Genomic DNA, 55,940 nt, shown 5'->3' with positions numbered 1-55,940 from the left:
GCAGTTCCTCGCGGGCGTGCGCCGAACCCATCACATCCAGGGCCAGGAATCGTTCCAGCGTGCCACCGAAATCGCTGGCCAGCTCGCGGCCGAACTGCTCGAACACGGCCGGCTCCACCGCATGCGGCCAGTCGTCGCCGCGCACGAAGCGGGGCGTGGCGGCGATCATCGCCAGTCCCCGCACTTTCGGCAGGGTTGCCGCGGCATGCAGTGCGAACAGCCCGCCCAGCGACCACCCGCACCACACCGCCGGTGGCGTGGCGGAGGCGATCGCGTTGACCACGAAGGGCAGGCGCAACGGCGTGGTGTCCCCGCGGCTGTGGCCGTGTCCGGGAAGGTCGACCAGGTGCAGGGTGAACTGCTGCGCCAGGCGCTGGACCAGTGGCGCGAACACACCACCCTGCAGGGCCCAGCCGTGGATCAGTACCAGGTCCGGCCCCTGGCCGGCGACTTCGATATGCATGCGGAAACCAGCAGAACCTCAGGCCAGGGCCGGCAGCGGCGGTGGCGCGGCCTCGCGCGGCGTGATCGAGAGGCGATCACGCGCGCTGGCGATGGCCTCGACCAGCCCCCGCACCTGGTCTGCCGTGTGCAGGGCAGAGAGGGTGACGCGCAGGCGCGCCTTGCCTTCCGGAACGGTCGGCGGGCGGATCGCTCCGACCAGCCATCCCGCCTGCTCCAGCGCGTTGGACAGCGCCAGTGCGGTGAGGTCATCGCCGCACAGCAGGGGCTGGATCGGTGTCTCCGATGCCATCAGGTCCAGCCCGTGGCGGCGCGCTTCGCCGCGGAACAGTGCGATCAGGTCGACCAGCTTGGTGCGGCGCCAGTTGTCGCGGCGTGCCAGGCGCACTGCTTCCAGTGCCGCCGCCGCCAGCGCCGGCGGCATCGCGGTGGTGTAGATGTAGGGGCGGGCGGTTTCGGCCAGATGCTCGATCAGGTCTTCGCCGCCCAGCACCACCGCGCCGGCACTGCCCAGCGCCTTGCCCAGGGTGACCAGTTGCAACGGCACGTCGTCCACGCCCAGACCGGCGGCCGCCACCGTGCCCCGGCCATCGCCGACCACGCCAACGCCATGTGCATCGTCCACATAGAACAGTGCCTGCTGCAGGCGCGCGACCAGTGACAGTGCGCGCAGCGGCGCGACGTCGCCGTCCATGCTGAAGACACCATCGGTGGCCAGCATCGCTGCGCCATCGGCTGCGTGCCTGAGCTGGCGCATGGCCCCTTCCGCGTCCAGGTGCGGATAGCGGCGCAGGCGTGCGCCCGCCAGCCGCGTGGCATCGAGCAGACTGGCGTGATTGAGCTTGTCCTGCACGCAGACGTCGTTCTCTTCGCTCAGCAGCGCCTGCTGCACCGCCAGGTTGGCGGAAAAACCGCTGCCGAACAGCAGTGCGCGCGGGTAGCCCAGCCACTCGGCCACTTCGCGTTCCAGAGCATCGTGCATCGCGTGGTGGCCGCAGACCAGGTGCGATGCGCCGGCCCCGGCGCCTTCGCGGGCGGCCGCGTCCTGCAATGCATTGACCACGCTGAACTGCTGGGCCAGGCCCAGATAGTCGTTGCTGCAGAAGCCGGTCAGCCAGCGGCCTTCCACTTCCAGGCAGACGCCATCGCGACGGGTGACCGTGCGCCGTGGGCGGCGACGACCTTGGGCATCGCGCAGCGCGCGCTGGTCCTGGATGCGGGCGGTGAGGTCGGGGCGGGCCATGGCGGCGGGAGGCGGCGACGGGGCGGCTAGGGTAGCGCGTTGCCGCGACGCCTGCTCGGGCCCCGTCTCAGGCTGCGTGAGCGCAGCCGCAGCCGGGTGCATCGCTGCCGATATCGGCATGCACGGTACCGCCGTGGTCGTGGCCCTCGGCGTCCACCTGCACCGCCATCGGCTGCAGGCCCAGCCGCGCGAACAATGCCAGATCGCGCTCGCTTTCCGGGTTGCCGGTGGTCAGCAGCCTGTCGCCATAGAAGATGGAGTTGGCGCCGGCCAGGAAGCACAGCGCCTGCAGTTCGTCGCTCATCGCCTCGCGGCCGGCCGACAGGCGCACCATCGAACGCGGCATGGCAATGCGTGCCACCGCGATCATTCGCACGAACTCGAACGGGTCCAGTTCGGCACTGCCGTGCAGCGGCGTACCGGCCACCTGCACCAGTCTGTTGATCGGCACCGAATCCGGATGGGCCGGCAGCGTGGCCAGGGCCAGCAGCAGGCCCACGCGCTGCGCCCGCGTCTCGCCCATGCCGACGATGCCGCCGCAGCAGGTCTTCAGGCCTGCATCCCGCACGTGTTCCAGCGTGTCCAGGCGGTCCTGGTACTGGCGGGTATGGATGATCGAGTCGTAATAGTCCGGCGCGGTGTCGAGATTGTGGTTGTAGTAGTCCAGGCCGGCGTCCTTCAGTGCCCGTGCCTGGTCGCCACTGAGCATGCCCAGCGTGGCGCAGGTTTCCAGGCCCAGTGCCTTCACCCCGGCAATCATCGCCGCCACTTTCGGGATGTCGCGATCCTTCGGCGACCGCCAGGCCGCGCCCATGCAGAAGCGCGACGCACCGGCAGCCTTGGCCTGGCGCGCCTTGGCCAGCACGGCTTCGGTGTCCATCAGCTTCTGTGCGTTGACGCCGGTGCTGTAGCGCTGGGCCTGCGGGCAATACGCGCAGTCCTCCGGGCAGCCGCCGGTCTTCACCGACAGCAGCGTGGAGACCTGCACCCGGGCGGGGTCGAAGTGCTCGCGATGGACCGCAGCGGCGCGGAACAACAGGTCGGGGAGGGGGAGTTCGAACAGCGCCTGCAGTTCATCGTGTTGCCAGTCGTGGCGGATGGCGGCGGCCATGGCAGGACCCTGGGTACGAGTGGAGCGAGGGCGGCAGTGTGGGTAGCGCTGAAGCTTCTGTCAACCAATTACATTGGTTTTTAGTTTACATTGCGACCCGCTGATCAGACTGGAGCGGATGGGCCGCGTTTCACCGTTTCGTGCAAGGCAGCCGGCCACAGTAGCCACTGCCCTACGGAAGCGCTGGCGCGCAGACTCTGTCCCATGACCGATCTCCATCGCCTTCGCGGCCGCATCAGCGCGCTGGTCCTCAGTGAGGCTTGGCGCCGCCGCGCCGCACTCTGGGGAGGTGCCGTGGCCGTGGCGCTGGTGGCCATCCTGTTCGCCAAGGCCAGCGACGCGGCGTTCCATCTGTTCCAGCGCATCACCACGCATTCGCCGTGGTGGGCGCTGCTGCTGACGCCAGGCATCTTCGCGCTGCTGGCATGGCTGACCAGCGACGTACTGAAGCCTACCCGCGGCAGCGGCATTCCCCAGGTCATCGCTGCGCTGGACAAGCCGGATGCATCGTTCCGCGCCACGAATCTTTCACCGGCGGTATCGGCCGGCAAGCTGCTGCTGACGTCACTGTCGTTGTTGGGCGGTGCCTCGGTCGGCCGCGAAGGTCCGACCGTGCACGTGGGTGCAAGCCTGATGTACCTGTTCGGTCGTTGGTTTGGTTTCAAGGACCCGCGTGAGCTGTCGCACTTCCTGCTGGCGGGCGGCGCCGCCGGCATCGCGGCAGCCTTCAATACGCCGCTGGCAGGCATCGTGTTCGCCATCGAGGAACTCAGTGGCCGCTTCGAGCACCGGTTCTCCGGCACGCTGCTGACGGCGGTGATCGTCGGTGGTGTGGTATCGCTGGGTCTGCTGGGCAACTACACCTACTTCGGCCATGTTTCGGCGCGGCTTCCGCTGGGCCAGGGCTGGCTGGCGATCCTGCTGTGCGGTGGGGTGGCGGGATTGCTGGGAGGACTGTTCGCGCGCGCCGTACTGGCGAGCGCGGCAGGACGTCCGCGCTGGCTGGGGCAACTGCGCCAGCGCCATCCCGTGCTGTTGGCCGCCGGCTGCGGCCTGGTGGTGGTGGTGCTGGCGATGCTGTTTGGTGAAGGTGCGTTCGGCACCGGCTACGAACAGGCGCGCAGCCTGGTGCAGGGCCACGCGCTGGTGGGTCATGAGTTCGGGCTGATGAAGCTGCTGGCCAATCTGGCCTCCTATGTGGCCGGTATTCCCGGCGGCCTGTTCTCGCCTGCGCTGGCGGTCGGTGCCGGGTTGGGCCACAACCTGGCGGTGCTGATGCCCGGCGTGGATCCACGCGCGTTCGTGCTGCTCGGCATGTGTGCGTATCTGACCGGCGTCACCCAGGCCCCGCTGACCTCCGCCGTGATCTCGCTGGAACTGACGGACAGCGGTGACCTGCTGCTGCCGATTCTGGCCACGGTACTGATTGCCCGTGGGGTATCCGGTCTGGTGTGCCGGGTGCCGATCTATCGTGGCCTGGCCGAGCTGCTGATGGTGCCTGGCCCATCGGCCGATGCCACGTCCGTCGATCCCGGTCGAAAGTAGGTGATCGGCGTACGTGCCCGGCAGATGCTGCCTGCGGGAGGCGACCGGCAGCCACCCTGGCAGGCCATGGAGTAGGGGGCATGGTGGTCTGCCCGTCGGCACACGATGACGGGCATTTCACCGACCCATGTCTGGTCCGTCCGCCGATGGCGTCGCTGCCTGCCATGCGCGAGCCTGCCGCATGCGCATCGTCCACCGCATTGTCGCCGGGGCCCCGTTGCAGCGGCTGCTGCGCCTGCTGATTCCGCTGCGCTGCCTGGTATGCAACGACCCGGGCCACGACGAGCTGGATCTCTGTGCGGCCTGCTACGCCGGACTGCCGTGGTCGGGTCGCGCCTGCCTGCGCTGCGCGCTGCCGCTGCCGGATGCGGCCCTGATCGTCTGCGGCAGCTGCCGCGAGGAGGCACCACCGCAGCTGGCCACGCACGCAAGCCTGCTGTACCTGCCGCCGGTGGACCAGCTGCTGGTGCGCTACAAGTTCCACCAGGACCTGGCGGCCGGACGCCTGCTCGCGCAGCTGATGCAGCGCGCGCCGCCGCCCTGGTCGTGCGCGCCGCTGGTGCCGGTGCCATTGCATGATCGGCGCCTGCGCCAGCGTGGTTACAACCAGGCCGCCGAACTATGCCGGTTGCTGCCGATGCGGGTCTGGCAGGGCCTGTACCGGCGGCGGCATACGGCACCACAGTCCGAACGCACGGCCGAACAGCGCAGGGACAACCTGTTCGACGCCTTCGATGCACATGCACCGGTGCCGCCGCGGCTGACCGTGGTCGATGATGTGATGACCACCGGCAGCACCGTGATGGAAATCGCTGAGACACTGCGCTGCGTGGGTGCCGCAGAGGTGCGCGTGTGGGTCTGCGCACGGGTTCCGTGATCGCCCTCTTCATCGCCAGCGGCTAGGATGAGGCCGATTCCGGATCGAAGGAGTGGTCATGAATTCCCCCCTGTCTCCCCTGTTGTCGGCGGTCGGTCGCAGCTGGTGGATCCTGCTGCTGTATGGCCTGGTCGCACTCGGCTTCGGCATCATCGCGATCGGCTGGCCGCTGTCGGCGGCGACGGCCCTGGCCTGGACGCTGGGCGTGATGGCCATCATCGAAGGTGTCATCAGCCTGTTCGCGCTGATCAGCGGTGGCAGCGGTGCCTCGCGTGGCTGGCTGGCACTGTATGCCATCGCCTCGCTCGGTTTCGGCATTCTGGCGGTGATCAATCCGCTCGCCACCGCCAGCGTGCTGGTGCTGTTCCTGGCGGCGTGGCTGCTGGTGGCCGGCATCTATCGCATCGTGTACGCAATCCGCGTGCGCAGGCAGATCCAGGGCGAGTGGTTGCTGATACTCAGTGGTGTGCTGGCGGTGGTGCTGGGCCTGCTGTTTGCGGCCAATCCCTACGCGGGCGTGGCCGTGACCACCCTGTGGATCGGCATCGGCAGCCTGCTGTATGGGCTGCTGCAGGTGCTGGTGGCATTCAAGCTGAGGAAGCTGAAGTGAGACGGGCGGGTTCGTTTCTGCTGGTCGCGGTGCTGGGCCTGGCCGGTTGCATGCCCGGCGCCACAGCGGATGCGCAGGCTGGCAGGGATCATCCGCCGCGTCCGGGCGTGGATGTGCGTCTGAGCGCAGTCGATGCTGCCGGCAATGGCACACCGGTGCAGTGGCAGGGTGAAACACTCGCGCTGCGCGAGCCGCCGATCGCCGGCAGTGCCGACATCGCCGATGTGCGTTACGTGCTGGACCAGAGCCAGCAGCCTGGCCTGCAGATCCGCTATCGCAAGCAGGCACACCAGCGCATCCACGATGGCACGGCCGCACTCGTGGGCCAGCGGGCGGCCCTCAGCGTGGATGGCCGCGTGCTGACGGTGGCGACGGTGGCTGGCCCGTTCGGCGAATCGATGATGTTGAGTGGCCTGCCCAGCGTGGCCGAGGCGCAGGAACTGGCATGGCACATCACCGGCCAGCGGGTGCCGGCGCCCTGAACCCTGCTCAGCGCTGCCTGGTCGCGAATCTGGCCTCGATTTCCTCCAGCGACCTGCCCTTGGTTTCCGGCAGCCAGAACGCAGCCACCAGGAAGAACACGAATGTGCATGCCGCCCAGAACAGGAACATGCTGGCGTAGCCATAGTGGCCCACGGTCGGCAGGAAGATCGCGGCGATGGTGGTGGACACGAACTGATTGATCAGCAGCGCGATGCTCATGCCATTGGAGCGGATCCGGTTGGGCATCAGCTCGGACAGTGCCAGCCATACGCAGACGCCAGGGCCCACCGCGAAGAAGGCAACGAACACGAGGATGCAGGCGGCCACCGCCCAGCCGTGGGCCGGCGTTGGCACCGGTCCGATCCGCGCCTGCTCGATGCGCAGTGGTGCGTGCGCGGCGCCGGCCGGGTCTGCGAACGGATTCAGGTGCAGGGTGCGGAAGAAGGCGCCGATGACGCTGTCCGGCTGCACGGTGCCGGCACGGTCGATACGCAGCTCGCGATCGATCAGGTTGTCACTGCGCAGTGCGCGCACGTTGGTGAAGTCGCCATAGGCGTAGGAGACGGTCAACTGCATCGGACGGCCTTCGCTGTCGATGCCGTCAGTGAGGCGTTGCCACTGCGCCTCGTCCAGTACCAGATGCAGGCCATCGCCGCTGGCTGCGGCCTGCAGCTGCGGCTGCACATCGGCGCGGCCGCGTTCGGCCTGGAAAAACAGGGTGGCGGCGGCCAGCAGCGCCACGCAGATACCGCCGCTGCCGAGCATCAGCAGGAACTTGCGGCCCTTGCGATCGACCAGCAGCAGCGCGACCACGGTCATCACCGCATTGAGCAGCTTGATCGCCACGTCGGCGCCATTGGCCACCGAACCGGACAGGCCCGCCTGGTTGAGGATGTTCACCGCATAGGCGAGCACCGAGTTGATGCCGGTGGCCTGGGTGCAGGCCAGCACCACGCAGGCCAGCACGAACGGCACCACGTAGCGGCGGCTGAGCAGCGGATCACGCCTGCCGCTCGTGCCACTGGATTCCGGTGCCTGGATGCGCGCGAGCGTGGGCTCGACCTCGGCGGCAGGCAGCACCCGCTGCAGGCTGCGACGGGCGTCGTCCACCCGACCACGGCGGACCAGCCAGCGCGGTGACTCCGACAGCCAGAAAATGCCGGCACAGAACACCAGGCCCGGCGTCAGGCAGCTCCAGAAGATGGTCCGCCACGCATGGTCCTTCACGGCGAACAGTTCCTGAGCCTGCTGTGCCAGCGGCAGCGAGCGCACGGTTTCGGCAGCGGCATCCACGGCCTGGGCGTGGTACAGGCCGATCAGCGCCGCCAGCACGAGTCCGATGGTCAGCAGCAGCTGGAACATCGCTGCACCCCGGCCACGCCGCTCCGGACTGAGCACCTCGGCCAGGTACAGGGGCACCACCACTCCGATCAGGCCGCCGCTGATGCCCTGCAGCAGTCGGCCCAGCAGCAGCGGTGTGTAGCCCGAAGCGAGCGCCATGATGGGAATGGAGGCGGTGAACAGAACGCCAGCCAGCAGCATCGCGCCGCGGCGTCCGATCAGATCGGCCACCATGCCGGCAAACAAAGAGGACAGCACACTGCCCAGCAGAACGGCTGCAACGACGAATCCCAGCTGCTGGCTGCTGAGCTGCCAGGCCTGGCTGGCGGTCGCTTCCAGATAGGGCAGGGCACCGGCAATGATGCCGATATCGATGCCGTACAGCAGGCCGCCGAGGCCGCCGATGAAGAGCAGATAGCGTACGGGCCAGCGCGGAGCGGTGCTTGCAGTCATCGGCAGTTCCTGTGGTAGCGCCGGACCCTGCCCGGCGGCGGTTCTTCGCAGATTGCGTTCTGTGGCGCCGCGCCATGCGGGGCTCTACGGCAGGGATGTTGCTCAGTGCAGCTCGACCACCCGGCCACCCACCACCACCTGCTGCAGGCGCAGTCCAGCGTCCAGCACCACCAGATCGGCGCGGGCGTCGGGCGCGATGCGACCGCGATCGCCCAGGCCCAGGTAGTCGGCCGGGAACGTGGAAACGCGCTGCGAGGCGTCGGCCAGATCCAGCCCCACACGCACCAGGTTGCGCAGTGCCTGGTCCATGGTCAGCGCGCTGCCGGCCAGCGAACCGGTCGCCAGCCGCACGCAACCGCCACACTTGTGCACGCGCTGTTCGCCCAGTGCGTACTCGCCATCCGGCATGCCGGTGGCGGCCGTAGCGTCGGTCACCGCGTACAGGCGCGGAATCGCGCGCGCGGCCAGGCGGATCACGCCGGGATGGATGTGCTGCAGGTCGGGAATGATCTCGGCGTAACGTGCATGGGCGAGCGCCGCCGCCGCGATGCCCGGGCGATAGTGATCGACGCCGGTCATGCCATTGAACAGATGGGTGAAGCCGGATGCACCCGCCTGCAGAGCAGCCACACCTTCTTCGTAAGTACCCGCGCTGTGGCCGAGCTGCACACGGATGCCCATCGCCGAAAGCGCAGGAATCAGCGCCGTGTGGTCGCCGATCTCCGGCGCCAGCGTCATCACCCGGATCGGTGCCAGCGCATGCAACTGCTGCACCAGCGCCAGCGTCGCCTCGATCGTACGGTTGGGCTGTGCGCCCAGGCGCTGGGGGCTGATGAACGGCCCTTCCAGATGCACGCCGGCGATGCATGCGGCCTCGTCGTCCGGCGCTGCCATGGTGGCGGCCACGCCCTGCAGGGCGTACTCGATCTCGTCCAGGCCGGCGGTCATGGTGGTCGCCAGCAGCGTGGTGGTACCAAAGCGCAGGTGGGTGCGGGCGATGGTGCGGGCAACGTCGCCGCCCTGCATCAGGTCAACGCCGGCAGCGCCATGCACATGCAGATCGATGAAACCGGGAAGGATCACCTGCAGCTGCGTGTCATCGCCGCCGCTGTGGTCGTCCACCTGCAGCTGGCGCACATGCGAGTCGAAGTGGACATGGCCACGTCGCCACCCCAGCGGGGTGAGGATGCGGCCATACAGGGAACGGGTGTCGGTCATGCGGGCGGCTCGGCGATGATCACTTCGATGCCCAGCCGCTGCAGGCCCTCGCGGGTTGCGTCGTCGATGCCGGCGTCGGTGATGACGGTATGGATCTGATCCAGTCGGGCGATGCGATGCAGGCTGACACGGCCGAACTTGGAGGCGTCGGTCAGCACGACGATGCGGCGCGCGCGCTCGACCATGCGGTGGTTGAGGCGCGCTTCCGCCTCATCGTGGGTGGTCAGGCCGAACTGCAGGTCCAATCCGTCCACGCCCAGGAACAGGGTGTCGAAGCTGTAGGAGTTGAGGCTGGCCTCGGCCTGGCTGCCCTGCAGCGACAACGACTGCTGACGCAGCAGCCCGCCCGTCAGCAGCACATTGATGCCGGCAGCATTGGCCAGTTCCCACGCGATGTTCAGGCCATTGGTCATCACCGTTACATCGCGGCGGCCACGCAGATGGCGGGCCAGCGTCATGGTGGTCGAACCGGAGTCGATGATGATGTTGTCACCGGCCTGCACCAGGTTCGCCGCGCAGGCGCCGATGGACTCCTTCAGGGGCAGATTCAGCGCATCCTTTTCATGGATGTCCTGCTCCTGCGGAGGCGTGCGCACCAGATTGGCGCCACCGTGGGTGCGGTTGGCCAGGCCCTGTGACTCGAAGTGGGACAGGTCGGCGCGGATCGTCACCGCGGACACGCCGAAGCGCTCGACCAGATCGGCCACCTGCACCGAGCCGTGCTCGATCAGCAGCTGCAGGATCTGTTGCCGGCGGGAGCGGGTGTTGCGCATGGCGGAGTCTCGGGTCTGCGGTGAGGGGTAGAGATTAGCCGTTCGCAGCAACGCCGGCAGCGGATCGTGTGTCCTGACCGCGTTTGCCTGCCTGGTTGGCGCTGCAGGCGCGGGCATACTCGCCCAGGCACTGGCCGATGCGGTGCTGCACCAGGGCCGTCGGCGTGTTGGCCAGGCGGCCGTCACGCACGGCGCGGTACTGCTCCGGCAGGTACTGGCTCAGCAGCACCAGCGGTGGCGTGTGCTGCTCCAGGTTGGAGAACAGGGTCTGCACGGCGCGCAGCAGTGCTGGCTCGCCCCAGTAGTAACGGCAGCGGTCACTGAAGGAATAACTGCGCAACAGGCGCAGTGTCGCCTCGTCACCCTGGTAGTAGGGCTGCCAGTACTTCGGCTGCGCCACCATCACCTCCTCCAGCACCTGTGGCAGGCGCGAGCACTGCGCGGCCGGCAGCAGTTCCTGTTCGATCGCCGCCAATGCGAACAGCGCCTCACGATAGGCGAAGGTGGCGGCGGGGCCGACCTTGAGAATCGCGAAATGATCGCGGACCAGGGCATGCAGTCCGCTTTCGCGCTGGTAGTCGGTGGAGTGCGCCTCGAACACGATGCGCGGCTGCTGCTCGAGGAAGTCGGCCAGCGCATTGGCGGCGACCGGATCGTACTCGTGCACGCTGCTGTGATCGAAATCCACGCCCGGCTGCACCACCATCGCGATCACGCGCTGCCAGGCATCGCGCAGTTCGGGGGTATCGAATGCCTGCTGGTGGATGGCCAGGGTCTGCGCGGCGGCTGCCGGCGTGGTCACCTGCAGGCCACCGGCCAGCGAGGCTTCGCCGCCGGGAACGGGCACTTCGGTGCCGATCACGTACACCGGCGCCGGCAGACCGAGCCGGGCAGCCGTGCGCTCGGCGATCGTCGCCAGCTCCGACGAACGCGCGGCCACGGTGGCATCAGGCAGCGGCACCGGATCGTCGGCGCAGGACATGCTGCAGTCCAGATGGATCTTGTGGAAGCCGGCGGCGACGTAGGCTTCGATCAGCACGCGCGCGTGGGCCATCGCTTCGGCGGCGGGGCGCTTCTGCCAGGCGTTCGGACCGAGGTGGTCGCCGCCCAGGATCAGCCGCGTGCGCGGAAAGCCTTCCTCGTCCGCAAGCGTGCCGACATAGTTGCGGTACTGCGGCGGGGTCATGCCGGTGTAGCCGCCGAACTGGTCGACCTGGTTGGAGGTGGCTTCGACCAGGAGCACCGTGTCGTGTGCCAGTGCCACGTGCATGGCCGCGCGCAGCACCTGTTCGTTGCTGCAGCAGACGCTGTACAGGCCCACAGTGTGGCCGGCGCGGTGGGAGGCAAGCAGGGTCTGCAACGGGGACATGGTCATGCTCCGGACAATCAGGAAAACGAGGGTTGGCAGGCAAGCAGCGCGGCACCGCGCGCGCCACCGGCATCGCCGAAGCGCGGGGGCACGATCGGCGGCACCTGCACGCCGTTGAACAGATGGGCAGCGATTGCCGCCGGCAGCTGCTGGTACAGCGGGGTGTACTGCGAGAGGCCGCCGCCGAGCACGATCACATGCGGGTCCAGGGCCAGCACCAGCGCAGCGAGGCTGTGGCCGAGCAGGTCGCGGTGGATGTCCAGCGCGCTGCGTGCACGCGCATCGCCGCCTTCGGCCAGTGCGATCACCGCACTGGCATCGACGGCCGCACCGCCCAGGTGGCGTTCGATCATCGCCAGACCGCTGCCGGACACATAGCGCTCCACGCAGCCCTGCAGGCCGCATGCGCAGTCGATCAACGGCAGGCCGTGACGCTGCAGCAGGTGGCCCGGCACGCTCCAGTGGCCCCACTCCCCGGCCAGGCCGTTGAAGCCGGACAGCAGGCGGCCCTGCAGGCAGAAGCCGCCACCGGCGCCGGTGCCGAGGATCGCGCCGAACATGCTGGGGTAGCCGTCGGCTGCGCCGCCATGCGCTTCGGACAAGGCGAAGCACTGCAGGTCGTTGCCGAAGTGGAGCGGACGCTGCAGGCGTGCCTGCAGATCGGCCGCCACGCTGTGGCCGGTCAGCGCCGGCACGTTGGCACTCAGCTGGCGGCCCGTGCGGCGGTCACGCACGCCGGGCAGCGCGATGCCGATGGCCGCATCGTTGCGGCCCAGTGCGGCGTCGGCGTCGGCGACCAGCGCCACCACCGACCGCAGAAAGCCATCGTAGTCACCCTGCGGAGTGGCCACCCGGCGGCGCCAGGTGACCTGCATCGCCGCATCGCACGCCACCAGCTCGATCTTGGTGCCGCCGATATCGATGCCGTAGCAGGCATGGGCGATCAACTCAGCCATGGTGGATGGTGACACCCTTGACCACGCGGTTCACCGTGCCATCGGGGAACGGATTGTCCGGGGTCAGCCCCAGCGCGGCCGAGCGCTGCAGTGCAAACAGCTGGCCGAAGGCCAGCCACACCGGCGCCAGCCAGGGATCATCCAGAACCGGCTCCAGGACGGGCACGGCGAGGGTGTAGTCATCGTCGGCACCGATGTCCGAATGCGGGCCGATGGCCAGCACCTGGCCGGCCACGCCATCGCGGCGCAGCTCGTCCAGCAGATCCTGCTCGTAGCGGCGTGCAAGCGGCTGCACGCTGCGCAGCACGATCACCAGGGTGCTGCCATCCAGCGTGGATTTCGGGCCGTGGCGGAAGCCGAGCGGCGTGTTGGCAAGCGCCAGCACGCGGCCGGCGGTCAGCTCCAGCACCTTCAGCGCGCACTCGCGCGCCAGCGCTTCCAGCGGACCGCTGCCCAGATAGATGACGCGGTTGAAGGGGCGCTGTGCCAGCGCGGCCACCGGTGCATCCCACTGCGCCTGGCCTTCGCGGGCCAGCGCAGCAAGCTGCGTCAGGCGCGCCACCCGCGTCTGCCACGGTGAGCGGTCGAACACGGTCAGCGCGGCCAGCAGCATGCAGGTCAGGCTGCTGGTCATCGCAAAGGCGCGGTCGCAGCTGGCCGACGGCATCAACAGGGTGCAGGTATCGGCACGGCCGGCACCGCGCCGGGCCAGTTCGCCATCAGCGTTGCAGGTGATGTCGAGGAAGCGTGCGTCATCCACGTCGCTGCGCACACGGTCCACCGCTGCCACGCTTTCCGGGCTGGAGCCACTGCGGCCGAACGAAACCAGCAGGGTGGGGCGGTCGCGTTGCAGATACAGGGCCGGATGGGTCAGCAGGCTGGTGGTATGCACCACACGGACGTCAGCGGCCCACTGCGCGTTGATCGCATCGGCCACCATCTCGGCGATGAAGCCGGAACTACCGGCGCCAGTGAACAACACGCGCTGATCAGGATTGTCGAGGCGGTCGCCCAGGAAGGCCTGCAGGCGTTCGCGGGCCTGCAGCAGATCCTGTGCAAGCGCGTCCCACAGTGCTGGCTGCTGGGCGATTTCAGTAGCGGTATCGGCTCCGCCCCGGCGCTGCCAGGCGGACACATCGGAAAGCAGGGTGACGTCCATTCGGAGGTTCCAGTTGGGCCATCGCACGATCTGTGTTTTCTTTCGAAATGTCAAATACCGAAAGCAAAAAGAAAGATAAAGAGCGCTTGGCGTTTCTGGTGGACCGCGATCGTCCAAAACGAAAGGAATCGAAGAATGCCGTATCGCACCAAGCTTAACAGGGGCGTGCAAGCGATTACACAAAGTACCGTGCCGCATCACCTTTCGTTTCAGTCGAACTTATCTTACTTTTTGCTTTCCATTTGTTGACATCTTTCGAATCCCTGCCCTAGAGTCGGCCCAACCGCTTTCGAAACGCCCGGTGAACGGGTTGGGAGTCCGCGTGGAAATCTGCGTTCGTCGCTCGCCGCTGATGCTGGCCCTGTTGCCGGTGCTGCTGCTGGCGTCCATGTCGGCCCACGCCGAACCCATCGGCAACCTGCGCTCGGTCACCGCCAGCAAGGCGGGCACGCCCGCCTGGGACCTGCAGACCGACACCGGCGCGCGCGTGCGCATCGAACTGCCGGCTGCCGACATTGTCCGTGTGCAGGCGGGGCGCAAGGGAGTACTGACCGGAGCCGGCGACAAGGCCGCGCCGATCGTGCTGCCCCAGCCCAGTGCCGACGTGCAGGCACAGCTGGAAGAAGATGCGCAGGAGATCCGTCTGCGCACCGGCGCACTCGTGCTGCACGTACAGCGCCAGCCGCTGCGCCTGCGGTTGGAGCGTCTGGACAATGGCCAGCCCACTGCGTTGTGGCAGGAGCTGCAGCCGCTGGACCTGGATGCTGCACAGAGCGTGCAGGTACTCTCGTCGCAGCCCGACGAAGGTTTCTTCGGCGGCGGCCAGCAGAACGGCCGTTACCAGTTCAAGGGACGCGAGCTTGAGGTGTCCTACTCCGGCGGCTGGGAAGAGGGTGATCGGCCGAGCCCGGCGCCGATGCTACTGAGCAGCCGCGGCTGGGGCATGCTGCGCAATACGTGGAGCGACGGCAGCTACGACCTGCGCCAGCCCGATCAGTCCACCCTGCTGCATCGCGAAGATCGCTTCGACGCCTACTACTTCGTCGGTGCAGATCTGCCGGCATTGATCGAGCGCTACACGCAGCTGACCGGCCGCCCCAACATGGTCGCGCGCTGGGCGCTGTCCTATGGCGATGCCGATTGCTACAACGACGGCGACAACGCGAAGAAGCCGGGCACCGTGCCCGAGGGCTGGAGCGATGGCCCGACCGGCACCACGCCTGACGTGGTCGACAGCGTGGCCAAGCAGTACCGGGCACACGACATGCCCGGTGGCTGGATCCTGCCCAACGACGGCTATGGCTGCGGCTACAAGCAGTTGCCCGAGACAGTGAAGGGTCTGGCCGGATACGGCTTCCGCACCGGCCTGTGGACGGAGAACGGTGTCGACAAGATCGCCTGGGAAGTCGGCAAGGCCGGCAGCCGTGTACAGAAGCTGGATGTGGCCTGGACCGGCAAGGGCTATCAGTTCGCGATGGACGCCAACCGCCAGGCGTTCAATGGCATCGTCGACAATTCCGATTCGCGTCCCTTCCTGTGGACGGTGATGGGCTGGGCCGGCATCCAGCGCTACGCAGTTGCCTGGACCGGTGACCAGAGCAGCAGCTGGGATTACATCCGCTGGCACGTGCCGACCCTGGTCGGCTCGGGATTGTCCGGCATGGCCTATGCCAGTGGCGATGTCGATGCGATCTTCGGCGGCAGCGCCGAGACCTACACCCGCGACCTGCAGTGGAAGGCCTTCACTCCGGTACTGATGGGCATGAGTGGCTGGTCGTCGAACGCGCGCAAGCACCCGTGGTGGTACGACGAACCCTACCGCAGCATCAACCGCGACTATCTGAAACTGAAGATGCGCCTGACGCCGTACATGTACGGGCTGGTGCACGACGCCGCGCAGACCGGCGCACCGCCGGTGCGTGGGTTGATGTGGGATTACCCGCGCGATCCGCACGCGCAGGACGAAACCTACAAGTATCAGTTCCTGCTGGGCCGTGATCTGCTGATCGCACCGGTCTACCGCAGCCAGGCGGCCAGCCGTGGCTGGCGGCGCGACATCCATCTGCCGGCCGGTGCATGGATCGACTACTGGGACGGCCGCCGCGTCCAGGCCGGCGCCGAGGGCCGCCAGCTCGACCGTCAGGTCGACCTGGCCACGCTGCCGGTGTTCGTGCGCGCCGGGGCCATCCTGCCGATGTATCCGTCGATGCTGTTCGATGGCGAGAAGCCGCTGGACGAGGTCACCTTCGATCTCTATCCGCAGGGCGAATCGCAGTACACCCTGTATGAAGACGACGGCAACACCCGCCGCTACCAGCAGGGCGAATCGAGCACGCAGCAGATCCGCGTGCAGGCGCCGGCACAGGGCAGTGGCCCGGTCCAGGTGCAGATCGCGGCCGTGCAGGGCACCTACCAGGGCCAGCTGGCGCAGCGTCGCTACGGCCTGCGCGTGTTGAGCCGGCAGGCACCGCGCGCAGTGCAGGCCGGTGCCCGTGTGCTGCCCGCGCTGGCCGACGTGGCAGCCTTCAACGGTGCCGACGAAGGCTGGTATTTCGACGCCCGTGAGCGTGGCGGTACCGTCCATGTGCGTACCGCCACGCAGGATATCCGCCAGCCGCTGCAGGTGCAGCTGGACTTCGCCGTGACCGCCGCCGCTGCGGACGATGCTTATCCGGCCGCGCCGGTGCTCGGCCGCGAGCTGCCGGCCGACAGCCTGCTGGTGGTCAACCGCCCGGCGGAAGAGCCTGGCCATCCGCTGGAGAACGCGTTCGACGATGACCCGGCCACCTGGTTCCGCAGCGTGCGCAACCAGGCCGTGCGCACCGGCGCCCACGAATGGGTGGTCGGCTTCGGTGAGCGCCGGATGATCGACGGCATCGAGCTGGCGCCACGCAACGACAAGAACTGGAAGCATGGCCAGGTCCGCGATTACGAGGTGTACCTGGGCGACAGCAATGGCGAATGGGGCGAGCCGATCGCCCGGGGCCGGCTGCAGTTGAAGGAAGGGATGCAGCGCATCGACTTCCCCGCACACGCCGGTCGCCTGCTGCGTTTCCGGGTGCTGAGCGTGCAGAACCCCGAAGGCGACGGCGCCAGCAGCACCGACCCGATGGTCACTGCGGCACAGGGCAGCGCCCGCGCGTTCGACGCGTTGCAGCCACGCGATGTCGGCCCGATCGCGCTGTCCACCTTCCACATCCTCGAGCACCAGGAACCGGAGCGACCGGCCCGGCAGCGCTATCTCTCCGAGCTGCCGGTGCCGGCCGCGCTGGCCAGCCAGATGCGCGCCGACCAGGCGTTCCGTGGCGAGGCCGGCATGCGCATGAACGGCCTGCAGTTCCGCCGCGGCCTGGGAGTGGGCGCGAACAGCCGTATCGACCTGCGCCTGCCGGGCGGCTGGCGCCTGCTGCGTGCGGATCTGGGCATCGATGATGCCTGCCGCAGCGCAGGCGGCCTGCAGTTCCAGGTCTGGGGCGACAACCGCCTGCTCTACGACAGCGGCCTGGTGAAGGCGCCCGGCGTGGTCAAGCCGGAGCTGGACATCCGTGGCCTTACCACCCTGAGCCTGCGCACGCTGGGTGCGCAGGGCAGTCAACCCGCCCAGGTCTGTGCCAACTGGGCCAACGCCGTGCTGATCGGCCAGGAGGGCGACTCCGCCAGCATCGTCGCCCCATGACCCCTTCGTAACACCGCTCCTCCCCCGCCCATACCGACTGCGGCCTGCTGGCCGTGGCCCGGGAGCGCTTTGCCCGCTGATCCCTATTCGCGCCGCACCCCTGCCAGGAGAGAACCCCGATGTTGCCCGCACGCTACCGCCGCCCCCCCTGTCGCACGATCGCTCCGCTGACGCTGGCCATTGCCGGCGCGCTGCTGTCGGTCGCCCTGCCTGCCGCTGCGCAGGACAGCAAGGACAACGCCACCGACCTGGCCCGCATTGAGGTCACCGGCTCCAACATCCGCCGCACCGATGTGGAAACCGCTTCGCCGGTCCAGGTCATCAGCAAGCAGGACATCCAGAACATGGGTGCGCGTACGCTGCTGCAGGTGCTCGACAACCTGCCGGCTGCCCGCCCGGCGCAGCAGGATTCGCGCTCGCTGTTCACCGGCTCCGACGGTGCCTCGCAGGCCAATCTGCGTGGGTTGGGCGCACAGGGCACGCTGGTGCTGCTGAACGGTCGTCGCCTGTCGTACTACGGCGCACCCGCCGGCTTCCAGACCCAGTTCGTCAACATCGATGCGATACCGGCTGCCGCCATCGAACGCATGGAAGTGCTCACCGACGGTGCTTCGGCGGTGTACGGCACCGACGCCGTGGCCGGTGTGATCAACGTGATCACCAAACGCAACTTCCAGGGCGCGGAAATCAACTTCACCAACGATACGTCATCGCGCATCGACTCCTACGGTGAGCGCCAGGCCAGCATCACCGCCGGCTTCGGCGACCTGGCCGAGAACCGCTTCAACATCTACGGTGCGGTCAACATGTACCGCCGTGATGCGATTCCGCTGCGTGATTTCTACGACAAGCGTCCCGAGCAGTACTACGTCAACAATCCCAATTACCTGACCAACCTGCGCCTGGGCGTGGGCAGCAAGCCGGGCGAGTTCAACCCGGGCAGTTACTTTGCATTCGATCCGGTCACCGGCCGCCGCGTGCAGGAGGCCGCACCCGGGTGCAAGAACGTACTGCAGGGCGAGGCCGCCGGTCCGCGTTGTGTCTGGGAAACCTGGATGAACAACGAGATCGACGCCGGCGCCAAGTCCGAGCGCAACACCGCCTACCTCAATGGCACCTTCCTGGTGGGCGACTCGACCGAAATCTTCGCCGAGGCGACCTACACCGACATCGATCTGCGTGCCAATGGCGGTACACCCCGCAGCTATGGCACCACCACCGGTAACCCGACCAGCTGGTTCTCCCGTGACACCGGCACTACGGTCAACCAGTTCCTGTATCCCTACCTGGGGCCGAACAACGAGTACAACCACGCCAGCCCTGAACTGAAAGCGATGATGGGCGGCGTAGTCGGCCTGCAGTACCTGCTGCAGGATGCCGGCGCCAACTACTTCGGCCAGCGCAACACCGACAAGAGCTACCGCGTGCTGACCGGTGCACGTGGCAACATGGGTGACTGGAACTGGGAAACTGCTTTCGCCACCGCCGGCACGCACTCCACCACCTACCAGACCATCAACGTCAACCTGAAGGGCTTCGAGAAGGCCTTCGGCCCCTACTCGGTGGATCCGGGTACCGGGCGGGTGATCATTTCCGACCATCCGGCATACACGTTCGGTGAGATCAGCGAAGCCAACGCAGCGCTGATCCGCGAGGCGTTCCCGACCTTCGACATCCAGTCCTGGACGCGCCTGCACACCCTGGACGGCAAGATCGAAGGCCCGCTGTTCCAGCTGCCGGCCGGTGAGATGCGCGCCGCGTTCGGCTTCAATGCCAGCCGCGAAACCTTCTACACGCCGGGCAATGCCGACGCCGCCGCCGGCCTGATCACCCAGCAGGGCGGCTCGTGGTTCGACGGCGCACGCAACACCTATGCGCTGTTCGCCGAAACGGTGGCGCCGATCACCGACAAGCTGGAACTGGATGCCGCGGTCCGCGTGGACAAATACCCGAACTTCAGCGCCAACGTCGCACCGAAGATCGGCTTCAAGTACCAGGCATTCGATCAACTGATGCTGCGCGGCACCTATTCGACCGGCTTCCGTGCGCCGAGCCTGGCCGAGTCCGGCAGCGGTGGCGTGTTCGCCCAGCTCGGTGGCTACCGCGATGAGGTGCGCTGCGCCGAGACCAACGCGATCGCCGACCTGTTGCGGCAGTCGCAGCGCGCCGGTGACGTGGACCTGGGCAAGAGCCTGGCCAATGTCGATTGCAGCCGCACCGTGGCCCGCATGACCCAGCCCAACCAGGACCTGAAGCCGGAGAAGGCCAAGATCGCCACCTTGGGCTTCGTCTACGAGCCGGCCAGCTGGCTGTCGGTGTCGGCCGACTACTGGTTCATCTACCGCAACAACGAGATCGTCGCCCCGGATTTCAGCCGTGACACCGACATCATCTCCTCCACCCGTTCGCCGATCACTGATGCCGATCGTGCAAACCTGGCCCAGCTGGCGGCGATGTGCGCCGACCCGGCCAGCGGTGTGAGCTGCCCCTCGGTCCTGCCCGGCTACAGCGTGGGCAATGTGGCCAGCGTGGTCGGCCAGTACAAGAACCGCGGCAAGACCCTGGTCGACGGCTTCGACGTGGACGCACGCAGCCGCTTCTCGCTGGGCGAGTGGGGTGGGCTGAACGTGGGCCTGGCCGCCACCATCGCCAATCGCAACCGCTACTACATGGATGAGGAAAGCGGCTGGTACTACGGCGACGTGGTGGGCTACTACAACAACCCGCGCCTGCGCGCCACGCTCAACGCCGACTGGACCTACAAGCAGGTGACCACCAGCATGTTCGTCAACTACGTGGGCGGTACCAAGTGGGCCCGTGACCGCGTGGATGAGGTGGATAACAACAAGGAGACCTGCACCGCCGGCTACCTGGCGCTGCAGGCCAGCAAGTGCGACGGCGCGCCGTCCTGGTGGACCGCCAACCTGAGCGTCACCTGGCGCCCGGATGATGCCTGGAACCTGAGCTTCACCGTCAAGAACCTGTTCGATCGGCTGCCGTTCTACGATCCGAACAGCTTCCTGGGTGACTCCAGTGACTACGCGACGATCTTCGGCCGTGGTTACAGTGTGACCATCGGTTATCGGTTCAAGTAAGCAGGTTCGAGTGATCCAGCGCGCCGGTTGCGGCCGGCGCGCTTCCAAGAGGAGAGATGTTTGCCATGAAACGCAGGGAGTTCATCGCGGCCAGTGCCGCCGTCGCCGCCAGCAGCCTGTTGCCACAGACCCCGGCCTGGGCGCGCGGGCGCACGCTCCGCCTGGCCATGATCGGTACCGGCATGCGCGGCCAGGTACTGTTGAAGGAGCTGGTGCGCCGCGACGATGTCGAGGTCATTGCACTGTGCGACATCGAGCCGATCATGCTGGGTCGTGCCGTGGACATGGTGACCAAGGCGGGCAAGCCTGCGCCGAAAACCTATGGCCAGGATCGCGACAGCAACGCCTGGAAGCGCCTTTTGGAACAGAAGGGCATCGATGGCGTGATCATCGCTACGCCGTGGGAATACCACGCGCCGATGGCGATCGCCGCCATGCAGGCGGGCGTGGCCGTAGGCTGCGAGGTGGTGGCCGGCATCACCCTGCAGGACCACTGGGATGTGCTGAAGACCCAGCTCACGACCGGCACGCCGTACATGCTGCTGGAGAACGTCTGCTACCGCCGCGATGTGATGGCCGCCCTGCAGATGGTGCGACAGGGCCTGTTCGGCGAGCTGGTGCATCTGCAGGCCGGCTACCAGCACGACCTGCGCGGGGTGAAGTTCAACTCCGGTGATCCCAGCCAGCCTTACGACAGCGGCGTGGAGTTCGGTCCCAAGGGCTGGAGCGAGGCACGTTGGCGCACCGAGCATTCGGTGGAGCGCAACGGCGAGCTCTACCCCAGCCACAGCATCGGCCCGTGCGCGATGTACACCGGCATCAACCGCGGCAACCGCTTTACCCATATCAACGCTTTCGCGACCAAGGCACGCGGCCTGCACGAGTACACCGTGGCCAAGAGCGGTGGCACCACCCACCCCAGCACCCAAGTGAAGTTCAAGCTGGGTGACATCGTGACCACCACGCTCGCCTGCGAGAACGGTGAAACCATCCTGCTGCAGCACGACACCTCGCTGCCTCGACCGTACTCGATGGGCTTCCGCGTGCAGGGCACCAAGGGTCTGTGGATGGACGTCAACCACTCGATCCACATTGAAGGCCGCAGCCCGCCGCACCAGTGGGAAGAGTTCAAGACCTACCAGGATCAGTACGAGCACCCGCTGTGGAAGCAGCATGCCGACACCGCGGCCAGCGCCGGTCACGGCGGCATGGACTGGTTCGTCATCCATGCGTTCGTCGAGGCACTGAAGGCCAAAGCGCCGATGCCGATCGACATCTACGATGCAGTGACCTGGAGCGCGATCACCCCGCTGTCCGAGCAGTCCATCGCCAATGGCTTCCAGACGCTGGAGTTCCCTGACTTCACCGCTGGCGCGTGGAAGCAGCGCAAGCCGATCTTCGCCTTCGACGGCACGTACTGATCTGTACACCCACGGTAGCGCCGGGCCATGCCCGGCGTTGCTGGGTGGACCGGTGTGCTCGCCCCTTTGGCGCTGGGCCTGCGCTCGGCGGCTGCCGGTTCCCAGGGCTCAGCGTGGAAGATCAGCGGCCTGCTGATTCTGGGGCCGTGCTGGTGGGCCAACAACCGGTGGCCTGAGCAGGGAAAGATGGCGCGCCCGGAGGGATTCGAACCCCCGACCAATGGCTTCGGAAGCCACTACTCTATCCGGCTGAGCTACGGGCGCGTTGTAGAACCGCCACGCCATCGGGCTGACCATGGCGGGCATCGCAGCGCCATGAGGCGGTGCGGGAGGGGCATTCTATCCAGTTTTGCCGCACAAATCTCCCCCCGGCTGGCAAAGTCGTTCCAGCAGCGCCGGAGTATCCTATCGCCATGGCCGATACCCCCCTCACTTCGCCGCATTCGCAGGCGACGCCGCGCTGGCGGCATTACTGGAGTCTGATGCGCGCGGATCGTCCGATCGGCACGTTGCTGCTGCTGTGGCCCACCTGGTGGGCACTGTGGCTGGCGGCAGGCGGCATGCCGCCGCTGTGGACCCTGTTCGTCTTCACCGCGGGTGTCTGGCTGACCCGCTCGGCGGGGTGCGTCATCAATGACTACGCCGATCGCTGGCTCGACCCGCATGTGGAGCGCACCAAGGCCCGTCCGCTGGCGACGGGGGCGATCAGTGGCCGTGCCGCGCTGGTGCTGTTCGCGGTACTGATGCTGGTGGCATTCGGACTGGTGCTGACCCTGAACGGGCTGACCATCGGCATGAGCTTCATCGGCGTGTTCCTGGCCGCCAGCTATCCCTACCTGAAGCGTTATACGCACCTGCCGCAGGTCTATCTGGGCATGTCGTTCGGCTGGGGTATTCCCATGGCATTCGCCGCGGTGCAGGGCGAAGTGCCGCTGCTGGGCTGGCTGCTGTACGCCGGCAACATCCTCTGGTCGACCGCGTATGACACCTGGTACGCCATGGTCGACCGCGAGGACGACCTGAAGATGGGCTCGCGCTCCACGGCGATCCTGTTCGGGGACCTGGATCTGGTGATCCAAGGGGTGCTCTACGCCCTGTTCCTGGCGACCATGGCGCTGGTCGGTGTGCGCGCCGGCCTGGGGAGCTGGTACCTGGCCGGCCTGGCGGTGGCTGCGGCGCTGGTGGTGTACGAATTCTGGATCTGCCGCAACCGCGAGCGGGGGCCATGCTTCAAGGCGTTCCTGCACAACAACTGGGTCGGCGCGGCGCTGTTTGCCGGTATCGCGCTGGATCTGGCGCTGCGCTGACAGGCGCAGCCGGGAAGGGGCCCGTACCGTCCTACGACCAATAGGCGACTGACAGTCCCCACCGCGAGGCCGAGAATCGAGCCATCGAACCTGGGAGGGTAGGTGATGGCCTCGACGGCAGCAGTACAGGATGGTTGGATGGCGCGCGCAGCGCTGCGCTCGGCCTCCTGGGCGGAAAAGTGGTTCCCTGATGCCTACGTGTTCGCGGTGCTGGGCGTGGTCATCGTCGCCCTGGCAGCCATCGGCTTCGGTTCCACGCCGCAGACCACGGCCAGTGCCTTTGGCGATGGCTTCTGGAGCCTGATTCCGTTCACCATGCAGATGGCCTTCGTGGTGATCGGCGGTTATGCCGTGGCCACCGCGCCTGTGGTGGCGCGCTTCATCGAGCTGCTGGCGCGGGTGCCGCGCACGGGGCGCGGTGCGGTGGTCTATGTAGGCCTGGTCAGCATGCTGGCCTCGCTGCTCAGCTGGGGCTTCTCGCTGGTGTTCGGTGGTCTGCTGGTGCGTGCATTGGCGCGCCGGACCGATCTGCGCATGGACTACCGGGCTGCGGGTGCCTCCGCCTACCTCGGCCTGGGCGCGGTCTGGGCGATGGGCCTGAGTTCTTCGGCTGCGCAGCTGCAGGCGAACCCGGCCAGCATGCCGCCGGGGCTGGTGGAGATCACCGGCGTACTGCCCTTCACTGAAACCATCTTCCTGTGGCAGTCGATCGTGCTGACCGCGGCGTTGATCCTGGTGTCACTGCTGATTGCCTGGTTGACCGCACCGGCGGCTGGCAGTGCGCGCACCGCTGAATCGTTTCCCGGTGCGGCGCAGGCCGAGCCTGAGCCGCTGCAGCGCCGCACGCGCCCCGGCGAATGGCTCGAATACAGCCCGCTGCTGACCGTGCTGCTCTCGTTGCTGGCCTTCGGCTGGCTGTTCAACGAGTTCGCCAAGAAGCCGGTGGTGACCGCAATCGCCAACCTCAATACCTACAACTTCCTGTTCATCTCGCTCGGCCTGCTGCTGCACTGGCGTCCACGCAGCTTCCTCAACGCGGTGGCCAAGGCGGTGCCCAGCACGACCGGTGTGCTGATCCAGTTCCCGCTGTATGGCGGCATCGCGATGATCCTCACCCACGCCGCCGGCGCCGATGGGCAGACGCTGGCGCACCGGCTGTCCAGTCTGTTCGTGCACATCGCCAGCACCGATACGTTCGCTCTGGTGATGGGCGTGTACTCGGCGGTCCTGGGCTTCTTCGTTCCCTCCGGGGGCGGCAAGTGGATCATCGAAGCACCGTACGTGATGCAGGCAGCGAACGAACTGAAGGCGCACCTGGGCTGGGCCGTGCAGGTGTACAACGCCGCCGAAGCACTGCCGAACCTGATCAATCCGTTCTGGATGCTGCCGCTGCTGGGCGTGCTGGGCATGAAAGCTCGCGACATCGTTGGCTTCACCTTCATCCAGCTGCTGGTGCACATCCCGCTGGTGCTGGGCCTGCTGTGGTTGCTGGGCATGACGCTGGATTACGTGCCGCCTGTGATGCCATGAGGTGCTGCGCCCGCTGCGCGGCCGGGCCGGGCGGGCGCCGCTGAATGGGCCACAGCCTCTGCGGGCATGAGCACATGCCGAACGCGCATGAATCCTTCAGCCGCTTGCGGCACAAGGGGCCACGCCGGTTCATTCACGCGCATGCACATTTCTGTAGCTGCGTCACAACGCATGGTTAACCCACCGCTGCAGACGATGGCCGCAACCACCGCATTCCGCGAGTGGCACTGGAGACACCGCAATGGGCCAGCACAATCAGAACCAGCAGAACCAGCAGAACCAGCAGAACCAGAAGCAGCAGGATCAGCAGGATCAGCAGGGGCGCGGTCGCGATCAGCAGCAACAGCAGCAGCAGGAACAGCAGCAGCGCGGCCAGCGCAACCAGCAGCAGGGCGGGCAGGACGAGGAGGAGTGACCCTCGCGTCCCTGTCCAGCATCGCCTGAAGCCCCGCCTTGCGCGGGGCTTCTCATTCCAGCGTGCCGATCCGCTCCAGCACGGGCGCCGCCGACATGTCGTTGGGATTGGTACCCGGTACGCCCTGCGGTACGTCCATGCCCATGCTGCGGTAGAGGTCGATCCAATGCCGGGCGATCTTCCCGGTCTGCGGATTGCGGAAGTTCATCGGCTGCAGCGCGAATACATGGTGGGCACGGAAGGCACGTTCGATGAAGTCCGAGCAGTAGTAGCTGTCATCGTTCGGCACGTAGGAGGCGTTGTAGGGCCTTCCAAGCAGGGTACGCGCGGTGGCGACGGCGTCGCCGATGGCAGCGTTGTGCGGTGCGCGCAGGCGGTAGACCACGATCTGCCGCAGCCGGGCGCGCGCCTCCTGCTGGAACGTAGCCAACGTCTGCCGGCGCGAGCCCTTCTCGTCCGCATGCAGCACTTCCCAGCCCTGGGTCGTGGCGGCCACCAGACCAACATGATCGAAACCGGGATGAGCCTGCGTACCGGTCGCATCATCGATGGCAGCGCTCAGGCCACTTTGCCCTGCGGTGACGAACAGCAGGTCGCCCTCCTGGAGATCCACGGCCGTCGCCGCGGCAGCGGGCAACAACAGGGCGAACAACAGCAGGATGCGGCGCATGGAGGGTCCGGCAACGGGAGGGAGCGCCATTGTAGGTTCCTGCACGGCACACGGCCCGTTCAGCCCCGCCGATGCGGTACGGCGCGTACCTCCCAGCCCAATTCCGCATCCCGCAGCTCGCCCGCGGGTACATCTCCCATCAGCACCTGCAATCCCCGTGCGTTGGGCAGGTCCTTCTGTTCGGGGAACCAGCGCCGGTCGGCGGCAACGACGATCAGCAGGCCCTCGTCATCGCCCATCGGTGCGAACTGGGCCGAGGGCGCGCTGATCGGTTGCAGGCCGAAGCGCCCGGCGGCCTGCAGGCGCACCGAATCGACATCGTGGCTGGGCAGGCCGACTTCGCTCAGGCAGGTGATCTCACTGCCATGGAAGGCGCCCTCCTGCGGACTGCAGGGAAGCCGGCGCCGGCCGATCAGCTCCAGGATCAGTCCATCCGGGCCGGTGAAGTACACCGACTGCGATTGCCAGCTGCTTTCCAGCGCGAAGTAGTCCAGTCCTGCCGGGTTGCGCTGCAGCGGCGTACGCTCGCGCAGCCAGGTCATGGCGGCCGCGAAGCGGTTGTCCGGCACGTTGAAGGCCAGGTGCACGCCGCCGACCGCGACGTCCTCGGCCAGCCGCAGCTCGATCGTGCTCCAGCCGATGTGGATGCGGTTGCCGCTGACCGGCAGCTGCAACACATCGTGGAAATAGGTCGCCACCCCGGTGACGTCGGATACCGGCAGGGTGAGATGCAACAGACGCATGGTCTCTCCGCCTCGAAGCGTGCGCTGGCAGTGTAGCGGCACCGGCCTTCGCGCGCCGTCGTCATCCCTGCAACACGGCGTCGCGAAGCGCTACGGGCGCGGCTTCAGGGCGGCCTCGAAGAACCGCTGCGCCTCCGCCACGGTGCGTGCATGCGTCTGCGCTCTTGGCGTCTGGCTGCTGCACAGGGCGGGCAGTCGCTGCTGGCCCAGCGGCGTGCATTCGGACAGGAAGTCGTAGTGGCCGACACCGGGCAGGACATCCAGTCTCGCCTTTGTGATGGACGCCTTGGCGACCTCCGCGTTGGTGGCTGCAGGAGCGACCGTGTCCGCCGCGCCCTGGATGATCGACACCGGTTGCCGCAGCGCCTGCAGTTGCTGGGGCGGGAACGCCTGCATGATCGCCGGTGCCATCAGGAACACGGCGCGCACACCCGGGACCGGGCGGGCATCATCGGCGTGGGCCATCCACGGCGCCAGATCCGCTGCCGCCGCCGCGGCCTTGCGAGCCTCCAGGGTGTGCGACGGCGCCTCGCTCTGGGGCCGGCACACACCGTCATCCGGATGGGCTTCGCAGAAATCACGCAACCGCCGCAGATCCGGCCGCGCCCCCGCCGCCAGCAGGGCCGTGTAGCCTCCGGCCGAGAAGCCCATTACACCGATCCGCTCCGCATCCACGTGCGGCCCCAGCTGGGGATCGGCCTGCACGGCGGCCAGTGCGGCGCGCAGATCATCCGCACGCAGCCAGCTCAGCATGCTGCCCTGCAGGGTCAATTCATCCACGCCGTTGTTGCCGGGATGGTCGACGGCGATCACCAGATAACCAGCGCGCGCCAATGCGGTGCCCAGCCAGCCCATCATGCGGGCGCTGCCGCCGTTGCCATGGGAGAGCAGCAAGGTCGGCAGGCGGCCACCGGCAATGGCGGCCTCCGGCGCCGCCTGGCCCACCACGAACAACGGTGCATCGGGCGGACCGATACGCAGAGGCACTTCGCTGCTGCCCGCCATAGCCGGATACCAGACGGTGTAGCGAAGCGTATCGCGCTGCTGCGCGTCGCGTACCGCAGCGCTGGACACGGTGGTCACCGCCTGGTGTTCGCCGGCCAACCCACTCCCGGGGACGCCGGCGAGCGACGCGGGGGCAATCAGGACCAGGCCCAGCAGCAGGTGCATCAAGCGCATCGCACAACTCCTTTCAGCGTGTTGCATTCATCAGGGGTGGGGGTCCACGGGCAGCCAGATCTCCACACCGCCATTGCCGGTGTGCTCGTCGAAGCGGGCGTCGTAGCGTTCCAGGTCCGGCGCCGTGGCAAGGCTCAATCCGGAGGTGGGCAGATAGTGATCCAGCAACCAGAACCACGTGGCGCGGATGGACGAGATGTGGCCGTCATGCCAGGCCACCAGATAGCGGCGCGCGGGAATCTGCAGGCGCTGCCAATGTGCTGGAATCGAGGTCAGCGCGGCGCTGGGCAATGCGGCCAGGTAGGTGAATCCGCCGTCGTCATCGCTGTCGTGGCATACACCAAAACTGACCGGTGCGGGTTTGGGCCACTCCCGGTTGAGCTGGGCCCATTGGCCAGGGATGGCGCCACTGCTGTGGCGGGTGTGGCGCATGCCGATTCCGGCCACCTGGAACGAGGGCGTGTCGAGCAGGCGTGGTGCCACGCTGCAGGCGGTGGGAACGTCGTCCACGCGCGCCGCCTGCACCAGGACCAGATCCGCAGTGCCGGACTCGCGCACCCGTTCAGGGGTCTGCCCGAACTGCTCGCAGAAGGCACGGGTGAACGCGGCATGCGTGGAATAACCGGCGTCCATCGCCACCGGCAGGATTTCGTCGGCGCCGTCGGCCAGCCGCTGCGCTGCCATGCTCAGGCGGCGGCCGCGCAGGTAGCGCATCACCGACGTGCCGGTGCGCGCGTGGAACAGGCGCGACAGATGGAAGGGCGACAGGCCAGCAGCTGCCGCGATATCGGCCAACGCCAGCGGACGGCCCGCATGGGTTTCGATGTACCACAACGCCTTGCCTGCCGCGCTCATCCCGCCATCCCCGCTCCACTGTCCGGAACAGTAGCGGATCGGCTGCCGCTGCGCTTAGCAGTTCTTGCGCAGTGGATGCCTGACATGGGGGGGGGAGAACCGGGCCGCCGGTCGACTCAGGCAAAGCCCCCGGCCGGCCGGGAGAGCCGGCCCGCCGGGGATACCACACAACGCTTTACCGCCTTACTTGGTTTCTTCCCACTGCACGACGTCGGGCTCGGCGGCGCGGATGCCGGCGGTCGACAGCAGTCGTGTGGTCGCGTCCAGTGCGGCGTTCACCGATGGGTACTCGACGATCGCACGGCCGGAGGCCTTGGACACCTTCACCACGGTGCCGCCGGTGGCCGTTGCCGCGCGCTGTGCGGAGGCCGCATCGGTGAAGAAGACCTTTACCCGGGAGGTGGCCACCACCGGCGCGCCGTCGCTGGAAACGGCGGCGGCGAACTTGCCGGCACCAGCATCCAGACGTGCAGCGGCGCCGGTGCTGCTGGCCTCGGTGGAGCGCTTGCTGCGGGTACCGGTGGCGGGCGCCGGTGCGTCGGTCGAGGGCGTGATGCGGAACTCACCGCCCTTGGCCTGCTGCACGGTGGCCGACGGCGCCAGCTGGAAGCGGGTCGCGCCCACGTTGAACGCGCGGCCCGTGGCCCTGGCCTTCAGTTCCTGTGCGTCCACGGCAGACAGGCTCCGGGCTGTGGGGGCCTGGGTCGAGCTCTGCGCCCAGGCGGTAGAGGAGATCGCCGCGACGGCGAGGGTGGTCAACAGAATGGTCGTCTTCATCATCAGTGCCCCAGAACGCGGATCTTGAAGAATTCGAGGCTGCCGCGCGACGCTGCGTTCGCAGACTGCCCCATGTCGGTCACTTCCAGGGTCCAGGTGCCGTTGCCGGTCTCATCCAGGAAGGCGTTGCTGGACAGCAGGTCCCAATTGGTGAAGTTGCGCTGGATCGCCACGGAACCCGACAGGCCGGAGCCGATCGAGGTGAACGCCGGTTGCACCACGCTGCGCGTCCCGCTGGGCGAAACCAGCACGAACTGCAGCTGGCGGGTGTTGCTGTGATTTACCCGGAAGCCCAGCTGCACCGATTCGACGTTGCGTGCGACATTGGCCAGCTGCACCGTCAGCCGCGCCGCCGCAGCGGAGGTGTTGCCGATGGCGACCCGGCGCGTGGTGTTGCGCCACCCGCTGTCCACCAGCGGGCCCAGTGACTGGAAGTTCTCTGCGACCTGCACCGCGCGCGCTGCGTTGACCACGCCGAAGCCGTACCAGTTGCTGTAGGCCCGGTTCGCAGCGTTGACGGTCCAGCCCGGCACCAGCGTGCGTCCATCGGCGAGTGTCACGGCAGGCTGGTTCGGGTGGTTGCGGGTGGCCGTGGTGGCCAGGATGTACTTCACGTCGCGGTAGGTCAGGTTCGGGTTGGTTTCCAGCACCAGCGCCGCCACGCCCGACACCATCGGCGCCGAGGCCGAGGTGCCGTTCATCTTGGCGGTGTAATTGCAGGTGTTGTCGACAGCGGACTGATTGCCGTCCAGCGTGTTGCGCAGGCTCGTGTTCTTGTTGCTGCCCTGCGCGCAGCCGGTGACATCGGTGGTGACGATGGCCGGATCGTAGCGGACGGCAGGCTGGCCCGGGACGACCTGCCGCTGCCAGCCGTACTCGCCACCGAATGCGGACACCCACAGCGCGGCACCGGTGGACGAATAGGACGAGCGCACGCCGTCGGCGCGCACCGCGCCCACGGTGATCACATTGAACAGATTGTTGCGGGGGTCGCGGCCGGCAGGCACGCAGCCGGTGCCGCGGTTCTTGGTGTCGGTGGTGCAGACATCCTGCGTCTGGCTGATCGATGCGTTGTTGAAGTTGTTGCCGGCGGACTTCACGTAGATGCCGCCGCTGCCGCCGCGCGTGCCGGACAGCGCCTGCTCGTACGCGCGGATGTCGTTCTCGCTGAACGCGAACGGCAGGTTCGGGTTGCCCGGGCCTGCGCCCCAGCTGTTGTTGAACACCTGCACGTCGGCGGCCTCGGCGCCGTCCCACCACGAGTACTCGATGTTGGCCGTCTGGCTGCCGCTTGCATCGGAGGCCAGTACGTTGAAGCCCTTCAGCGTGGCCGCCGGGGCCACGCCGCGCACGCCCACGCCGTTGGCGCCCACCGCGCCGGCAATGCCGCCGACCATGGTGCCGTGATTGTCCACATCCGGAGCGGAGGGCGAGGGGTTGTTGGAGTTGTTGGCAAAGTTCTTGCCCGCCACGGCTGCCACGTTGGCGGCCAGGTCCGGGTGGGCGATCTGCAGGCCGTCGTCGACGATGCCGATGATCACCCCTTCGCCGCGGATGCCATTGCGGAACAGCCCATCCACGTTCAGATCATTGCCGGCAACCGGGCGGGTGTCGCCCTGTACGGCCTGTCCGGTGTTGAGCAGATGCCACTGGATCCCGGCCAACGGATCGGTCTGCTGGGCCTGGGCGGTCATGGCCAGGTTGCCCAGTACCAGGGCAGTGGCCAGGGCCAGCCGCGCGGAGCGCGGTGGCGCGGAGTGGTGCGTGTGTCGCTTCATACACGAATCCTTCTGTTGTGAATCGGCATGGCAGGACGGCGGGACGGAATTGCCCCATCGCAACGAGCCAAACGCGACACAACCGAGAACCCCCTACCTCTTCACGGCAGCAATCTGCAGATGTGCTGATTGCGTCACAAACACTCATGCCCTGCGGTAATGACGACTGCGCATTCCTGTTGTAAGGCCGAGCCTGGCCTCGTCGCAGAACCGAAGGCTCATCGCGCGCCTTCACCACCGACTGTGCTACCAAGGCCCCTGCACTTCCCCGCAATGGAGCAGGACGATGGTCAATCCGCTGGCCCAGGCCCATCGTGGCCTTGGCACGACGCTGTTCAGCCTGTTGAACCCGATCCCGTTCGGCTTCTTCGTCGGCGCCCTCATCTTCGATGCCATCTACCTCAACTCTGCCGAGGTGATGTGGGGCAAATCCGCGGCCTGGCTGATCACGTTCGGCCTGCTCATCGCCATCGTGCCGCGACTGATCAACCTGTTCGCCGTCTGGCGCCGGGGCAACACTGCCACGCGCATCGACCGCCTCGATTTCCTGCTCAATCTGGTGGCGGTCGCCCTGGCCATCTGGAACGCCTTCGTGCACAGCCGTGATGCGTATGCGGTGGCCGTTCCCGGCACGATCCTGTCGGCGCTGACCGTTGCACTGATCGGTCTTGGCCATGTCCTGTTGTCACTGCAGCCGCCGGTGCTGCAAGGAGGCCGTCATGGTTGATCGCATCGTGCCTGCTGCAGGCGGGCTGGTCCTGGCCGCAATCCTGTCGGCGTGTGCCGGCAAAGCCGAATATCACCCCAGCGAACAATCCGGTGCGCATCCGCCGCTGCCGGCGCCGGAGAACTACCTGATGCCGCCCATGCAGGTACCGCGCGGGGTGGGCTGGGCCGATGGGCAGGCGCCGTCGGTGGCCGACGGACTGAAGATCGAGCGCATCGCTGCCAATCTGCAGCACCCGCGCCGCCTGCTGACCCTGCCCAATGGCGATGTGCTGGTGGTGGAAGGCAACGGTCCGGGCACCGAGCCGGTCACCACCCCCAAGCAATGGATTGCCGGCAAGGTGAAGGCGCGCTCGGGCAAGGCCGGCAAGGGAGGCAACCGGGTCACGCTGCTGCGGCGCGCGCCCGGTACTGCCACATGGACCCAGCACGTCTACATCGAGGGCCTGCATTCGCCATTCGGCATCGCCCTGATCGGCGACACGCTGTACGTCGCCAACACCGACAACATCATGAAGTACCACTACGTGCCCGGCGAAACGCGCATGTCCGACAAGGGCAGCGAATTCACCGACCTCCCCAGCACCGTCAACCACCACTGGACCAAGGATCTGCTGGCCAGCCGCGATGGCAGCAAGCTGTACGTGGGCGTGGGCTCCAACAGCAACATCACCGAAAACGGCCTGGCCATCGAGTACCGGCGCGCGGTGGTGCTGGAGGTGGACGTGGCGACCAGCGGCAGCCGCATCTATGCCTCCGGCCTGCGCAACCCCACCGGCCTGGACTGGGAACCCAGCACCGGCAGGCTGTGGGCAGTGGTGAACGAGCGTGACGAGATCGGTGCCGACCTGGTGCCGGACTATCTCACATCGGTACAGGAACATGGTTTCTACGGCTGGCCGTACAGCTACTACGGCCAGCATGTGGACGAGCGTGTGCAGCCGCAGCGGCCGGATCTGGTTGCCAAAGCGATCCGCCCGGACTACGCCATCGGTTCGCACGTGGCACCGTTGGGGCTGCTGTTCTATACCGGCCAGGCACTGCCGGCGAAGTACCACGGCGGCGCTTTCATCGGCGAGCATGGCAGTTGGGACCGCTCGCCGCTGAGCGGCTATGAAGTGGTGTATGTGCCGTTCAAGGATGGCAGGCCGACGGGACGTCCGCAGACCGTGGTCAGTGGCTTTGCCTCGGAGGACGAGAAGACATTGAGGGGCGCACCGGTGGGCATGGCCATCGACAGCGAGGGCGCCCTGCTGGTGGCCGACGACGTCGGCGATGTGGTGTGGCGTGTGTCGGCCAGGTAGCTCTGCAGAGTCGAGCCATGCTCGACTGCTTTGGATCTGGCTTTCTGTAGAGCCGAGCCCATGCTCGGCTTGCGCGCGCAGCGCGGGGTTACCGCGTAAAGGCCGAAGAGCAGCCGGGCGTGGGCTCGGCTCTACAGTTCCGAGGTACCGCTGCGGAACCCGCTGAACACCGATTCGGCGGCAAACCCGACGCCGCCCAGCAACACGCCGAAGTACGCGACCGTAGCGACCAGGAAGGCATAGCCGGCCGCCACCGCCGCGCCATCACGCTGGATGAAGCCGATGGCGAAGGACATCAAGGCAAGTGCCGGCAGCGTGTTGCTGAAGGGAATCGGCCCGGCCGGCGCCATCAGCAGCAGCGTGGCCAGGATCAGGGCCAGGTTGTTCAGGCGCATCATCTTCTTCGAGCGCACCATCACCGCCAGCCGCATCGGCCGCGACAGGCGCTCCATGCGGTGCACCCACTTCAGTGCGCGGCCAAGGTTGGCCTTCAGCTTGTCGGTGGCGATCTCGCGACGGGCCAGCTTCTGGGGCACCCACAGCGGGCGGTTGCGCACCCGGCTCAGGCCGATCAGCAGGATCGAGGCACCGAATACGGTACTCAGCCCGGGAATCGACACCGGAATGATGAAGATGGCCGAGAGCAGGATCACGATCAGCAGCAGGCCTTCATCGCCCAGCGCGCCGAGCAAGGTGCCGACGCTGACCTGGTCACCGGGCAGCTCGTCGATCATCTGCTCGATCTGCTGGGCCAAGGGGGCGCTGTCGTTGGTTTCGGGGGCAAGGTAGGTCATGCGTCGCAAGCTTCTCCAGGGAAGGGCGGTCAACGGGCCGTCCTGCGGTGTGGGACGCACAGGCTGTGGCAGTATCCCGGCCAACGTGGGCAAAGAGGTGAACCGGGCATGAGGGGGTAAACTGGCGTGCCCCGCATGAGTTGAACGCAATGGACATGGGCCGCAGGCAATCGACCGTCGAACTGGTCGCCATCGACATGGATGGCACCCTGCTGGATCCCACCCACGCGCTCACCGCACGCGCCAAGCAGGCTATCGCGCAGGCGCGCGCGCTGGGCGTGCACATCGTGCTGACCAGCGGCCGCCCGGTCCCCGGCCTGGCGCCGTTCCTGCACGAACTGGGCATCGATGGCAACGACGACTACTGCATCGCCTGCAACGGCGGCCTGGTGCAACGCATCGGCACGCGTGAAACGGTGGTCGAGTACCCGCTCAGCTTCGACGATTTCCTGTTCTGCGAGCAGGTGGCCCGCGAACTGGGCGTGCATTTCCAGGCGCTGGACAGCCAGCGGATGTACACGCCCAACCAGGACATCAGCTACTACACGGTGGCCGACTCGCACCTTTCGCGCATGCCGCTGTCCTACCGCCGGGTGGCCGACATGGATCCCACCATGTCCTTCATCAAGCTGATGATGATTGATGAGCCGGAGGTACTGGATGCGGCCATCGCGCGGCTGCCCAGCGAGCTGACCGAGCGTTTCGCCGTGCTGAAGAGCGCACCGTTCTTCCTGGAGGTGTTCGATCATCGTGCAGGCAAGGGCCCCAGCCTGCAGAAACTGGCGGAGCACCTGGGGATCGACCGTGCCAACGTCATGGCCATCGGCGACCAGGAGAACGACCTGACCATGCTGCAGTACGCCGGCACCAGCGTGGCGATGGGCAACGCGATCGATGCGGTGAAGGCCGTGGCGCGCTTCGAGACCACCACCAATGCCGACGAGGGCGTGGCGCGCGCGATCGAGCGCTTCGTGCTGCGGTAGGGTCCGCGGCGGTAGGCCGTCTCCTGCGTCGACGCAAGGTTCACACAATGTTGCCGCGTCATGCTTCCTGGCATGGCCCAGTCCGATTCCGCCCAACCACCGATCCGTCCGGGCGTCCGAGCATGCCCGGGTCCCGCGCCCTGCGCTGTGCCCAGGGTCGATCTCGACGCCGAATATCAGTTCTGGCAGGTCTATGAGCGTCTTGTCCGCCCCCTACCCGGCGGGGGCCTGCGGCGGGCCTGGCTGGTTCTGCAGGCGGTCTACCGCACCCGACTGCGATTTCCTGCCGATACCCAGGAAGTCGCGCTCGCGCGGGTCATGTTCGGCAGCAATACCACTGCCGAGCGTTCGGCCGAACTGCAGGACCTCTACGGTCTCGTCAGTCGCCGCCTGGCAGCCGTCGCCGCCCGGGGCAGAAGTGCCTCGCGCAGCGGGGCTGGTGACCGCGCGAGGACCAGCCCCCGCTGATGGCGCGCGGCATCCGGCGACGACATCCAGCCCGGCGTGATACTCGGCGGTGCTGACCTGGAACAGGCCCAGCAGTGAGTGGAACAGGTTGTCATGGCTGAACACCCGCCCAGCCGCATCGCGGCGCAGGCACGCAGGATCCAGTCCTGCATGGGAGGCAAACTGCGCGGAGAACCACATGATCATCGGCACCTGGGTCTGCTCCCGTGGCGCGATGAGGTAGGGCGTTCCATGCAGGTACAGGCCGTGCTCGCCGAGTGACTCACCGTGGTCGGAAACGTAGATCAGGGCCACGTCGCGGTCGTTCGAGTAGGACTGCAGCAGGTCGATCGCACTGCCGAGCATGCGATCGGTATAGACAAGCGTGTTGTCGTACGTGTTGACCAGCGCTTCATTGCTGCACTTCTGGATCTGGTTGCTTTCGCAGGTCGGACTGAAGACACGGGCGTCTGCAGGGTATCGCTGGAAGTAGGTGGGGCCATGGCTGCCCAGCGGGTGCAGAACGACGAGGCCGTCGCCCTGCATGGCTTCGATGCGCGATGACAGCCCGTGAAGGAGGATTTCGTCAAGGCACGTGCCATCTTCGTTGGCACACAGGCTGTCGACCTTCATCTGTCCCATGTAATCCGTCGGCACCCGCGCGCATACGCCCTTGCAGCCGCCGTTGTTGTTGTCACGCCAGACCACGTCGACACCGGTCTTCTTCAGGATGTCGAGGACGTTCTCCTGCGACGCGGCCCTCTCCGCATCGAACCGTGTGCGCGGCATGGATGAGAACATGCACGGCAGGGAGATCGCGGTGGCGGTCCCACAGGACGATACGCTCTGGAAGCTGATGACGTTGTCCTTGCGCGACAGCATCGGGTTGGTGGGTCTGTCGTAGCCGTTGAGCTGGAAATTCCGGGATCGGGCGGTCTCCCCTACGACGAGGATCACCAGCCGGGGTCGGGGGCCCTGTGCTCGCACGGCGTCGTCGGCCAATGTGCGCAGCGGCTGGAGACGGGCGCGGTGGCTGCTGCCGAGATGGCCATAGGTGTGCCGCACGATGTTCAGTGGCAGCACCTGTTCCCTCAGATAGCGGTTGTTCCGCAGCAGCGATGAATAGTCCTTGTAGAAGCCCAACGCAATGGTGACGAGCACCATCAACGTGGCAAGAACGTTTGCCAGCCACACCAGGGAGGATCGCAGCGGACGGCCGTGATTGCCCGTCCGCATGAGCAGCAGAATGCATGAGGGCAGCACGCCCAGCAGGAGGACGGACAGCACCAGCGGCAGCGAGAAGTAAGAAGCCATCTCGGCCTGATTGGTCTCCATCACGTTCTGCACCATGCTTCTGTCGATCAGCACGCCGTAATGCAGCATGAAGTAGCTGGCGGCGCTGCTGACGATCAGCAGCAGCGCCAGAAGTGGCTTGCGCAGCAAGGGCAGCATCCCGACGGGTGTCAGCAGGAGGTTGAACAGGCAGAACAGCAGCAATGGCAACGAGCCGAAGAACAGTGCGCTGCGAAGGCCATGGATCTCCACGATGGACCACAGGCTCTTCCAGAGGGCCATGTTGCCCGCCGTTGCGAAGAACGCGGCCGAGAGCCAGACAAGCGTTACCGGATGTGGCCGATGCCACGTGAAGCAATCGCGCACGTGCAGATCCTGCGGAGCCAGAGAGGCGCGCAGTATCTGGACGGGTTCATCAGGAAGTTGTCAGCTGCGGATGCGGACCCAGCAGGATCACCGCCCACACCAGCGCGACCATCAGCAGCACCACGCTCTGCGCAGCGCTGCCCATGTCCTTGGCGTTCTTCGACAGGGGGTGGTACTCGAGCGAGATGCGATCGACCACCGCCTCGATGGCCGAGTTGAGCAGCTCAACCACGAGGCTCAGCAGGCTGACGGCCAGCATCACGGCACGCTCCACCGGGCTGATGTCCAGCACACAGGTCATCGCCATGAGCAGGCCGTGCAGGACAAGCAGTTGGCGGAATGCTGCCTCCCCGCGGAATGTGGCGATGAAACCGTCGCGTGAGTGAATCAGTGTGTGCGGGATGCGTCGGAATCCGGTTCTGCCGTGTCGGTACTTGCCGTCGCCCTGCGGTGCGTGCTGCTGCATTGTTGACCTGCCTCTCCATGAAAAGGTGGTCAGAATGTGGCGGGCAATGTCAGCAAAGTGTCAGGCACGCGCTTGCGGCGAGGACAGGTGAAGCAGGAATCGGCACCCCTGGGCGGATGTCTCCACCTTCATCTGCCACCCAAGGTGCTCTACCACGCGCTGCACGATGGACAGACCCAACCCTTCGCCATCCTGGCGTGCGCTGGGAAGGAACCTGCTGAACTGGGCAGGGTCGATGGTCGGGGGCAGGCCCGGACCGGTGTCGGCGATGGCCAGCTCGCCCTCCCGCAGGGCGATGCGGACCTCGCCCTTGTCGGTGTACTGGCAGGCGTTGCGCAGCAGATTCCACACGACGCAATGCGCCAGCTCCGCATGGGTGACCACAGTGACCTCCTCTGGGGCATCCAGCCGCAGTGTCACGGGCTTCCCTGCGAGCCAGGGTGCGCAGCGTGCCATGCACTCCTGGACAATGGCACGCAACGGGACGTCGGTCAGAGAAAGGCTCGCAGGGGATCTGGAGAGCAGCAGCAGGCAGGTCAGCTGGCGTTGCATCTCCTGTGTGGTCCGCAGGATGCGGTCGGCGCTGGGCAGCAGATGGCTGTCGGACGGCAACTGGTGAAGCAGTGTCTCGGCCGCGCCAGCGATGATGGCCAAGGGCGTACGCAGCTCGTGGCTGGCGTCTCCGGCAAAGCACCGCTCGCGGTGCAGGAACCGCTCCAGCTCATCGCTATGCTGGGCAAAGGCACGCGCAAGAACGCCGATTTCGTCGCGCGCGTCCTGGTACGGGAACGGCTTGGATGTGCGCTGTACCGCCTCGGAGAGTCGGGTGATCGGAGCGATGACGTGGGCGGACGTCAGTCGCCCGATCCAGTAGGCGCACAGTACGCAGGTCAGGATGACCAGTGCGGCGAAGGCATTGATCAGGTGTTCAAGGTAGGCATAGTGCTCGCCGTCCTGGAGCAGGTAGTAGCGCTTGCCCTCGACGTCGAACACCCGCAGGTGCCACTCGTTGGGTGCGGGCTCGCCGTGGTAACCGGGACCATACTGGCGCAGCACGGTCGGCACGTTCTCCTCGTCATAGAGCTGACTGTCATGCGTGACCACGCGTGGTGATCCAAGGCGGATCGCATCCTCCAGCCTGCGCACCTCGCCATCCTGCGCCCGTGAGACCGCCGAGGCGCGTACCTCGTCATAGTCGACGAGCTCGACCACGGCGATGAAGCACATGGCTCCGGCCATCAGCAGCACGAAGGACACCGTGATGCGCGTCCGCAGCGACATCCGTTGATAGATCGACGTCCACGCCGTCGGTCCTGTCGGCATGACTTACTCCGGTTGCCCGGGCGCGGGGTTGGAAAGACGCCAGCCCACGCTGTGTACCGTTGCGATGAGCGGGTAGTCGAAGCGCCGATCCACCTGCAGGCGCAACTCGTGGATATGCGTTCGCAACGCGCCACTGTCAGGCGGTTCGTCACCCCAGATCAGGTACTCCATGTCCTGCTTGCGCACGACGGCCGGCGCCGCCCGCACCAATGAAACGAGCAGTTTGTGGGCCGTCGGCGTAAGGCTGATCGCCTTGCCGCACCGCCATGCCTGCGGCGAGCGCGTATCCACCTGCAGCTCCTGCCACGCGATCACCGTGTCCACCTGCCGGCCCTGGGCTCGACGTACCAGGGCCTTGATGCGGGCATCCAGCTCGGCCAGTGAGAACGGCTTGACCAGGTAATCATCCGCGCCCAGGGCAAGGCCCTGCACCCGGTCGTCCACCTGGTCGCGCGCGGTGAGCATCAGGATCGGTATGGGGTTCTGGAACTCCTGCCGAAGCCTGTGGCACAGCGTCATCCCATCGAGGCGGGGCAGCATCAGGTCCAGCAGAACGGCGTCATAGTCGTTCTCCGTCGCGCGGCGCAGCCCGCTGGCGCCGTCCCGCGCATCATCCAGCACGTAGCCCAGTGGTTCCAGGAACGCGTACAGATTGGCTACCAGCTCAGGATTGTCTTCAATGATGAGCAGGCGTGTCATGGGCCGCGCGCATGAGGAGACATGAAGCCCGAACTTTGGCCGATCCACCGACGTTTGCCAAGCCTCGTCGCCCGTTCCGCCAAGGGCCCGCACGCCATGACTGCGGCATGAAGCAGCTGCGCATGTCCTTTTTCATCTCTTGAGCTTTCGCCTATCGTGTGCGGTCCAGCGGGCATCGACAGACGGAGGAAATCATGGAGACCAGACGATCCGCGCGCCTGGTGATCGTCGATGAAGACGGAAGGCTTCTGCTGTTCCGGTACCACGACGAACACCACGCGCCCTTCTGGGCGACCCCGGGCGGTGAACTTCTGCCGGGCGAGAGCTATCTGGACGCGGCGCGGCGCGAGCTCCGGGAAGAAACCGGACTGAACCTGCAGATCGGCAGGCTCGTTGAGGAAAGGGACGCCGTCTATGCGGTCGCCCGTTCGACACCCGCGCGATGGCTGGAGACGTATTTTCTGGTTCACGCTCCCGCACAGCCAGCCATTCGACGTGACGGCTGGACAGAAGAGGAGAACGCCACGATCACGGACTGGAAGTGGTGGCGCGCAGAGGAAATGAGAGAGCAGCCTGCCTGCGTGTTCAAGCCGGAATGGCTGCCGGCATTGCTGGAGCAGCTGCGGTCATGACGCAGCATCATTGGCCCGCCTTCCCCCGATCCAGCTGTCGATAGCCAATCGCCTCGGCCAGATGTGCGGTCTGGATGTTCTCGCACCCGGCCAGATCGGCAATCGTGCGTGCCACGCGCAGAATGCGATGCATCGCGCGCGCTGACAGCTGCAGGCGCTCGATGGCGTGCTCCAGAAGATCCTGGTCGGCCTCGCCCAGTCGCGTGCACGCGCGCAGCGCAGCGGGCGGCAGATGCGCATTGAGTCCCCCGCGCATCTGCTGCCGCGCATGTGCAGCCTCCACCCGCCTGCGCACCGCATCACTGGGCTCGCCCAGCGGCGTGCTCTCACGCAGCTCCACCGCATCCATGCGCGTCACCGCGATGTGCAGGTCGATGCGGTCCAGCAACGGGCCGGAGACTCGGGCGCGATAGCGGGTAATCCGCTCATCGGTGCACAGGCAACGGTTGCTGCGGTCGCCGGCCCAACCGCAGGGGCAGGGGTTCATCGCCGCGACCAGCTGGAACCGCGCCGGAAACATCACGCTGCGTGCAGCGCGGGCGATGCGGATGTGGCCCGATTCCAGCGGCTCGCGCAGGGTCTCCAGCGCGCTGCGGTTCCACTCGGGAAGTTCGTCCAGGAACAGCACCCCATGGTGCGCCAGTGATATCTCGCCGGGGCAGGGCGGATTGCCGCCGCCCACCAGTGCCGCAGCGCTGGCGCTGTGGTGTGGCGCGCGGAACGGTCGCTGCCGCCATCGCTTCGGGTCCAGCCCTTCGCCGCTGACCGAGGCGATGGCCGCCAGCTGCAAGGCATCGATCTCGGTGGACGCCGGCAGCAGCCCGGGAAGGCGTGAAGCAAGCAGGGTCTTGCCACAACCGGGGCTGCCGATCAGCAGCAGATGGTGCCCGCCGGCCGCAGCCACTTCCAGCGCGCGCCGTGCGTGCACCTGCCCGCGCACATCGGCCAGATCCGGCAGCGGCAGGGGCGTGGTGTCGACCCGCTCAACCTGCGGCAGCAGGCGCGGATTGCCCAACCCGGCGCAGCATTCCAGCAACGTGCGGGCCACGCGCACGTCGGCGTGTTCGGCCAGCGCCGATTCGGCCGCATTCCCCGGTGGGACCACCAGGATGCGGCCCGCTTCGGCCGCCGCGATGGCGGCGGGCAGCGCGCCTGCAACCGGGCGCAGCTCGCCGGTCAGGCCCAGCTCGCCCAGGAACTCGTACGGCAGCAGCGACTGCGGCGGGATCTGGCCACTGGCGGCAAGAATGCCCAGGGCGATGGCCAGATCGTAGCGCCCGCCTTCCTTGGGCAGATCGGCGGGCGCCAGGTTCAGGGTGATGCGCCGTTGCGGGAAATCAAAGCGCGCGCAGAGCAGCGCCGCGCGTACGCGTTCGCGCGACTCGCGCACACTGGTTTCGGCCAGACCGACGATCTGGGTGGCGGGCAGGCCACCGGAAAGATGTACTTCCACCCGCACCAGCGGGGCCTCGACCCCGGCGCGGGCACGGCTGTAGACCAGGGCCAGGCTCATGTGTGCTTCCTGCAGAGAGAGAGGCTCGATGGTGCGGTCGTCACTCTGTCCGTCGCCATCAGGCATTGCTGGCCAGGCGCCTAGGGCTTTCCTGCGTGGCACGAGGAGGGGGGGGGGCACCGACGCGCGCGCGGTTCGGTATGACCGTCGGCCAAAAGCAGATAACCACTGAGCATTTCTGCATTGGGGCGCGGGCGGGGTTAATGAATGTGCGATGTCTGGTCCACCGATTGCGGCTGGCATTGCTTCCCCCACTACCCGTACAGCCCACGATGACGACAGCTCGTTCTTCACTGCGCCCGCGACTGCTGGCGTTGGCGGTGTTGCTTGCCACCGCGTCTCCCACACTTCATGCACAGTCCACCACCGGCGCGATCGCCGGACAGGCGCCGGCCACCGCCCAGCGCATCTTCGTCCGCAGCGATACCGGCCTCACCCGCGAGGTGACGGTCGATGGACGAGGCCGCTTTACCGTCGGCCAGCTGCCGCTGGGCCGCTACGTGGTGGAAGCACGCGACGCCGAAGGGAACGTGCTGCAGAGCCGCGAGGGCATCTCGCTCACGGTAGGTGCCAGTACCGAGGTGTCCTTCGCTGACGTCACCCGGCTGGACGGTGTGCAGGTCAGCGCCGACCGGGCAGCGGCTGCGATCGATGTCAGCAGCGTGGACTCGCGCACGGTGATCACGGCCGAGCAGCTGCAGCGCCTGCCACTGGGTCGCTCGGCCGAGGCGATCGCGCAGCTTGCGCCCGGGGTCAACGGCAACAGTGGCAATGGCACCTATGCCGGCCCGACCGGTGCACAGCTGGTGAGCTTCGGTGGTTCGTCCGCTGCCGAGAACGCCTACTACATCAATGGCTTCAACAGCACCGATCCACTGCGCGGTCTGGGTGGCCTCACGCTGCCCTACGGCAGCATCGACCAGCAGGAAATCTACACCGGCGGCTACAGCGCCAAGTACGGCCGTTCCGATGGCGGCGTCATCAATGCGGTGGGCAAGCGTGGCACCAATCAGTGGCGATTCGGTGGGCAGGTCACCTGGGAGCCGGCGTCCACGCGCTCGGACAAGGACGATGTGCGTTACCCGGGCAATGGCGCGCTGTATTCACCGGAAAGCCAGGACCGCGAGTGGGTGACTACGCAGAGCATCTACGCCGGTGGCCCGCTGCTGGAAGACCGGCTGTTCTTCTTCGGCTCGTACGAGCTCGAGCGCCGTGAGGGCACCGACGTCAAGAACGTGGAGGCGACCAATGCCTACTCCCGCTATGAGTACGACCGCCCGCGCTGGTACGCCAAGCTGGACTGGAACATCACCGACAACCACCTGCTGGAGCTGACCGGAGCCTCCAGCCGCAATGTCTTCCGGGGCGATAGCTTCGCTTACGACTACGACACGCTCACCCGCGGTGTGCAGCGTGGCAAGGAAGACACCACCAAGACCGGCGGCGACCTGTGGACGGCCAAGTACACCGGCTACCTGACCGACCGGCTTACCGTCAGCGCGCAGTACGGTGAAATGCGTACCGATGACTACATCGGCAACCCGGCCTACGACGGCAGCCTGACCTACATCAGCAGCGCCACGCTGCAGAATCCGGCGCTGAACGGTGGTACGCCGATCACCAATGCGCAGACCACGTCGCTGCTGGTCAACCCGGATCGCGGCAACCGCACCAACAACCTGCGACTGGATGCGAACTACAGATGGGGCAACCACAGCATCACGGTCGGCATCGACAACCAGAATGCCCGTGCGCTCAACCGTGGCTCGGTGGCCTCCGCCGACGGTTACTACTGGATCTATGGCCAGTCCAACCCGAACGTGCCCCTCAATACCGGCCTGGGCGTGCCGGCCACCGGCGGCATCCGCAATGGTGAGGACGGTTATTACGTGCGCCAGTACATCTACAGCGCACTGGCGTCGGTACGCGCCTCGCAGCGGGCGCAGTACATCGAGGACAACTGGCAGGTGACCGACCGCCTGCTGTTGAACCTGGGCCTGCGCCTGGACCAGTTCACCAACTACAACCGTGATGGCGACGCCTACATCAAGCAGACCAGCGGGCAGTGGGCGCCGCGGCTGGGCTTCAGCTGGGACGTCGATGGCGACGGGCGCTTCAAGGTGTTCGGCAACGCGGGTCGCTACTACCTCGCGCTGCCGCTCAACCCAGCCTTCAACGCGGCGGGCGCGACGCTGGCCACCTCGACGTACTACACCTATGGCGGCATCGACAGCAACGGCTATCCGACCGACCTCACCGCGTTCTCCGGCGCGGTGTCGGCCAACAACTACTACGGCGTGCTGCCCGATCCGAAGACGGTGGCGACCTCCGGCATCGAGCCGTCCTACCAGGACGAGTTCATCCTGGGCTTCAGCAGGGCGCTCGGCCAGAACTGGGTGTACGGCGCAAAGGCGACCTATCGGGTGCTGCGCAGCGGCGTGGATGACTACTGCGATATCGGCGCGGTGCTGGCCAAGGCCGACAGCCTGGGGTATGACGTCACCAAGGACAGCAATCCGGTCAGCTGCTGGCTGATCAATCCTGGCCGCGCGAACACCTTCAATCTGGTCGATACCAGCGGCAACTACGTAAGCGTGCCGCTGACCAATGCCGAGATGGGCTTCCCCAGGTTCAAGCGCAACTACTACGCGGTGAACCTGTCGCTGGAGCACCCGTTTGATGGCCGCTGGTATGGCCGGGCGGACTACACCTGGTCGCGCAGCTACGGCACCACCGAAGGCCAGCTGCTGTCGGGCATCGGCCAGACGGCGGTGTCGACCACGCAGGCCTGGGATTACGCGCAGCTGATGGAGCACACCAACGGGCCGCAGAGCAACGACCACACCCACCAGTTCAAGCTGCACGGTTACTACCAGTTGACGCCGGAATGGCTGGTCTCGGCCAACCTCAAGGTGATTTCCGGCGCGCCCTTCAGCGCGTTGGGTTCGTATGGCCCGAACTTCGAAGACCCTTCCGGCTACGGCATTGCCTACCACTTCTACAACGGCCAGCCCGCGCCTCCGGGCAGCCAGGGGCGGCTGCCCTGGCTGAAACAGCTGGATCTGGGTGTCTCCTACCGGCCTTCGGTGGCGGCTGGGCGGCTGGGCTTCAATCTGGATGTGTTCAACGTATTCAACAGCCAGGTGGCGTTGTGGAAATCGCCGTACTCCGAACTGGATCCGGGGCAGCCGGACCCGCTGTACGGCGCAGCGACGGTACGGCAGGCACCGCGCTCGCTGCGCGTCAGCGTGAGCTACGACTACTGAGGGAGTGCGCCGGCACGGGCCGACATGAGCTGCCAGCGGTAGGGAGGCGGACGATGCGTGGCTCGAAAACCGGGTTGTGTTGGGCCGGCGGGCACGGAGGCCCCCACGCACCGCCCGCCTTAGCCGGCAGGCGTAGACTTCATCACAGCAGCGGGTTTTCGACGCCCGGCCACCGATGCACGGTGGCGGAGCAACGATTGCCCGCCGTTGTGGGGAGTGCCAAGGGAACGGGGCCAATGCGGCCGGGCCCGAGACGTTTCTGGCATTGTCGTATAGGGAGGAGTGGCGCGAGAGGCTTGAACGGCGGGGCTTTCGGCATTTCTGGGACGGATCCGTCAGATTCGTCTGTTGGAGAGAGACGAGTGCGTTGATTGCGACAGCGTGCGGCGCGCGCCTGCGAAGGTGCGAGTGACTTTCCACCTATTGACCGTCCAGCGCGCCACGCCGAGTCTGACTGCCGCGGCACTGCACCTTAGGACGAGAAGGCGGTGGTGTTTGAATGGATTCGCCGACCCGCGCAGACCCCGACAAGGATCATTGCAGATGTTGCGCCACAGCCGACTTCTTCTTTTCGCGGGTCTGATACCCCTGCCATGGTTCCTGTTCTGGACCACCGTTGCTGCGATGCTCGCACCCGGTTACAACCCGATTGCACAGCACGCCAGCGAGCTGCTGCAGGCACCCGCGCTCGCAAGCCTGTGCGCACGGATCGCCGCCATCGGCTGCGGGCTGGGGTTCGTACTGTTTGCCATTGCGCTATGGCGGGAATCCGGTCGCCGGATCGCCGTGGGTGCCGCCTGCTGGATGATCTTTGGCGTCTCCATGTTGACCAACGGGCTCTGGCCCATGGGTCATCCGATGCACGGCTTCTACGCCATCGGTATCGCGAACATCATTGCGCCGGCGATGTCGCATATCGAACTGAAGGCCTGGTCGGTCAACCGAAGGGCCTATGCCGTGACTGCCGTGGTGAGCATCGCGGCGGTGGTCTATCTATGGTTGAACCTGGTGGGCGCGGATCCGCAGGGTTTCAGGGGACTCACCCAGCGCCTGTTCTCTTCCATCAACTCCCTGTGGCCCTTCCTGGTCGCGCTGTACCTGCTGCGCAACGGCCACAATGCGCTGCGGACGCAGCCCGAACAGCGCCTCTAAGGCCATCACAGCAGGTTCTGATGATGGAATCACGCTACGTACATGCGCGGCTGTTGGAAGACGCCGACGTATCGCGTCGGCGTCTTCCAACCATCAGTTGATGATCTCGCCACTCCCCGATGCGACGAACTCCCTCAACTGCCGGATGAAGTCCGCATCGTAGGGTTCCCACTCGGTGATCTCACCGACAATCCGCAACGGCTGTGCACTGCGATACGACCGTGTCGGGTTCCCGGGAAACTTCTTGTTGGTGACGTTCGGATCGTCCTCGAACGGCCCGGTCGGTGCCACCACGTACACACGCGGCGGTCCCTCGCCCCGGGCCATCTCCGCGGCCAGCCCGGCACCTTTGGCAATCGTGGTGAAGTAGATGTGGTTCATCACCACGCCATCGCGATAGTTGGAGCCGTAGCCGGCAACCAGCAGATCGCCCGTGGCCAGGTCGGCCCGGGTGCCGTGATAGAACGGCCCGGCGACCTGATCGCAGGTGTCCTGCGAAACGGGCGTCCATTCGGTGTCCTGCGTCATCGCGATACCCCCAGGTTGTCCTGCCGGATCGACAGGCCGGCGAGTCTAGGGGGCCAGGTGGGCCTTGCTGCAAGGCCCCATCCGGGAAATAATCTGTAAGTGGGAGGCGCAGCGCGCCTCCTTTTTCATTCTGCGGCGCGGCGCCCTTCCAGCTCGCGCACCGCTGTTTCCAGCGCATCCAGCTTCTGGCGGGTCTTCAGCAGCACCGCGCGCTGCACTTCAAATTCCTCGCGCGTGACCAGATCGAGCTTGGCCAGGCCGGCCTGCAGCGCGCTCTTGAAGGTGGCCTGGAGTTCCTCGCGTGATTCGCGCAGGCCCGGCGGCACCAGGTCGCTGAGGCGGCGGGCGAGGTCATCGATTTGGTTCAGGTCGATCATGGGGTGCTCCGTGGGTGGCGCCCGCGCATCAGGCGCGGGCAGGCCGTTCAGCCACAAGGATACTGCCGGCGCGCGCTGCCCGGACAGGCGGCCGCGGCGTCGCACCGGGCGCGTTCAGGCGCTATCCTCCACGCCGGAAGACAGGAGATCGACGATGAAGATGGTCATGGCGGTGATCAAGCCGTTCAAGCTTGACGACGTGCGCGAAGCGCTGGCCGAGCGTGGCGTCACCGGCATCACGGTGACGGAGGTCAAGGGCTTCGGCCGCCAGAAGGGCCATACCGAGCTGTACCGTGGCGCCGAGTACGTGGTCGACTTCCTGCCGAAGGTGAAGCTGGAAGTGGCGGTGACCGATGACCAGGTGGAGGCAGTGGTGGAAGCCATCGTCAAGGCGGCCGGTACCGGCAAGATCGGCGACGGCAAGGTATTCGTGTATGACCTGGGCAGCGTGGTGCGTATCCGTACCGGCGAGCTGGACGCAGACGCGCTGTAAGCCGTCCGGCGGGATGTTGTAGAGCCGACCCGATGCTCGGCTGCCGTTCCGCCGTCATGTAGAGTCGAGCTTGCTCGACTCTACAAAGAGCAGCCGAGCATGGGCTCGGCTCTACAAGGAGCGGTAAAGCGGTGAGCGGAGCGACGCTTACCGGCGCTTCGCCCACTTATAGAACCGCTTCCAGCCCTGGCGCACTGCGGCCACCCAGCCGGGGTCGGCCACCAGGGCGGCCTGGGTGGCGCTGGGCGCCTGCCCGGTCACGCGCTGGCGGATCTTCAGCAGGTTCTTCATGTCGCTGCGGCGCATCTGCCGGGTCAGCGGATTGCGGCGCAGCCAGCGCGGTGCGCGCCAGGCCGAGGTGAAGTCCAGCAGCACCGGTACGCCGCCGCTGACCACCACGTTGGTGCCGTGCAGATCGTTATGGGTGATGCCGGCCGCATGCAGGCGGCTGAGTGCGTGCTGCAGCTGCTCGAACACTTCATTGCCGACTGCCTGGGCGGTGCTGAGGGTCTGGCCGGGAATGAACTCCATGCCCAGTGCCAGGCCTCCCAGTGTTCCCAGCAGCGCCGGCGCGTGCTTCCAGCCGCCCAGGCGCTGCAGCATGCGCGCTTCACGGCGCACCATCAGGCGTGCGACCAGCGACAGCGGCGTGCCGCGATAGCGGGAGTAGTCCTTGATGACGGCCTCGCGGCCATCCAGGCAGGTGCGATAGACATCGGGGGCCAGCAGGCGTTCGCCACGCTTGAGCAGCAGGGGCGTGGTGGCGTCATCGCCGCAGGTCTGGCAGGGGGAGACAGGAAGGGGCATGGCGGGGTCTCGGACGACCCGGTGGGCGGCGCTGAAGCGTCAAGCGAACCGGTGAGGCGGGGGAAACTGGCTAAACTTTCGTTAAGTCAATTTTAGTACCGGCAAGTTCGCTAATCCACGTTCTGTCGGAGAAATGTCGGGGCCGTTGCTGGAACAGTTCGTCGCGCATGGGCGGACAATTTCGTCTCACTTCTCGGCGTGGGGCATTGAAAATCAATAAGTTGAAGAAGAAATCCACCCGTTCAGCCAAGCGCCGCTGAACATGGCGCACGTGTGGCTTGACCCCGGCGCACGGCCTGCCGACCATAAGCTGCTCATCCGCGACATCGGCGGCCGCCCCGTTCCGGCACGTCCCCGTCCCCTGCCGCGTTGCCACCGATGCCGGCCGCCTGCGCCGTGCATCGCCCCCTGATTCCCGTTCCGGCTGCCGCCGGAGGAAAGTTTTTGATGATCAAGATCGTACTGGCAGTGCTGTTCGTGGCCTGCGTGCTGTACATCCACTTCCGTGGCAAGGTCCGCGCGCGCTGGTCGCGCCAGCTGCTGGACCACTCCAGTTTCATGGCCCCGATCAACGTGGTCATGTACATGTTCTCGAAGGTGCCGACCACGCCGTTTCTGGACCCGGGCAAGGAGTTTCCGCAGCTGGAACCGCTGCGCCAGAACTGGCAGATGATCCGTGACGAGGCGCTGGCGCTGCGCGATGCGCAGAAGATCGCTGCGTCCAGCAGTTTCAACGATGCGGGCTTCAACTCCTTCTTCCGCCGTGGCTGGAAGCGCTTCTACCTGCGCTGGTACGGCCCCTCGCACCCGTCGGCGAAGACGCTGTGCCCGAAGACCGTGGCCCTGATCGAGTCGATTCCGGATGTGCGCGCAGCGATGTTCGCGCAGCTGCCGCCGGGCAGCGAGCTGCGTCCGCACCGCGATCCGTTCGCCGGTTCGCTGCGCCTGCACCTGGGCCTGAGCACCCCCAACGATGATGCCTGCTACATCGAAGTGGACGGCATCCGGAAGAGCTGGCGCGACGGCGAGTGGATGATGTTCGACGAGACCTACATCCACCACGCGCACAACGAGACCGAGCAGGACCGCGTGATCCTGTTCTGCGACATCGCGCGCCCGCTGCGCTTCGGCCTGCCGGGCCTGTTCAACCGTGCGGTGGCCGCCACGCTGCTGGCCGGTGGCGCTTCGCCGAACCTGCCGGGTGATCCGACCGGGGGTGTCAACAAGGCATTCGGCAGCCTGTACAAGGTGCGCCTGAAGGCCAAGGCGCTGCGCGAGCGCAGCGTGGTGGCCTACCAGGTCATCAAGTGGGGCCTGGTGGCGGCGGTGATTGCCGGAATCTGGGCGCTGTAAGCGAAACGCCGGGCATGGCCCGGCGCTACCGGAACACGAACACCCCGCGCTGTGGCCAGCGCGGGTTTTTCTTTACTTCAATGCCGCCTGCACGAACGGCGGGGTCACCAGCACGCCGGTGTGCAGCGCGGCGGTGTAGTACAGGGTCGTGAAGGTCTTGGCGGCCGAATCGGCCTGGCGGAAGTCGAAGCTGCTGTCGCCCTTGCGCGCCATGGTCACGCTCCACCAGCCGGTCGGGTAGCACGGCTGCGGGAACGGCAGGGTCTTGAACGAACCGAAGCCGGCCTTGCCCATCTCGGTACGCATCTCGTTGATCAGTTCCAGCTGCATCAGCGGCGATTCGGACTGCTGCACCAGGATGCCATCGTCCTTCAGCGCCTTGAAGCAGCTCTCGTAGAAGGCCTTGTTGAACAGGCCTTCGCCCGGGCCGACCGGGTCGGTGGAGTCCACGATCACCACGTCCACGCTGCCGGCCGGGCAGTTGGCCATGTAGGCCACACCGTCATCGAACAGCAGTTCGGCGCGCGGATCGTCGTTGGAGTCGCACAGCTCCGGGAAGTGCTTGCGCGCCATCACCGTAACCTGCTCGTCGATGTCGCACTGGGTCACGCTCTCCACGCCCTTGTGCTTGAGCACTTCGCGCAGGGTGCCGCAGTCGCCGCCACCGATGATCACCACGCGCTTGGGGGCGGCGTGGGTGAACAGCACCGGGTGGCTGATCATCTCGTGATAGAAGAAGTTGTCCTTGCTGGTCAGCATGATGGCGCCATCGATGGTCATCAGGTTGCCCCAGTCGGTGGTCTGGAAGATCTCGATCTTCTGGAAGGGCGACTGCACCTCGTCCAGCTTGCCGGTGATGCGGTAGCCGATGGCCGAGCCGGTGCGCTCGAAATGCTCGATGTACCAGTTGTTGCTGTCAGTCATGGGACGTGTCCTTCTGGGGTCCTGTTCGGAGGGGGTAGAGCCGGGTTGGCGGCACGGGGCCGCGTGGCGCAAGCCACATCCGGACGGATCGGCCTGTTCAGGTCCGGCAGGAGCCGGGTCACGGGCGCGGGCGCGCATGATAACGAACCTGTGGGCATATAGGCGTTATCATGCCCCCCCTTTTATTGCCAACAAGGCCGACTGAAATGACCGATTGGTCCCTCGACCAAGCCCGCAAGACCTACTCGATCCCGCATTGGGCGGATGGTTACTTCGACGTGGATCAGGCCGGGCACATGGTGGTGAGACCGACCGGGGCGGACGGCCCGGTGGTGTCGCTGCCCAAGGTAGTGGACGCCGCCCGCGAGGCGGGCGCCAAGCTGCCACTGCTGGTGCGCTTCCCGGACATCCTCGGCCAGCGCCTGGGCAAGCTGCAGGCGGCATTCGCCCAGGCCCAGCAGGACTGGGATTACGCGGGTGGTTACACCGCGGTGTACCCGATCAAGGTCAACCAGCACCGCGGCGTGGCCGGTACCCTGGCCAGCCACCACGGCGAGGGCTTCGGCCTGGAGGCGGGCAGCAAGCCGGAGCTGATGGCGGTGCTGGCACTGTCGCGCCCGGGCGGCCTGATCGTCTGCAACGGCTACAAGGACCGCGAGTACATCCGCCTGGCCCTGATCGGTCGCAAGCTGGGCCTGCAGACCTTCATCGTCATCGAGAAGCCGTCCGAGCTGAAGCTGGTGCTGGAAGAGTCCAAGGCGCTGGACGTGAAGCCCGGCCTGGGCGTGCGCATGCGGCTGGCGTCGCTGGGCGCCGGCAAGTGGCAGAACAGCGGTGGCGACAAGGCCAAGTTCGGCCTGTCCCCGCGCCAGCTGCTGGACCTGTGGAAGTCGCTGCGCGATACCGAGTACGCCGATTGCCTGAGCCTGCTGCACTTCCATATGGGCTCGCAGATCTCCAACGTGCGCGACATCGCCAACGGCATGCGCGAAGCCACCCGCTACTTCGTTGAACTGTCGCAGCTGGGCGCGAAGATCACCCATGTGGACGTAGGCGGCGGCCTGGGCGTGGATTACGAAGGCACCCGTTCGCGCAGCTTCTGCTCGATCAACTACGGCTTGAATTCGTATGCCAGCAACATCGTGCAGCCGCTGGCCAACGCCTGCGAAGAGCACGGCCTGCCCCCCCCGCGCATCGTTACCGAGTGCGGCCGTGCGATGACCGCGCACCATGCAGTGCTGATCGCGAATGTGTCCGAAGTGGAACAGGCGCAGGAAGGCCGCGTGCCGGACCAGCACGATGACGAGCCGGCTTCGATCCGTCACCTGCGCGAGATCCACGAGGAACTGGACGTGCGCCCGGCGGTGGAACTGTTCCAGGAGGCGCAGCACTTCCATGCCGAAGGCCTGTCCAGCTACGCGCTGGGCCAGATCGACCTGCCGCAGCGTGCGCGCATCGACGACCTGTTCTACGCCATCGCCCACGGCGTGCGTGCGCGCCTGAGCTATGACGAGAAGAGCCACCGTCCGGCGCTGGATGAACTGAACGAGCGCCTGGTCGACAAGTACTTCGTCAACTTCAGCGTGTTCGAATCGATTCCCGACGCGTGGGCCATCGACCAGGTGTTCCCGATCGTGCCGATCGAGCGGCTGGACGAAGTGCCGGACCGTCGCGGCATCATCGCCGACATGACCTGCGACTCGGATGGCATGGTCAAGACCTATGTCGAGAACGAGAGCCTGGACAGTTCGCTGCCGCTGCACGCGATCAAGCACGGTGAGAGCTACCGCATCGGCTTCTTCATGGTCGGCGCCTACCAGGAGATCCTGGGCGACATCCACAATCTGTTTGGTGACACCGACGCGGTGGAAGTGGTGGCTGATGCAGACGGCTACGCGATCACCCAGCAGCGTCGTGGCGACACCACCGACGTGATGCTGGACTACGTGGGCTACCGGCTGGACGACCTGCGCGCGGCCTATGCCCAGCGCGTGGCTGCCGCCGGGCTGTCGCCGGAGCGTGCGCAGGAACTGTCGCAGGCGCTGGAGGCGGGCCTGACCGGCTACACCTACCTGTCCGACGAGCCGCTGGTCTGATGCCTGCGGCCACGCCGGGCATGGCCCGGCGCTACCGGTCCTGATGAGCGCCCGCGCGATCTTCCACCTGTTCCTGCATGCCGCCGTGCCAGCCCTGCTGGCATGGCTGTTCTGGCGCAAGCGCTTTGCTTCGGCCTGGTTGCTGATGCTGCTGGGCTGGATCATCGACCTCGACCACCTGCTGGCCGACCCGATCTACGCCCCGAACCGCTGCAGCATCGGCTTCCATCCGCTGCATACCGCGCCGGCGATCGCGGTGTACGCCGGGCTGTGCGTGCCGAAGAAGACGCGATTGATTGGCATCGGCCTGGTGATCCACATCGTGCTGGACGCCATCGACTGCTGGTGGATGCACCACCGCTGAGGCGGGTCGCGTGCAGCGCCGGGACGGCACTACCGGGGAGGCGGGGCGTCTGTCGGGGCCAGCGGCAGTTCCAACCGTGCGCGCAGTCCCGGGTTCTCGTTGGAAAGGCGCAGTGAGCCGCCGTGGCTGGCGGCGATCTCCGCGGCGATCGCAAGGCCCAGGCCGCTGCCTTCCACCCGTTCGTCCAGGCGTACGCCACGCTGCAGGACACTCTCCAGCTTGGCTTCGTCCAGTCCCGGGCCGTCATCGCGCACTTCGATATGCAGCCGGTCCTGTTTGGCCAGGGCCCGCAGGCGTACTTCGCTGGCGGCCCACTTGCCGGCGTTGTCCAGCAGGTTGCCCAGCATCTCCTCCAGGTCGGTGGCTGCGCCGGCGAAGGCCAGCCCGTGTGCCACGTCCATCTGGAAGCGGATGCGGCGGCCGGCATGCACGCGGGTCATCAACCGGCACAGTGCCTCCACTGCGGGCGCCACATCGCTGCGCTGATGGTGGTCCACGGCCAGGCCGGCGGCCAGGTAGCGGTCGATGCTCGCACGCATGCGCGCGCCCTGTTCGTGCACCGTGCGCCGCCAGCCGCGTCCTTCACCCTCCGCCTCGGCCGCCAGCACGCTCAGCGGCGTCTTCAGGGCATGCGCCAGGTCCTCGGCGCTGCTGCGCGCGCGCGCGACCATGCGCTGGTGGTGGTCGAGCAGGGCATCGAGCTCATCGGCCAGCGGCGCGATCTCCAGATCCAGCCGGCTGCGGTCGATGCGCTCGGCATCGCCACGGCGGATGCGTTCCAGCTGCTGGCCCAGGCCGCGCAGTGGGCGCAGGCCGAAATGCACCTGGCTGGCCAGCACCGCCAGCCATGCCGCGACCAGCAGGCCCAGCGCGAGCGCGCTGCGCTGACGGAAGGCGGCGGTGTCCGCGTCCAGCGCGCTGCGATCATGGGCAACCAGCGCAATGTAGGGCTGCGACGCACGTGGCAGGCGCACCTGCTGCACGCGGGCGCGCAGCGATTGCTGCATCGGCCCGCTCAGATTGCGCTCGGCCGGGCCGGTGGCCGTGACCGGCAGGGTCTGGTCCCACAGCGAGCGCGACTGCAGCAGCACCTTGCCGTTGCGGTCGGTGATCTGCCAGTACGCGCCGGAGAACACACGCTGGAAGCGCGCGTCGTTGGGTTCCTGGCGCAGCCGCAGCTGTCCGTCGGGATCGATTTCCGCCTGCGCGAGCAGAGTCAGCATGTCCTGCTGCAACTCGCCATCAAGACGGTCGCGCGCGCTGCGCTTGAACAGCTCGCCCAGCAGCACGCTGGCCAGCACCGACACCAGCACCAGGCCGATGCCCCCCACCAGCAGCAGCCGCCGCCGCAATGAAGGCAGGCGCGCGCTCATGCCTCGGCCAGCCGCCAACCCTGGCCACGCACGGTATGGATCAGTTCCACGCCCAGCTTGCGCCGCACCCGGCCAAGCAGCACGTCCAGCGCGTTCGAGTCCGGATCGTAACCGCCTTCGAAGACCTGTTCGCCGAGGCGATCGCGGCTGATCACGCGGCCGGCGTGATGGATGAAGTAACTCAGTACGCGGAACTCCTGAGGACTCAGCGGCAACGGTTGCCCGTCCAGTTCAAAGCGACCGGCGTTGACGTCAAGCTGCAGCGGGCCGCACTGCAGGCGCGGGCTGGCGTGGCCCCGGCTGCGGCGGATCAGGGCACGCAGGCGCAGCACCAGTTCATCGGCCTGGAACGGTTTGGTCAGGTAGTCATCGGCGCCTGCATCGAAGCCGGCCAGCTTGTCGTGCCAGCGGCTGCGTGCGGTCAGCACCAGCACCGGAAAATCGCGGCCATGGGCACGCCAGCGCTCGATCACGCTCAGTCCATCCAGGCCGGGCAGGCCAAGATCGACGACCGCTGCATGCAGGTCCTCGATCTGGCCGATCTCTTCCGCACGACGGCCATCGGTGGCTACATCGACCACATAGCCCGCCTGCTCCAGCAGGGGCTGCAGGCGTTTGGCCAGCTCGGTGTCATCCTCGGCAAGCAGGATCCGCATCAGTCGTCCAGTTCCATCTTCAACAACGTCCCGTTGCGCGCATCATAGTCCAGCTCCACCACTGCGCCGTCGTCACGCAGGATCTCCACCTCGTACACCGCGTCGTCCAGCTCCACCTCCAGCAGTTGGCCGGGCTGGCGCCGGAGCGCGTCGCGCACCACCTGTTCCAGGGGCACGTAGCGGCCCTGCTGCACGGCACGGCGCGCGACCTGCTGCGCCGGGTCCGGCGCAGGGCCGGCAGCGGAGCCCGGAGTGGCCAGGGCCAGCAGCAGGGGCAGGGGCAGGGAGACCAGCATCGGTGACGGATCCTCGGGCGATGGTGACAGGCGCGAGCATGGCACCGCCGACTAACAGCCGACTAACGATGGCCGCTAAGGGGCTGTTAACCGACCGCGGCATCGTGGTGCTGCCGGAATGGTCCGGCCACGAACAGGAGAACTCCCATGCTGAAGTCGCTCACCCTCGCCACCGTCGCCGTGCTGGCCATTGCGCCGGCCGTGCACGCTGCACCGCTGGGCATGGCCCAGGCCGAGCAGGCCCTGCGCAAGGCCGGCTACACCCAGATCCACGAGATCGAACGCGATGACGGCCTGTGGGAAGCCGACGTCAGCCGCGCCGATGGCCGCTTCAGCGAGGTCTACGTGGACCCGAAGACCGGCGAGATCTTCGATGAGCACAACGGACGCGCGCTGCTGCCGACCGAGCAGGTGCTGGCCAAGGCACAGTCGCAGGGGCTGCGCGAGATCCACTCGCTGGAGCGCGATGGCGCCACCTGGTCGCTGGAAGCGCGCAATGCCCGCAACCAGAAGGTCGAGGTGCGCCTGAGCGGCTATGACGGCCGCATCCTGCACAGCGAACGCGACGGCTGGCTGGATTGACCGCCTCGGGTAGCGGCCCGGCCAGGCCCGCGGGCCCCAAGAAAAAGCGCGAAGCCCCCGGCACGGCCCCCCCCAACCCCA

General features: G+C 66.8%; 49 protein-coding genes and 1 tRNA gene (1 of these 50 running past the window's edge). 21 read left to right on the top strand and 29 right to left on the bottom strand.

The features are described from left to right. The 3 genes from bioH to bioB all read right to left on the bottom strand — a co-directional run. Positions 1-463, bottom strand: partial view of a pimeloyl-ACP methyl ester esterase BioH gene (gene bioH / locus ACVOKU_RS06455; protein WP_481559430.1) — the 5' portion only. 317 nt of this gene lie to the left of the window's left edge; the window shows 463 of its 780 coding nt (coding positions 1-463); the start codon lies at positions 461-463; the stop codon falls past the left edge of the window. An 18-nt stretch (positions 464-481) separates the two neighbouring features. After that, entirely contained in the window at positions 482-1,705 is a 1,224-nt protein-coding gene (gene bioF / locus ACVOKU_RS06450; protein ID WP_481559429.1) for an 8-amino-7-oxononanoate synthase, read from the bottom strand. 67 nt (positions 1,706-1,772) lie between these two features. Beyond that, on the bottom strand, positions 1,773-2,816 hold the full coding sequence (gene bioB / locus ACVOKU_RS06445) for a biotin synthase BioB (RefSeq protein ID WP_481559428.1): 1,044 nt from the start codon (positions 2,814-2,816) through the stop codon (positions 1,773-1,775). Between the two features lie 204 nt (positions 2,817-3,020). Here bioB and ACVOKU_RS06440 point away from each other — a divergent pair, with 204 nt between their 5' ends. From ACVOKU_RS06440 to ACVOKU_RS06425, 4 genes are all read left to right on the top strand, one after another. Further along, entirely contained in the window at positions 3,021-4,361 is a 1,341-nt protein-coding gene (locus ACVOKU_RS06440) for a chloride channel protein (RefSeq protein ID WP_481559427.1), read from the top strand. 181 nt (positions 4,362-4,542) lie between these two features. After that, positions 4,543-5,238: a double zinc ribbon domain-containing protein gene (locus tag ACVOKU_RS06435; RefSeq protein ID WP_481559426.1), complete on the top strand. Its 696-nt coding sequence runs from the start codon at positions 4,543-4,545 to the stop codon at positions 5,236-5,238. Positions 5,239-5,296: 58 nt separating this feature from the next. Further along, positions 5,297-5,848, top strand: coding sequence for an HdeD family acid-resistance protein (locus tag ACVOKU_RS06430; RefSeq protein ID WP_053518003.1), 552 nt, complete (start codon positions 5,297-5,299; stop codon positions 5,846-5,848). After that, positions 5,845-6,330, top strand: coding sequence for a SecDF P1 head subdomain-containing protein (locus ACVOKU_RS06425; protein WP_481559425.1), 486 nt, complete (start codon positions 5,845-5,847; stop codon positions 6,328-6,330). Before ACVOKU_RS06430 ends, ACVOKU_RS06425 begins: the two co-directional genes overlap by 4 nt. Positions 6,331-6,337: 7 nt before the next feature. Here the strand turns inward: ACVOKU_RS06425 and ACVOKU_RS06420 are convergent, their stop codons facing one another. The 6 genes from ACVOKU_RS06420 to ACVOKU_RS06395 all read right to left on the bottom strand — a co-directional run bounded on the left by ACVOKU_RS06420 (position 6,338) and on the right by ACVOKU_RS06395 (position 13,600). Then, on the bottom strand, positions 6,338-8,125 hold the full coding sequence (locus ACVOKU_RS06420; protein WP_481559424.1) for an MFS transporter: 1,788 nt from the start codon (positions 8,123-8,125) through the stop codon (positions 6,338-6,340). A 102-nt stretch (positions 8,126-8,227) separates the two neighbouring features. Then, positions 8,228-9,343 carry an N-acetylglucosamine-6-phosphate deacetylase gene (locus ACVOKU_RS06415; protein ID WP_481559423.1) on the bottom strand — a complete coding sequence of 372 codons (1,116 nt, stop codon included), beginning with the start codon at positions 9,341-9,343 and terminating at the stop codon, positions 8,228-8,230. Next, positions 9,340-10,116 (bottom strand): DeoR family transcriptional regulator, encoded by a 777-nt coding sequence (locus ACVOKU_RS06410; RefSeq protein WP_065174325.1) that lies wholly within the window; start codon positions 10,114-10,116, stop codon positions 9,340-9,342. The genes ACVOKU_RS06415 and ACVOKU_RS06410 overlap by 4 nt, the downstream gene beginning before the upstream one ends. Before the next feature lie 34 nt (positions 10,117-10,150). Continuing rightward, positions 10,151-11,485: a D-tagatose-bisphosphate aldolase, class II, non-catalytic subunit gene (locus ACVOKU_RS06405; RefSeq protein ID WP_481559422.1), complete on the bottom strand. Its 1,335-nt coding sequence runs from the start codon at positions 11,483-11,485 to the stop codon at positions 10,151-10,153. 17 nt (positions 11,486-11,502) lie between these two features. Then, complete coding sequence (locus ACVOKU_RS06400; RefSeq protein ID WP_053518015.1) at positions 11,503-12,441, bottom strand: ROK family protein; 939 nt, start codon at positions 12,439-12,441, stop codon at positions 11,503-11,505. Next, positions 12,434-13,600, bottom strand: a complete 1,167-nt coding sequence (locus tag ACVOKU_RS06395) for an SIS domain-containing protein (RefSeq protein WP_128988378.1) — start codon at positions 13,598-13,600, stop codon at positions 12,434-12,436. Before ACVOKU_RS06395 ends, ACVOKU_RS06400 begins: the two co-directional genes overlap by 8 nt. A gap of 322 nt (positions 13,601-13,922) precedes the next feature. Here ACVOKU_RS06395 and ACVOKU_RS06390 point away from each other — a divergent pair, with 322 nt between their 5' ends. From ACVOKU_RS06390 to ACVOKU_RS06380, 3 genes are all read left to right on the top strand, one after another. Next, complete coding sequence (locus ACVOKU_RS06390; protein ID WP_481559421.1) at positions 13,923-17,276, top strand: TIM-barrel domain-containing protein; 3,354 nt, start codon at positions 13,923-13,925, stop codon at positions 17,274-17,276. 119 nt (positions 17,277-17,395) lie between these two features. Further along, positions 17,396-20,371 carry a TonB-dependent receptor domain-containing protein gene (locus tag ACVOKU_RS06385; protein WP_164150529.1) on the top strand — a complete coding sequence of 992 codons (2,976 nt, stop codon included), beginning with the start codon at positions 17,396-17,398 and terminating at the stop codon, positions 20,369-20,371. A gap of 65 nt (positions 20,372-20,436) precedes the next feature. Continuing rightward, positions 20,437-21,792, top strand: coding sequence for a Gfo/Idh/MocA family protein (locus tag ACVOKU_RS06380; protein ID WP_111187265.1), 1,356 nt, complete (start codon positions 20,437-20,439; stop codon positions 21,790-21,792). 187 nt (positions 21,793-21,979) lie between these two features. Here ACVOKU_RS06380 and ACVOKU_RS06375 read toward each other — a convergent pair. Continuing rightward, positions 21,980-22,056 (bottom strand) — tRNA-Arg (locus tag ACVOKU_RS06375). Between the two features lie 149 nt (positions 22,057-22,205). Between ACVOKU_RS06375 and ubiA the strand changes: the two genes are divergently transcribed. From ubiA to ACVOKU_RS06360, 3 genes are all read left to right on the top strand, one after another. After that, entirely contained in the window at positions 22,206-23,099 is an 894-nt protein-coding gene (gene ubiA / locus ACVOKU_RS06370; RefSeq protein WP_481559420.1) for a 4-hydroxybenzoate octaprenyltransferase, read from the top strand. A 105-nt stretch (positions 23,100-23,204) separates the two neighbouring features. Next, positions 23,205-24,629, top strand: a complete 1,425-nt coding sequence (locus ACVOKU_RS06365; protein ID WP_481559419.1) for a short-chain fatty acid transporter — start codon at positions 23,205-23,207, stop codon at positions 24,627-24,629. Positions 24,630-24,870: 241 nt separating this feature from the next. Then, positions 24,871-25,044, top strand: coding sequence for a hypothetical protein (locus tag ACVOKU_RS06360; RefSeq protein WP_195840321.1), 174 nt, complete (start codon positions 24,871-24,873; stop codon positions 25,042-25,044). A gap of 52 nt (positions 25,045-25,096) precedes the next feature. On the opposite strand, the gene ACVOKU_RS06355 is transcribed toward ACVOKU_RS06360, so the two are convergent. The 6 genes from ACVOKU_RS06355 to ACVOKU_RS06330 form a co-directional block, all read right to left on the bottom strand. Then, positions 25,097-25,714, bottom strand: a complete 618-nt coding sequence (locus ACVOKU_RS06355) for a YiiX/YebB-like N1pC/P60 family cysteine hydrolase (protein ID WP_065181487.1) — start codon at positions 25,712-25,714, stop codon at positions 25,097-25,099. Positions 25,715-25,773: 59 nt separating this feature from the next. Beyond that, positions 25,774-26,457, bottom strand: a complete 684-nt coding sequence (locus tag ACVOKU_RS06350; protein WP_481559418.1) for a VOC family protein — start codon at positions 26,455-26,457, stop codon at positions 25,774-25,776. 90 nt (positions 26,458-26,547) lie between these two features. Continuing rightward, positions 26,548-27,636 carry an alpha/beta hydrolase family protein gene (locus ACVOKU_RS06345; RefSeq protein WP_481559417.1) on the bottom strand — a complete coding sequence of 363 codons (1,089 nt, stop codon included), beginning with the start codon at positions 27,634-27,636 and terminating at the stop codon, positions 26,548-26,550. Between the two features lie 30 nt (positions 27,637-27,666). Next, positions 27,667-28,491, bottom strand: a complete 825-nt coding sequence (locus ACVOKU_RS06340) for an AraC family transcriptional regulator (protein WP_481559416.1) — start codon at positions 28,489-28,491, stop codon at positions 27,667-27,669. A gap of 183 nt (positions 28,492-28,674) precedes the next feature. Then, positions 28,675-29,271, bottom strand: coding sequence for a S8 family serine peptidase (locus ACVOKU_RS06335; protein ID WP_065181490.1), 597 nt, complete (start codon positions 29,269-29,271; stop codon positions 28,675-28,677). Next, entirely contained in the window at positions 29,271-31,046 is a 1,776-nt protein-coding gene (locus tag ACVOKU_RS06330) for a S8 family serine peptidase (RefSeq protein ID WP_481559415.1), read from the bottom strand. The genes ACVOKU_RS06335 and ACVOKU_RS06330 overlap by 1 nt, the downstream gene beginning before the upstream one ends. 286 nt (positions 31,047-31,332) lie before the next feature. Between ACVOKU_RS06330 and ACVOKU_RS06325 the strand changes: the two genes are divergently transcribed. Continuing rightward, complete coding sequence (locus ACVOKU_RS06325; protein WP_053518153.1) at positions 31,333-31,773, top strand: DUF2231 domain-containing protein; 441 nt, start codon at positions 31,333-31,335, stop codon at positions 31,771-31,773. Next, a complete protein-coding gene (locus tag ACVOKU_RS06320; protein ID WP_053518151.1) occupies positions 31,766-33,076 on the top strand; it encodes a PQQ-dependent sugar dehydrogenase in 1,311 nt (436 codons plus the stop codon). The genes ACVOKU_RS06325 and ACVOKU_RS06320 overlap by 8 nt, the downstream gene beginning before the upstream one ends. 131 nt (positions 33,077-33,207) lie before the next feature. Here the strand turns inward: ACVOKU_RS06320 and ACVOKU_RS06315 are convergent, their stop codons facing one another. Further along, the gene (locus ACVOKU_RS06315; protein WP_481559414.1) at positions 33,208-33,870 is read right to left on the bottom strand and encodes an exopolysaccharide biosynthesis protein; all 663 of its coding nucleotides are present in this window, start codon (positions 33,868-33,870) and stop codon (positions 33,208-33,210) included. A 149-nt stretch (positions 33,871-34,019) separates the two neighbouring features. Here ACVOKU_RS06315 and yidA point away from each other — a divergent pair, with 149 nt between their 5' ends. Continuing rightward, on the top strand, positions 34,020-34,853 hold the full coding sequence (gene yidA / locus ACVOKU_RS06310; RefSeq protein ID WP_065174342.1) for a sugar-phosphatase: 834 nt from the start codon (positions 34,020-34,022) through the stop codon (positions 34,851-34,853). 213 nt (positions 34,854-35,066) lie between these two features. Here yidA and ACVOKU_RS06305 read toward each other — a convergent pair whose 3' ends face one another. From ACVOKU_RS06305 to ACVOKU_RS06290, 4 genes are read right to left on the bottom strand one after another with little or no spacing between them, the layout of a single operon-like run. Next, positions 35,067-36,959 carry a phosphoethanolamine transferase gene (locus tag ACVOKU_RS06305; RefSeq protein ID WP_481559413.1) on the bottom strand — a complete coding sequence of 631 codons (1,893 nt, stop codon included), beginning with the start codon at positions 36,957-36,959 and terminating at the stop codon, positions 35,067-35,069. Between the two features lie 49 nt (positions 36,960-37,008). Beyond that, positions 37,009-37,425 carry a diacylglycerol kinase gene (locus ACVOKU_RS06300; protein ID WP_481559412.1) on the bottom strand — a complete coding sequence of 139 codons (417 nt, stop codon included), beginning with the start codon at positions 37,423-37,425 and terminating at the stop codon, positions 37,009-37,011. 60 nt (positions 37,426-37,485) lie between these two features. Then, positions 37,486-38,748, bottom strand: coding sequence for a sensor histidine kinase (locus tag ACVOKU_RS06295; RefSeq protein WP_481559411.1), 1,263 nt, complete (start codon positions 38,746-38,748; stop codon positions 37,486-37,488). A 3-nt stretch (positions 38,749-38,751) separates the two neighbouring features. After that, entirely contained in the window at positions 38,752-39,447 is a 696-nt protein-coding gene (locus tag ACVOKU_RS06290) for a response regulator transcription factor (protein ID WP_065174346.1), read from the bottom strand. A 194-nt stretch (positions 39,448-39,641) separates the two neighbouring features. Here ACVOKU_RS06290 and ACVOKU_RS06285 point away from each other — a divergent pair, with 194 nt between their 5' ends. Next, positions 39,642-40,079 (top strand): NUDIX hydrolase, encoded by a 438-nt coding sequence (locus tag ACVOKU_RS06285; protein WP_481559410.1) that lies wholly within the window; start codon positions 39,642-39,644, stop codon positions 40,077-40,079. A 7-nt stretch (positions 40,080-40,086) separates the two neighbouring features. Here the strand turns inward: ACVOKU_RS06285 and ACVOKU_RS06280 are convergent, their stop codons facing one another. Next, complete coding sequence (locus ACVOKU_RS06280; protein WP_481559409.1) at positions 40,087-41,592, bottom strand: YifB family Mg chelatase-like AAA ATPase; 1,506 nt, start codon at positions 41,590-41,592, stop codon at positions 40,087-40,089. Positions 41,593-41,864: 272 nt separating this feature from the next. Between ACVOKU_RS06280 and ACVOKU_RS06275 the strand changes: the two genes are divergently transcribed. Then, positions 41,865-44,858, top strand: a complete 2,994-nt coding sequence (locus ACVOKU_RS06275) for a TonB-dependent receptor (protein ID WP_481559408.1) — start codon at positions 41,865-41,867, stop codon at positions 44,856-44,858. Between the two features lie 543 nt (positions 44,859-45,401). Then, positions 45,402-46,010 (top strand): DUF998 domain-containing protein, encoded by a 609-nt coding sequence (locus ACVOKU_RS06270; RefSeq protein ID WP_481559407.1) that lies wholly within the window; start codon positions 45,402-45,404, stop codon positions 46,008-46,010. Between the two features lie 93 nt (positions 46,011-46,103). On the opposite strand, the gene arr is transcribed toward ACVOKU_RS06270, so the two are convergent. Together arr and ubiK are read right to left on the bottom strand one after the other, a co-directional pair. Further along, positions 46,104-46,538 (bottom strand): NAD(+)--rifampin ADP-ribosyltransferase, encoded by a 435-nt coding sequence (gene arr, locus ACVOKU_RS06265; RefSeq protein ID WP_065181514.1) that lies wholly within the window; start codon positions 46,536-46,538, stop codon positions 46,104-46,106. Positions 46,539-46,663: 125 nt separating this feature from the next. After that, entirely contained in the window at positions 46,664-46,915 is a 252-nt protein-coding gene (gene ubiK, locus ACVOKU_RS06260; RefSeq protein ID WP_053518135.1) for a ubiquinone biosynthesis accessory factor UbiK, read from the bottom strand. 154 nt (positions 46,916-47,069) lie between these two features. On the opposite strand from ubiK, the gene ACVOKU_RS06255 reads away from it, so the two are divergent. After that, complete coding sequence (locus ACVOKU_RS06255) at positions 47,070-47,408, top strand: P-II family nitrogen regulator (RefSeq protein WP_005411374.1); 339 nt, start codon at positions 47,070-47,072, stop codon at positions 47,406-47,408. Between the two features lie 147 nt (positions 47,409-47,555). On the opposite strand, the gene ACVOKU_RS06250 is transcribed toward ACVOKU_RS06255, so the two are convergent. Further along, on the bottom strand, positions 47,556-48,215 hold the full coding sequence (locus ACVOKU_RS06250; protein WP_481559406.1) for an RIO1 family regulatory kinase/ATPase domain-containing protein: 660 nt from the start codon (positions 48,213-48,215) through the stop codon (positions 47,556-47,558). A 447-nt stretch (positions 48,216-48,662) separates the two neighbouring features. On the opposite strand from ACVOKU_RS06250, the gene ACVOKU_RS06245 reads away from it, so the two are divergent. Next, positions 48,663-49,568 carry an aspartyl/asparaginyl beta-hydroxylase domain-containing protein gene (locus ACVOKU_RS06245; RefSeq protein ID WP_053520375.1) on the top strand — a complete coding sequence of 302 codons (906 nt, stop codon included), beginning with the start codon at positions 48,663-48,665 and terminating at the stop codon, positions 49,566-49,568. Positions 49,569-49,640: 72 nt separating this feature from the next. On the opposite strand, the gene speE is transcribed toward ACVOKU_RS06245, so the two are convergent. After that, a complete protein-coding gene (gene speE, locus ACVOKU_RS06240) occupies positions 49,641-50,492 on the bottom strand; it encodes a polyamine aminopropyltransferase (RefSeq protein ID WP_128988323.1) in 852 nt (283 codons plus the stop codon). A 206-nt stretch (positions 50,493-50,698) separates the two neighbouring features. On the opposite strand from speE, the gene speA reads away from it, so the two are divergent. Further along, positions 50,699-52,588 carry an arginine decarboxylase gene (gene speA, locus ACVOKU_RS06235; RefSeq protein ID WP_053520373.1) on the top strand — a complete coding sequence of 630 codons (1,890 nt, stop codon included), beginning with the start codon at positions 50,699-50,701 and terminating at the stop codon, positions 52,586-52,588. Positions 52,589-52,631: 43 nt separating this feature from the next. Beyond that, positions 52,632-52,952: a DUF6122 family protein gene (locus tag ACVOKU_RS06230; protein ID WP_481559405.1), complete on the top strand. Its 321-nt coding sequence runs from the start codon at positions 52,632-52,634 to the stop codon at positions 52,950-52,952. 29 nt (positions 52,953-52,981) lie between these two features. Here ACVOKU_RS06230 and ACVOKU_RS06225 read toward each other — a convergent pair whose 3' ends face one another. The 3 genes from ACVOKU_RS06225 to ACVOKU_RS06215 are packed head-to-tail and all read right to left on the bottom strand — an operon-like array spanning position 52,982 to position 55,277. After that, positions 52,982-54,325, bottom strand: a complete 1,344-nt coding sequence (locus tag ACVOKU_RS06225) for a sensor histidine kinase (protein WP_481559404.1) — start codon at positions 54,323-54,325, stop codon at positions 52,982-52,984. Beyond that, positions 54,322-54,981: a response regulator transcription factor gene (locus tag ACVOKU_RS06220; protein WP_053520370.1), complete on the bottom strand. Its 660-nt coding sequence runs from the start codon at positions 54,979-54,981 to the stop codon at positions 54,322-54,324. Before ACVOKU_RS06220 ends, ACVOKU_RS06225 begins: the two co-directional genes overlap by 4 nt. Then, the gene (locus ACVOKU_RS06215; protein WP_481559403.1) at positions 54,981-55,277 is read right to left on the bottom strand and encodes a PepSY domain-containing protein; all 297 of its coding nucleotides are present in this window, start codon (positions 55,275-55,277) and stop codon (positions 54,981-54,983) included. Before ACVOKU_RS06215 ends, ACVOKU_RS06220 begins: the two co-directional genes overlap by 1 nt. A 147-nt stretch (positions 55,278-55,424) precedes the next feature. Between ACVOKU_RS06215 and ACVOKU_RS06210 the strand changes: the two genes are divergently transcribed. Then, a complete protein-coding gene (locus tag ACVOKU_RS06210) occupies positions 55,425-55,859 on the top strand; it encodes a PepSY domain-containing protein (RefSeq protein ID WP_180875589.1) in 435 nt (144 codons plus the stop codon). Positions 55,860-55,940: the final 81 nt, after the last annotated feature.

This window comes from Stenotrophomonas sp. STEN147 (assembly GCF_056757995.1).
This window is presented reverse-complemented; position numbering and strand designations above follow the sequence as displayed.

What these genes read in the sequence shown, in the direction of transcription:
- ACVOKU_RS06345 (WP_481559417.1), bottom strand. Translation starts at nt 27,636, where the DNA reads ATGCGCTTGATGCACCTGCTGCTGGGCCTGGTCCTGATTGCCCCCGCG.
- ACVOKU_RS06340 (WP_481559416.1), bottom strand. Translation starts at nt 28,491, where the DNA reads ATGAGCGCGGCAGGCAAGGCGTTGTGGTACATCGAAACCCATGCGGGC.
- ACVOKU_RS06320 (WP_053518151.1), top strand. Translation starts at nt 31,766, where the DNA reads ATGGTTGATCGCATCGTGCCTGCTGCAGGCGGGCTGGTCCTGGCCGCA.
- ACVOKU_RS06400 (WP_053518015.1), bottom strand. Translation starts at nt 12,441, where the DNA reads ATGGCTGAGTTGATCGCCCATGCCTGCTACGGCATCGATATCGGCGGC.
- ubiK (WP_053518135.1), bottom strand. Translation starts at nt 46,915, where the DNA reads ATGATCGACCTGAACCAAATCGATGACCTCGCCCGCCGCCTCAGCGAC.
- ACVOKU_RS06315 (WP_481559414.1), bottom strand. Translation starts at nt 33,870, where the DNA reads ATGACCTACCTTGCCCCCGAAACCAACGACAGCGCCCCCTTGGCCCAG.
- ACVOKU_RS06395 (WP_128988378.1), bottom strand. Translation starts at nt 13,600, where the DNA reads ATGGACGTCACCCTGCTTTCCGATGTGTCCGCCTGGCAGCGCCGGGGC.
- ACVOKU_RS06285 (WP_481559410.1), top strand. Translation starts at nt 39,642, where the DNA reads ATGGAGACCAGACGATCCGCGCGCCTGGTGATCGTCGATGAAGACGGA.
- ACVOKU_RS06410 (WP_065174325.1), bottom strand. Translation starts at nt 10,116, where the DNA reads ATGCGCAACACCCGCTCCCGCCGGCAACAGATCCTGCAGCTGCTGATC.
- ACVOKU_RS06270 (WP_481559407.1), top strand. Translation starts at nt 45,402, where the DNA reads ATGTTGCGCCACAGCCGACTTCTTCTTTTCGCGGGTCTGATACCCCTG.
- ACVOKU_RS06405 (WP_481559422.1), bottom strand. Translation starts at nt 11,485, where the DNA reads ATGTCCCCGTTGCAGACCCTGCTTGCCTCCCACCGCGCCGGCCACACT.
- ACVOKU_RS06435 (WP_481559426.1), top strand. Translation starts at nt 4,543, where the DNA reads ATGCGCATCGTCCACCGCATTGTCGCCGGGGCCCCGTTGCAGCGGCTG.
- ACVOKU_RS06440 (WP_481559427.1), top strand. Translation starts at nt 3,021, where the DNA reads ATGACCGATCTCCATCGCCTTCGCGGCCGCATCAGCGCGCTGGTCCTC.
- ACVOKU_RS06230 (WP_481559405.1), top strand. Translation starts at nt 52,632, where the DNA reads ATGAGCGCCCGCGCGATCTTCCACCTGTTCCTGCATGCCGCCGTGCCA.
- speE (WP_128988323.1), bottom strand. Translation starts at nt 50,492, where the DNA reads ATGACTGACAGCAACAACTGGTACATCGAGCATTTCGAGCGCACCGGC.
- ACVOKU_RS06350 (WP_481559418.1), bottom strand. Translation starts at nt 26,457, where the DNA reads ATGCGTCTGTTGCATCTCACCCTGCCGGTATCCGACGTCACCGGGGTG.
- bioB (WP_481559428.1), bottom strand. Translation starts at nt 2,816, where the DNA reads ATGGCCGCCGCCATCCGCCACGACTGGCAACACGATGAACTGCAGGCG.
- ACVOKU_RS06280 (WP_481559409.1), bottom strand. Translation starts at nt 41,592, where the DNA reads ATGAGCCTGGCCCTGGTCTACAGCCGTGCCCGCGCCGGGGTCGAGGCC.
- ACVOKU_RS06325 (WP_053518153.1), top strand. Translation starts at nt 31,333, where the DNA reads ATGGTCAATCCGCTGGCCCAGGCCCATCGTGGCCTTGGCACGACGCTG.
- ACVOKU_RS06420 (WP_481559424.1), bottom strand. Translation starts at nt 8,125, where the DNA reads ATGACTGCAAGCACCGCTCCGCGCTGGCCCGTACGCTATCTGCTCTTC.
- ACVOKU_RS06220 (WP_053520370.1), bottom strand. Translation starts at nt 54,981, where the DNA reads ATGCGGATCCTGCTTGCCGAGGATGACACCGAGCTGGCCAAACGCCTG.
- ACVOKU_RS06430 (WP_053518003.1), top strand. Translation starts at nt 5,297, where the DNA reads ATGAATTCCCCCCTGTCTCCCCTGTTGTCGGCGGTCGGTCGCAGCTGG.
- ACVOKU_RS06415 (WP_481559423.1), bottom strand. Translation starts at nt 9,343, where the DNA reads ATGACCGACACCCGTTCCCTGTATGGCCGCATCCTCACCCCGCTGGGG.
- bioF (WP_481559429.1), bottom strand. Translation starts at nt 1,705, where the DNA reads ATGGCCCGCCCCGACCTCACCGCCCGCATCCAGGACCAGCGCGCGCTG.
- ACVOKU_RS06225 (WP_481559404.1), bottom strand. Translation starts at nt 54,325, where the DNA reads ATGAGCGCGCGCCTGCCTTCATTGCGGCGGCGGCTGCTGCTGGTGGGG.
- speA (WP_053520373.1), top strand. Translation starts at nt 50,699, where the DNA reads ATGACCGATTGGTCCCTCGACCAAGCCCGCAAGACCTACTCGATCCCG.
- ubiA (WP_481559420.1), top strand. Translation starts at nt 22,206, where the DNA reads ATGGCCGATACCCCCCTCACTTCGCCGCATTCGCAGGCGACGCCGCGC.
- ACVOKU_RS06275 (WP_481559408.1), top strand. Translation starts at nt 41,865, where the DNA reads ATGACGACAGCTCGTTCTTCACTGCGCCCGCGACTGCTGGCGTTGGCG.
- ACVOKU_RS06300 (WP_481559412.1), bottom strand. Translation starts at nt 37,425, where the DNA reads ATGCAGCAGCACGCACCGCAGGGCGACGGCAAGTACCGACACGGCAGA.
- ACVOKU_RS06355 (WP_065181487.1), bottom strand. Translation starts at nt 25,714, where the DNA reads ATGCGCCGCATCCTGCTGTTGTTCGCCCTGTTGTTGCCCGCTGCCGCG.
- ACVOKU_RS06365 (WP_481559419.1), top strand. Translation starts at nt 23,205, where the DNA reads ATGGCCTCGACGGCAGCAGTACAGGATGGTTGGATGGCGCGCGCAGCG.
- ACVOKU_RS06380 (WP_111187265.1), top strand. Translation starts at nt 20,437, where the DNA reads ATGAAACGCAGGGAGTTCATCGCGGCCAGTGCCGCCGTCGCCGCCAGC.
- arr (WP_065181514.1), bottom strand. Translation starts at nt 46,538, where the DNA reads ATGACGCAGGACACCGAATGGACGCCCGTTTCGCAGGACACCTGCGAT.
- ACVOKU_RS06385 (WP_164150529.1), top strand. Translation starts at nt 17,396, where the DNA reads ATGTTGCCCGCACGCTACCGCCGCCCCCCCTGTCGCACGATCGCTCCG.
- ACVOKU_RS06290 (WP_065174346.1), bottom strand. Translation starts at nt 39,447, where the DNA reads ATGACACGCCTGCTCATCATTGAAGACAATCCTGAGCTGGTAGCCAAT.
- ACVOKU_RS06295 (WP_481559411.1), bottom strand. Translation starts at nt 38,748, where the DNA reads ATGCCGACAGGACCGACGGCGTGGACGTCGATCTATCAACGGATGTCG.
- ACVOKU_RS06215 (WP_481559403.1), bottom strand. Translation starts at nt 55,277, where the DNA reads ATGCTGGTCTCCCTGCCCCTGCCCCTGCTGCTGGCCCTGGCCACTCCG.
- ACVOKU_RS06245 (WP_053520375.1), top strand. Translation starts at nt 48,663, where the DNA reads ATGATCAAGATCGTACTGGCAGTGCTGTTCGTGGCCTGCGTGCTGTAC.
- ACVOKU_RS06330 (WP_481559415.1), bottom strand. Translation starts at nt 31,046, where the DNA reads ATGAAGCGACACACGCACCACTCCGCGCCACCGCGCTCCGCGCGGCTG.
- yidA (WP_065174342.1), top strand. Translation starts at nt 34,020, where the DNA reads ATGGACATGGGCCGCAGGCAATCGACCGTCGAACTGGTCGCCATCGAC.
- ACVOKU_RS06210 (WP_180875589.1), top strand. Translation starts at nt 55,425, where the DNA reads ATGCTGAAGTCGCTCACCCTCGCCACCGTCGCCGTGCTGGCCATTGCG.
- ACVOKU_RS06335 (WP_065181490.1), bottom strand. Translation starts at nt 29,271, where the DNA reads ATGATGAAGACGACCATTCTGTTGACCACCCTCGCCGTCGCGGCGATC.
- ACVOKU_RS06250 (WP_481559406.1), bottom strand. Translation starts at nt 48,215, where the DNA reads ATGCCCCTTCCTGTCTCCCCCTGCCAGACCTGCGGCGATGACGCCACC.
- ACVOKU_RS06360 (WP_195840321.1), top strand. Translation starts at nt 24,871, where the DNA reads ATGGGCCAGCACAATCAGAACCAGCAGAACCAGCAGAACCAGCAGAAC.
- ACVOKU_RS06255 (WP_005411374.1), top strand. Translation starts at nt 47,070, where the DNA reads ATGAAGATGGTCATGGCGGTGATCAAGCCGTTCAAGCTTGACGACGTG.